Annotated in this window: 58 protein-coding genes and 2 tRNA genes (2 of these 60 cut by a window edge); 40 read left to right on the top strand and 20 right to left on the bottom strand. The window is 43.0% G+C overall.

Annotation, left to right across the window (positions count from 1 at the left end; genetic code table 11):
• A protein-coding gene (locus tag HYU97_03225; protein ID MBI2335758.1) for a putative toxin-antitoxin system toxin component, PIN family crosses the window boundary here: on the bottom strand, positions 1-138 show its beginning. It extends 297 nt beyond the left edge of the window; the window shows 138 of its 435 coding nt (coding positions 1-138); the start codon lies at positions 136-138; its stop codon lies off the left edge, out of view.
• On the bottom strand, positions 135-428 hold the full coding sequence (locus HYU97_03220) for a type II toxin-antitoxin system Phd/YefM family antitoxin (protein MBI2335757.1): 294 nt from the start codon (positions 426-428) through the stop codon (positions 135-137). The genes HYU97_03225 and HYU97_03220 overlap by 4 nt, the downstream gene beginning before the upstream one ends.
• 172 nt (positions 429-600) lie before the next feature.
• Between HYU97_03220 and gyrA the strand changes: the two genes are divergently transcribed.
• The 3 genes from gyrA to HYU97_03205 are packed head-to-tail and all read left to right on the top strand — an operon-like array spanning position 601 to position 4,634.
• A complete protein-coding gene (gene gyrA / locus HYU97_03215; GenBank protein ID MBI2335756.1) occupies positions 601-3,045 on the top strand; it encodes a DNA gyrase subunit A in 2,445 nt (814 codons plus the stop codon).
• Positions 3,038-3,976: a tetratricopeptide repeat protein gene (locus tag HYU97_03210; GenBank protein ID MBI2335755.1), complete on the top strand. Its 939-nt coding sequence runs from the start codon at positions 3,038-3,040 to the stop codon at positions 3,974-3,976. The genes gyrA and HYU97_03210 overlap by 8 nt, the downstream gene beginning before the upstream one ends.
• 1 nt (position 3,977) lies before the next feature.
• Positions 3,978-4,634 (top strand): DUF192 domain-containing protein, encoded by a 657-nt coding sequence (locus HYU97_03205; GenBank protein ID MBI2335754.1) that lies wholly within the window; start codon positions 3,978-3,980, stop codon positions 4,632-4,634.
• 91 nt (positions 4,635-4,725) lie between these two features.
• Here the strand turns inward: HYU97_03205 and HYU97_03200 are convergent, their stop codons facing one another.
• Positions 4,726-5,781, bottom strand: coding sequence for a peptidylprolyl isomerase (locus tag HYU97_03200; GenBank protein ID MBI2335753.1), 1,056 nt, complete (start codon positions 5,779-5,781; stop codon positions 4,726-4,728).
• A gap of 147 nt (positions 5,782-5,928) precedes the next feature.
• Here HYU97_03200 and HYU97_03195 point away from each other — a divergent pair, with 147 nt between their 5' ends.
• From HYU97_03195 to alaS, 5 genes are all read left to right on the top strand, one after another.
• Positions 5,929-7,950, top strand: coding sequence for an APC family permease (locus HYU97_03195; protein MBI2335752.1), 2,022 nt, complete (start codon positions 5,929-5,931; stop codon positions 7,948-7,950).
• Positions 7,951-8,084: 134 nt separating this feature from the next.
• The gene (locus tag HYU97_03190; GenBank protein MBI2335751.1) at positions 8,085-8,543 is read left to right on the top strand and encodes a phosphatidylglycerophosphatase A; all 459 of its coding nucleotides are present in this window, start codon (positions 8,085-8,087) and stop codon (positions 8,541-8,543) included.
• Positions 8,544-8,718: 175 nt separating this feature from the next.
• On the top strand, positions 8,719-9,981 hold the full coding sequence (locus HYU97_03185; protein MBI2335750.1) for a competence/damage-inducible protein A: 1,263 nt from the start codon (positions 8,719-8,721) through the stop codon (positions 9,979-9,981).
• A gap of 16 nt (positions 9,982-9,997) precedes the next feature.
• Positions 9,998-11,044 carry a recombinase RecA gene (recA, locus tag HYU97_03180; GenBank protein MBI2335749.1) on the top strand — a complete coding sequence of 349 codons (1,047 nt, stop codon included), beginning with the start codon at positions 9,998-10,000 and terminating at the stop codon, positions 11,042-11,044.
• Between the two features lie 9 nt (positions 11,045-11,053).
• Positions 11,054-13,681 carry an alanine--tRNA ligase gene (gene alaS, locus HYU97_03175; protein MBI2335748.1) on the top strand — a complete coding sequence of 876 codons (2,628 nt, stop codon included), beginning with the start codon at positions 11,054-11,056 and terminating at the stop codon, positions 13,679-13,681.
• On the opposite strand, the gene HYU97_03170 is transcribed toward alaS, so the two are convergent.
• The 4 genes from HYU97_03170 to HYU97_03155 all read right to left on the bottom strand — a co-directional run bounded on the left by HYU97_03170 (position 13,663) and on the right by HYU97_03155 (position 19,531).
• A complete protein-coding gene (locus HYU97_03170; GenBank protein MBI2335747.1) occupies positions 13,663-14,667 on the bottom strand; it encodes a haloalkane dehalogenase in 1,005 nt (334 codons plus the stop codon). The two genes, alaS and HYU97_03170, sit on opposite strands and share 19 nt — an antisense overlap.
• Positions 14,668-14,757: 90 nt before the next feature.
• The gene (locus HYU97_03165) at positions 14,758-15,720 is read right to left on the bottom strand and encodes a hypothetical protein (GenBank protein MBI2335746.1); all 963 of its coding nucleotides are present in this window, start codon (positions 15,718-15,720) and stop codon (positions 14,758-14,760) included.
• 787 nt (positions 15,721-16,507) lie between these two features.
• Positions 16,508-18,754, bottom strand: a complete 2,247-nt coding sequence (locus HYU97_03160) for a hypothetical protein (GenBank protein MBI2335745.1) — start codon at positions 18,752-18,754, stop codon at positions 16,508-16,510.
• A 222-nt stretch (positions 18,755-18,976) separates the two neighbouring features.
• Positions 18,977-19,531 carry a hypothetical protein gene (locus HYU97_03155; GenBank protein MBI2335744.1) on the bottom strand — a complete coding sequence of 185 codons (555 nt, stop codon included), beginning with the start codon at positions 19,529-19,531 and terminating at the stop codon, positions 18,977-18,979.
• A 292-nt stretch (positions 19,532-19,823) separates the two neighbouring features.
• On the opposite strand from HYU97_03155, the gene HYU97_03150 reads away from it, so the two are divergent.
• Complete coding sequence (locus HYU97_03150; GenBank protein ID MBI2335743.1) at positions 19,824-23,630, top strand: sigma 54-interacting transcriptional regulator; 3,807 nt, start codon at positions 19,824-19,826, stop codon at positions 23,628-23,630.
• 6 nt (positions 23,631-23,636) lie between these two features.
• Positions 23,637-24,362, top strand: a complete 726-nt coding sequence (locus HYU97_03145) for a hypothetical protein (protein MBI2335742.1) — start codon at positions 23,637-23,639, stop codon at positions 24,360-24,362.
• A gap of 19 nt (positions 24,363-24,381) precedes the next feature.
• Here HYU97_03145 and HYU97_03140 read toward each other — a convergent pair whose 3' ends face one another.
• Entirely contained in the window at positions 24,382-25,086 is a 705-nt protein-coding gene (locus tag HYU97_03140) for a tetratricopeptide repeat protein (GenBank protein ID MBI2335741.1), read from the bottom strand.
• Positions 25,079-25,840, bottom strand: a complete 762-nt coding sequence (gene bamD / locus HYU97_03135) for an outer membrane protein assembly factor BamD (protein ID MBI2335740.1) — start codon at positions 25,838-25,840, stop codon at positions 25,079-25,081. Before bamD ends, HYU97_03140 begins: the two co-directional genes overlap by 8 nt.
• Positions 25,841-26,584: 744 nt before the next feature.
• Between bamD and HYU97_03130 the strand changes: the two genes are divergently transcribed.
• The 5 genes from HYU97_03130 (at position 26,585) to HYU97_03110 (ending at position 35,769) form a co-directional block, all read left to right on the top strand.
• Positions 26,585-27,637, top strand: a complete 1,053-nt coding sequence (locus tag HYU97_03130) for a Do family serine endopeptidase (protein ID MBI2335739.1) — start codon at positions 26,585-26,587, stop codon at positions 27,635-27,637.
• A 136-nt stretch (positions 27,638-27,773) separates the two neighbouring features.
• Positions 27,774-30,326, top strand: a complete 2,553-nt coding sequence (locus HYU97_03125; GenBank protein ID MBI2335738.1) for a sensor histidine kinase — start codon at positions 27,774-27,776, stop codon at positions 30,324-30,326.
• 43 nt (positions 30,327-30,369) lie between these two features.
• On the top strand, positions 30,370-32,898 hold the full coding sequence (clpB, locus tag HYU97_03120; protein ID MBI2335737.1) for an ATP-dependent chaperone ClpB: 2,529 nt from the start codon (positions 30,370-30,372) through the stop codon (positions 32,896-32,898).
• Between the two features lie 104 nt (positions 32,899-33,002).
• Positions 33,003-34,181, top strand: coding sequence for an ATP-binding protein (locus tag HYU97_03115; GenBank protein ID MBI2335736.1), 1,179 nt, complete (start codon positions 33,003-33,005; stop codon positions 34,179-34,181).
• Between the two features lie 127 nt (positions 34,182-34,308).
• Complete coding sequence (locus HYU97_03110; protein MBI2335735.1) at positions 34,309-35,769, top strand: hypothetical protein; 1,461 nt, start codon at positions 34,309-34,311, stop codon at positions 35,767-35,769.
• A 26-nt stretch (positions 35,770-35,795) separates the two neighbouring features.
• Here the strand turns inward: HYU97_03110 and HYU97_03105 are convergent, their stop codons facing one another.
• Entirely contained in the window at positions 35,796-36,863 is a 1,068-nt protein-coding gene (locus tag HYU97_03105; GenBank protein MBI2335734.1) for an alpha/beta hydrolase, read from the bottom strand.
• Positions 36,864-36,953: 90 nt separating this feature from the next.
• Here HYU97_03105 and HYU97_03100 point away from each other — a divergent pair, with 90 nt between their 5' ends.
• The 17 genes from HYU97_03100 to HYU97_03020 all read left to right on the top strand — a co-directional run bounded on the left by HYU97_03100 (position 36,954) and on the right by HYU97_03020 (position 47,117).
• Positions 36,954-37,817 carry a 4-(cytidine 5'-diphospho)-2-C-methyl-D-erythritol kinase gene (locus HYU97_03100; GenBank protein ID MBI2335733.1) on the top strand — a complete coding sequence of 288 codons (864 nt, stop codon included), beginning with the start codon at positions 36,954-36,956 and terminating at the stop codon, positions 37,815-37,817.
• A gap of 30 nt (positions 37,818-37,847) precedes the next feature.
• A complete protein-coding gene (spoVG, locus tag HYU97_03095; protein ID MBI2335732.1) occupies positions 37,848-38,165 on the top strand; it encodes a septation regulator SpoVG in 318 nt (105 codons plus the stop codon).
• A gap of 73 nt (positions 38,166-38,238) precedes the next feature.
• Positions 38,239-38,310 (top strand) — tRNA-Gln (locus tag HYU97_03090).
• A 183-nt stretch (positions 38,311-38,493) separates the two neighbouring features.
• Positions 38,494-39,441: a ribose-phosphate pyrophosphokinase gene (locus tag HYU97_03085; GenBank protein MBI2335731.1), complete on the top strand. Its 948-nt coding sequence runs from the start codon at positions 38,494-38,496 to the stop codon at positions 39,439-39,441.
• Positions 39,442-39,462: 21 nt separating this feature from the next.
• Positions 39,463-40,170: a 50S ribosomal protein L25/general stress protein Ctc gene (locus tag HYU97_03080; GenBank protein MBI2335730.1), complete on the top strand. Its 708-nt coding sequence runs from the start codon at positions 39,463-39,465 to the stop codon at positions 40,168-40,170.
• Positions 40,171-40,239: 69 nt separating this feature from the next.
• Positions 40,240-40,836 (top strand): aminoacyl-tRNA hydrolase, encoded by a 597-nt coding sequence (locus HYU97_03075; protein ID MBI2335729.1) that lies wholly within the window; start codon positions 40,240-40,242, stop codon positions 40,834-40,836.
• A 157-nt stretch (positions 40,837-40,993) separates the two neighbouring features.
• Positions 40,994-41,383 (top strand): 30S ribosomal protein S6, encoded by a 390-nt coding sequence (rpsF, locus tag HYU97_03070; GenBank protein MBI2335728.1) that lies wholly within the window; start codon positions 40,994-40,996, stop codon positions 41,381-41,383.
• A gap of 13 nt (positions 41,384-41,396) precedes the next feature.
• Positions 41,397-41,639: a 30S ribosomal protein S18 gene (locus tag HYU97_03065; GenBank protein ID MBI2335727.1), complete on the top strand. Its 243-nt coding sequence runs from the start codon at positions 41,397-41,399 to the stop codon at positions 41,637-41,639.
• A gap of 9 nt (positions 41,640-41,648) precedes the next feature.
• On the top strand, positions 41,649-42,716 hold the full coding sequence (locus HYU97_03060; protein MBI2335726.1) for a DUF2232 domain-containing protein: 1,068 nt from the start codon (positions 41,649-41,651) through the stop codon (positions 42,714-42,716).
• 3 nt (positions 42,717-42,719) lie between these two features.
• Complete coding sequence (locus HYU97_03055; GenBank protein MBI2335725.1) at positions 42,720-43,166, top strand: 50S ribosomal protein L9; 447 nt, start codon at positions 42,720-42,722, stop codon at positions 43,164-43,166.
• A 3-nt stretch (positions 43,167-43,169) separates the two neighbouring features.
• Positions 43,170-44,555 carry a replicative DNA helicase gene (gene dnaB, locus HYU97_03050; protein MBI2335724.1) on the top strand — a complete coding sequence of 462 codons (1,386 nt, stop codon included), beginning with the start codon at positions 43,170-43,172 and terminating at the stop codon, positions 44,553-44,555.
• Between the two features lie 42 nt (positions 44,556-44,597).
• A complete protein-coding gene (locus tag HYU97_03045) occupies positions 44,598-45,473 on the top strand; it encodes a glycosyltransferase family 2 protein (protein ID MBI2335723.1) in 876 nt (291 codons plus the stop codon).
• Positions 45,461-46,096 (top strand): RdgB/HAM1 family non-canonical purine NTP pyrophosphatase, encoded by a 636-nt coding sequence (gene rdgB / locus HYU97_03040; GenBank protein MBI2335722.1) that lies wholly within the window; start codon positions 45,461-45,463, stop codon positions 46,094-46,096. The genes HYU97_03045 and rdgB overlap by 13 nt, the downstream gene beginning before the upstream one ends.
• Positions 46,097-46,150: 54 nt before the next feature.
• A complete protein-coding gene (locus HYU97_03035) occupies positions 46,151-46,378 on the top strand; it encodes an AbrB/MazE/SpoVT family DNA-binding domain-containing protein (protein MBI2335721.1) in 228 nt (75 codons plus the stop codon).
• A 7-nt stretch (positions 46,379-46,385) separates the two neighbouring features.
• A complete protein-coding gene (locus HYU97_03030; GenBank protein MBI2335720.1) occupies positions 46,386-46,778 on the top strand; it encodes a type II toxin-antitoxin system death-on-curing family toxin in 393 nt (130 codons plus the stop codon).
• Positions 46,779-46,865: 87 nt separating this feature from the next.
• Positions 46,866-46,939, top strand: a tRNA-Pro gene (locus HYU97_03025).
• A 1-nt stretch (position 46,940) separates the two neighbouring features.
• Complete coding sequence (locus tag HYU97_03020; GenBank protein ID MBI2335719.1) at positions 46,941-47,117, top strand: hypothetical protein; 177 nt, start codon at positions 46,941-46,943, stop codon at positions 47,115-47,117.
• Positions 47,118-47,283: 166 nt separating this feature from the next.
• Here HYU97_03020 and HYU97_03015 read toward each other — a convergent pair whose 3' ends face one another.
• The 3 genes from HYU97_03015 to HYU97_03005 all read right to left on the bottom strand — a co-directional run bounded on the left by HYU97_03015 (position 47,284) and on the right by HYU97_03005 (position 48,400).
• Entirely contained in the window at positions 47,284-47,487 is a 204-nt protein-coding gene (locus tag HYU97_03015; protein ID MBI2335718.1) for a helix-turn-helix transcriptional regulator, read from the bottom strand.
• 90 nt (positions 47,488-47,577) lie between these two features.
• Positions 47,578-48,147: a hypothetical protein gene (locus HYU97_03010; GenBank protein ID MBI2335717.1), complete on the bottom strand. Its 570-nt coding sequence runs from the start codon at positions 48,145-48,147 to the stop codon at positions 47,578-47,580.
• A gap of 43 nt (positions 48,148-48,190) precedes the next feature.
• A complete protein-coding gene (locus HYU97_03005) occupies positions 48,191-48,400 on the bottom strand; it encodes a hypothetical protein (protein MBI2335716.1) in 210 nt (69 codons plus the stop codon).
• Between the two features lie 81 nt (positions 48,401-48,481).
• Between HYU97_03005 and HYU97_03000 the strand changes: the two genes are divergently transcribed.
• Positions 48,482-49,081 carry a recombinase family protein gene (locus tag HYU97_03000; protein ID MBI2335715.1) on the top strand — a complete coding sequence of 200 codons (600 nt, stop codon included), beginning with the start codon at positions 48,482-48,484 and terminating at the stop codon, positions 49,079-49,081.
• A 74-nt stretch (positions 49,082-49,155) separates the two neighbouring features.
• Here the strand turns inward: HYU97_03000 and HYU97_02995 are convergent, their stop codons facing one another.
• From HYU97_02995 to HYU97_02985, 3 genes are all read right to left on the bottom strand, one after another.
• Positions 49,156-50,688, bottom strand: coding sequence for a hypothetical protein (locus tag HYU97_02995; protein MBI2335714.1), 1,533 nt, complete (start codon positions 50,686-50,688; stop codon positions 49,156-49,158).
• 391 nt (positions 50,689-51,079) lie between these two features.
• Entirely contained in the window at positions 51,080-51,484 is a 405-nt protein-coding gene (locus HYU97_02990) for a hypothetical protein (protein MBI2335713.1), read from the bottom strand.
• Positions 51,485-51,894: 410 nt separating this feature from the next.
• Positions 51,895-52,194, bottom strand: coding sequence for a hypothetical protein (locus HYU97_02985; protein ID MBI2335712.1), 300 nt, complete (start codon positions 52,192-52,194; stop codon positions 51,895-51,897).
• A 165-nt stretch (positions 52,195-52,359) separates the two neighbouring features.
• Between HYU97_02985 and HYU97_02980 the strand changes: the two genes are divergently transcribed.
• The gene (locus tag HYU97_02980; protein ID MBI2335711.1) at positions 52,360-52,569 is read left to right on the top strand and encodes a helix-turn-helix transcriptional regulator; all 210 of its coding nucleotides are present in this window, start codon (positions 52,360-52,362) and stop codon (positions 52,567-52,569) included.
• A 39-nt stretch (positions 52,570-52,608) separates the two neighbouring features.
• Here the strand turns inward: HYU97_02980 and HYU97_02975 are convergent, their stop codons facing one another.
• Positions 52,609-53,220, bottom strand: coding sequence for a hypothetical protein (locus HYU97_02975; protein MBI2335710.1), 612 nt, complete (start codon positions 53,218-53,220; stop codon positions 52,609-52,611).
• A 47-nt stretch (positions 53,221-53,267) separates the two neighbouring features.
• Entirely contained in the window at positions 53,268-53,408 is a 141-nt protein-coding gene (locus tag HYU97_02970; GenBank protein MBI2335709.1) for a hypothetical protein, read from the bottom strand.
• Positions 53,409-53,667: 259 nt separating this feature from the next.
• On the opposite strand from HYU97_02970, the gene HYU97_02965 reads away from it, so the two are divergent.
• From HYU97_02965 to HYU97_02955, 3 genes are all read left to right on the top strand, one after another.
• Positions 53,668-53,874: a hypothetical protein gene (locus tag HYU97_02965; GenBank protein MBI2335708.1), complete on the top strand. Its 207-nt coding sequence runs from the start codon at positions 53,668-53,670 to the stop codon at positions 53,872-53,874.
• Between the two features lie 167 nt (positions 53,875-54,041).
• Positions 54,042-54,776 (top strand): hypothetical protein, encoded by a 735-nt coding sequence (locus tag HYU97_02960; protein MBI2335707.1) that lies wholly within the window; start codon positions 54,042-54,044, stop codon positions 54,774-54,776.
• A gap of 1 nt (position 54,777) precedes the next feature.
• Positions 54,778-55,365 (top strand): helix-turn-helix transcriptional regulator, encoded by a 588-nt coding sequence (locus HYU97_02955; GenBank protein MBI2335706.1) that lies wholly within the window; start codon positions 54,778-54,780, stop codon positions 55,363-55,365.
• Between the two features lie 32 nt (positions 55,366-55,397).
• Here the strand turns inward: HYU97_02955 and HYU97_02950 are convergent, their stop codons facing one another.
• Both HYU97_02950 and HYU97_02945 read right to left on the bottom strand, forming a co-directional pair.
• Positions 55,398-56,084 (bottom strand): hypothetical protein, encoded by a 687-nt coding sequence (locus HYU97_02950; protein MBI2335705.1) that lies wholly within the window; start codon positions 56,082-56,084, stop codon positions 55,398-55,400.
• Positions 56,065-56,385: a hypothetical protein gene (locus HYU97_02945; protein MBI2335704.1), complete on the bottom strand. Its 321-nt coding sequence runs from the start codon at positions 56,383-56,385 to the stop codon at positions 56,065-56,067. The genes HYU97_02950 and HYU97_02945 overlap by 20 nt, the downstream gene beginning before the upstream one ends.
• Positions 56,386-56,548: 163 nt before the next feature.
• Here HYU97_02945 and msrA point away from each other — a divergent pair, with 163 nt between their 5' ends.
• The 3 genes from msrA to HYU97_02930 form a co-directional block, all read left to right on the top strand.
• Complete coding sequence (gene msrA, locus HYU97_02940; protein ID MBI2335703.1) at positions 56,549-57,028, top strand: peptide-methionine (S)-S-oxide reductase MsrA; 480 nt, start codon at positions 56,549-56,551, stop codon at positions 57,026-57,028.
• A gap of 97 nt (positions 57,029-57,125) precedes the next feature.
• Positions 57,126-57,305 (top strand): hypothetical protein, encoded by a 180-nt coding sequence (locus HYU97_02935; protein ID MBI2335702.1) that lies wholly within the window; start codon positions 57,126-57,128, stop codon positions 57,303-57,305.
• A 1-nt stretch (position 57,306) separates the two neighbouring features.
• Positions 57,307-57,671: the start of a universal stress protein gene (locus HYU97_02930; GenBank protein MBI2335701.1), read on the top strand. It continues 577 nt past the right edge of the window; 365 of the gene's 942 nt are visible here — the first part of the coding sequence; the start codon lies at positions 57,307-57,309; the stop codon falls past the right edge of the window.

Genomic DNA, 57,671 nt, shown 5'->3' with positions numbered 1-57,671 from the left:
ACGATATTCTAGCAAGAGGCGTACATCGTATAGGAGAGTTACGGTTTGATTAAGAACAAGACGTAAAGTAGCGGCTGGAGCACCATAAGGGTTTATTAATCCCGATACAAGCACATTGGTGTCTAAAACGATTTTCACTTTAAATTTTTGCGTTGTTGGCGGACTTTTTGAATTTCTGCATCAATATTGTCTATGGTCATTTTATCATAACCCTTTTCAACCGATTGATTTTGCATTTGTTCCATGGCCATTAAGGCTTGGGAACGCCGCAAAGAGAGCAATGATTCTTCCAAGTTGGCTTCAGAAATTGGGGTAACGAGGGCAATGGGCTTTCCGTTAGAAGTGATGATAAGCTCTTTTTCTTTATTGAGAAATTTCCAAATTTTTCCTGACTTCTGTCTAAAATCCCGGACGCTAATAAAGTGCATAACTACGCCTCCATTTGTAAATCAATTGTATACATAATTGTGTATCAATAGCAACCCTTTATTTACTAGTTTTTATTAGCAGCATAAAAAACTACTTCATTCGACTACCATAAACTTCCTTCTAATTTCATTGACTTGTAATCTTCATCTCATTATGGTTTTTCTGTAAATTATGACTGAATTTGGCAATGTAGTTCCCATTAATGTTGAAGACGAAATGCGGGGTGCCTACCTTGATTACGCGATGAGCGTGATTATTGGTCGGGCGCTGCCGGATATTCGTGATGGTTTGAAGCCCGTGCATCGGCGGATCCTCTACGCCATGTTTCGAGAGGGTCTGCTTTCCAGCAAGCGTTATTCGAAATGTGCTGGTGTGGTGGGCGAAGTTTTGAAAAAATACCATCCCCATGGGGATAGTGCGGTTTATGACAGTTTGGTGCGCATGGCCCAAGATTGGAACATGCGTTATCCGTTGATCGATGGGCAGGGAAACTTTGGTTCGATCGATGGCGACCCCGCGGCGGCTTATCGTTATACCGAGGCTAGGCTGACAAAACTAGCCGAAGAAATGTTGGCCGACATTGATAAAGAAACGGTCGATTTTGTTCCCAACTTCGATGGGGTTACTCAAGAACCCGTTGTGTTGCCCACGCGTGTCCCTAATCTTTTAATTAACGGCAGTGATGGTATTGCCGTGGGTATGGCCACTAAAATTCCTCCCCATAATTTGGGCGAGGTGGTGGAGGCCTTGAGGGCTATCATCAAAAATCCTGAAATCACGATTAAAGAATTGATAAAAATTGTTCCAGGCCCTGATTTCCCTACTGGGGCCTATATTTCAGGGAGAGAGGGAATTCGTTCCGCTTATGAAACCGGGCGGGGCATTATTTCCATGCGTGCGAATGCGGTCATTGAAAAGATTGCCAAGGGCGATCGTGAATCTATCATTATTACTGAAATTCCCTATCAAGTGAATAAAGCCAAGCTCGTTGAAAACATTGCCCAACTCGTGCGGGCGGGTAGAATTGAGGGCATTTCGGATTTGCGCGATGAAAGTGATCGCGAAGGGATGCGCATTGTAGTGGAATTGAAAAAAGGCACGGTAGCGGGTGTGGTGCTTAATCAATTGTTTAAGTTTACCGCCATGCAAAGCAGTTTTGGCGTGATTATGCTGGCCATTGTCAGTGGTCAACCTCGAGTGCTTAATTTAAAACAGATGCTGCAACTCTTTGTCGATCATCGCAAAGAAGTGGTGACTCGCCGAACCATTTACGATCTTAAGCAGGCCGAAGAGCGGGCTCACTTATTAGAAGGCTTAAAGATTGCGGTTGAAAATATCGATGCCGTGGTCAACTTAATTAAAAAAGCTGCCAACCCGGCCGAAGCTAAAACTGGTTTAATAACCAAATTTAAATTGAGCGAAAGGCAGGCCCAAGCCATTTTAGACATGCGCTTGGCGCGGCTTACTGGTTTAGAGCGAGATAAAATCATTGAAGAATACAAAGAAATCCAATTGTTGATTAAAAAACTTAAAGCCATCTTGGCAGACGAAAAACTTATTTATGGGATTATCGTTGACGAATTAGCTGACATTCAAAAACGCTTTAGCGATGAACGGCGCACCAAAATCGTGGCCAAAACCGATGAACTTTCTGAAGAAGATCTCATTCAAGATGAAGAGATGGTGGTGACCATCAGCCATACCGGTTATGTTAAACGGAATCCCATTAGTTTGTATCGTTCGCAACGCCGCGGTGGGTCAGGCAAAACCGGCATGACGACTCGTGAAGAAGATTTTGTTTCGCAAATGTTTGTGGCCAGCACGCATAGCTATGTGTTGGTGATTAGCAGCATTGGGAAATTATATTGGCTAAGGGTGCACGAAATTCCTCAGATGGGCAGAGCGGCTAAGGGTAAGGCCGTGGTTAACTTAGTAAATATGAGTGGTGAAGAAAAGCTGGCGGCGGTGATCCCGGTTCTCAAGTTTGAAGAAAATCATTTTGTCGTCATGTGCACCAAACAAGGCACGATTAAAAAAACCGATCTCATGGCCTACAGCAACCCTCGTGCGGGTGGTATCATTGCTTTGAAAATTGACCAAGGTGATGAACTGATTGCGGCTGATATTACCAAGGGCGACAATGGCATTTTTATTGGCACCAGCGAAGGCAAAACCATCCATTTCGATGAAAAAGCAGTAAGGCCTATGGGTCGCGCTGCTATGGGCGTGCGTGGGATAAGTTTGGCCGAAGGGGACTATGTGGTGGGCATGGAGGTGTTAGTGACAGGGGCTAGCATTTTGACCGTGGCCGAAAATGGCTATGGCAAACGCACTTCTACTGAAGAATATCGTCAGCAAGGTCGTGGTGGGGTAGGGATCCTCACCATGAAAGTGACTGAAAAAACTGGGAAAGTTGTGACTGTTAAACAAGTGGGCGATCAAGACGAGATTATGCTGATTACCAATGGGGGTAAGATTTTGCGCATGAGCGTGAAAGGGGTTTCAATTATTGGCCGAAATACCCAAGGGGTGCGTTTGATTAAAATCGGAGAAGGAGAAAAGGTAGTCGCGGTTGCCCAGTTAGCCGAATCCGATGACGAAAGACCTCTTGAATAAATTTTTTCAATCGAAGCGTCTGCGCCTTGCCCTCCTGATTGTTATTCCCTTATTCTTAGCTTTACTTTTCTTTTTTCCAACCAAGCAAGAAACCTTTTCAGGCCTTATGTTTAAGGCCGATCAACATTTTCGCGAAAAGCACTATACGCAAGCGGTCTTAGTTTATTTAAAGGTTTTGAAAAATTATCCTCACAATGAATTTGAAGGTACGATTTTATTAAATATTGGGGATATTTATAATTACTCGCTTAACTCACCTGAAAAGGCGGTGAAGGCCTACGGCCAAGTTCTTTCTCGATTTCCCCGTAGCCCGGAGGCCCGCCATGCTTATCAAAAACAGGGCGATTTATATTTTAGCCAGGGGGATTATGAAAAGGCGCTCGTGAGTTATCAAGGCCTAGTCGACCATTTCCCCAACATTCCCGATGTTCAGGAATATCGTTTCAAGGTGGCCTATGCTGCTTTGAAGTTAAAACGCTACGAACCTAGCCGTCGGCAGCTTATGCAGATGTATGAAGAAGATCCCAATGGGGCCATTGCCGATAAAATTTTGTTTCATGTTGGGCTGACATTTTTTCTCGAAGCAAATGTTAGGCAATCGGTTGAAGTGTTCGAGGCTTTTTTGGAAAGACATGGGCAAACTTCTAATTACACCACCGATGCTCAATTTTATTTGGCCAATGGTTATGAAGAATCGGGTAAATTTGAAGAGGCATTAGAGCTATTTAAAAAAATTCGCAGCACCTATCCCAACCCTAGGATTGTTGAAGAAAAAATTCAAAAATTAGAAGAGAAGATTAAAAAGAGTAATGAATTAAAAGCCAATGCGCTTAAAAATTCACTCCAGCAAATTCAAACTAACAAACCTCAGAAAAAGCGCACCAAGGTTTTTGACGATGAACAGTTTTTATTAAACCCTTGGGGGCGTTGACATGCGCCACAGATCGCCCAAAGCTTTACTAAGTCTCTTCCCAGGCCCGAGCCTCTCGCGGCGACCTTCATGGGGCCAGCGGGCATGGAAGCCTTCCGGTATAACCGGCTTTCCATGCCCGCTGATCTTTACGAAGTCCGCCGCGGAGCCTGTCCTGAGCGAAGCGAAGGAGCAAGGCCTGAAAAGAGACTTTGTGAAGGCTTGCTCAATACAAATAGTGACTTTAGTTTTTTCGCTAATTTTTGTTTTGACAAATATTGGTTCTGCGTTTGCTTTAGCTTTAGAAAAAATTAAGCTGACTATTGTTGATGGTAAGACACAAAAATTATTGGTTGAATATCAGGTCGAAGTGGCGATGACTTATCAAGAGCAAACGAAGGGGTTAAGTCAAAGAACTTATTTGCCAGAAAACGAAGGCATGCTGTTTGTGTTTCCCGCAAATTCTACGATTGCATTTTGGATGAAAGATACTTACTTGTCGCTGGATTTAATTTTTATCGATGGGCAAGGCAAAATAGTTGATGTTGCGACCCATGCTAAACCCCTTTCTGAAACAGCGATCAAAGCTAAACAGCCCTACCGTTATTGTCTTGAAGTTAACGCCGGGCAGGTTAAGCTTAAGAAAATCAAAGAGAGAGACCAAGTTATTTTTCACTAAATGTCATATGTGGATCCCGGGTCAAGCCCGGGATGACGTAATATACCGTCATCCCGGGCTTGACCCGGGATCCATGATAGCCGAAGCAATCTCAATGAGCATGAACAGCATCCTTAGGGGGGTGCGGATGTTGCGGGGGTGGCATACCGCCAGGAGCGCCTGGTTTTGAAGGGTTGATGCTCATGGGGGGTTGTTCCGCGGGTTTTTCACCTAACTTTTTGATTTCTTCATCAAAAAAATTAATTTTATTGCCGCCAGTTAGTCTCGTCATAATATCGGCTTTGATTTTAGGGCGAAGTTTAAACTTAATGCCGTTTTCAACTTCGTCGTAAGGTTTTACCGAGACCTCTTCAACCACTTTAACAATATGGTAGCCATCTTTGGCTAAAATAGGTTCGCTAAATTCGTCTTTTTTCATGGCAAAGGCCTTTTCGATAATCTTGGCCCAATCCAGCCGCATGCCCCGAGGGTCATTTTTGGTTACATAGCCAATTTCACCTTGATTTTTAGAGGTCATTTTATCATCGGAGTAGGTGTCGGAAATGGTTTGCCAGGCTTCTCCACCTTTTAGTTTAGCATAAGCTTCATCAGCCTTAACTTTGGCGGCTTGTTTTGCCTTTTCTAGATCTTCTTTGGCATTTTGAGGGGGTGTTTTGGCTTTAGGGTCGATTTTAGGAGGTGGGGGGCGAGTGCTGAAAAAGATATGAGCAATTTTGACTTGATTAAATTCGGTGTCTTTATTTTTTTCGTATTCGCCTTTGGCCTGGGTTTCAACCTCTTTATCAATCAGGGCTTGGGCAATTACGACGCGGCTAAACATGGCCATTTTGGCTTGTACGTCTTTGTCGTTTTGTAGACCTTTGCGTAAACTTTCTCGATAAAGGAGTTCTTGCTCCATCAAATTTTCAACGAGTTTCTTTTTGCCAAGGGGGTTGGTAATTTGTCGTTTGACGTTAGGGTTAACTTTCACAATTAAGTCAAGATAACCTTCTTTGATTTCAGTCGAGCCTTGGCTGGCGACCACCTTGCCTTTGCTAAGTTCCGCTTGAATATCAGGGGTGCCGGCTGGTTCTTTGGGAGAACCGCAATGAACTAAAATCAGACCACTCAATAAAAAAAAGAAAATTTGAGAAATGAATTTCCCCATAAATGTTTACTCCTTCGTTAACCTTAAAGAGCGGTCAGTTTAAATCGTGGGGATTTGTTAAGTCAAGTGTTATCAAGGGTCATCTATGTTGAGCTTTCGAAAGCGCTTGAAAGACCAAGCCCGGTGAGTTAGGTGTGAAAACTGAACATGCATTCCAAGTCTTATAACCCACCTCCAGAACCTGGGGGCACCCCGTCTCCTCCTCAAGATGAAAAGCCAACGTTATGGGAACGCGCGCGCCGATTTTTATTGGGTGCACCCCGTAGTTTGGCCGACAGATCGTTATTTCATCGTTTAGCTTTGATCCCGTTGTTGGCATGGGTGGGGCTAGGTGCCGATGGGCTTTCTTCCTCGGCTTATGGTCCGGAAGAGGCCTTTCGTACGCTGAGGGAGCATACTTATTTAGCGGTATTTTTGGCTTTGATGATGATCTTTACGGTTTTCGTCATTTCCATAGCTTACAATCGTATCATCGAAGTTTTTTCTCATGGTGGAGGAGGTTACCTTGTTGCAACCAAACTTTTAGGCGAGAAAGTTGGTTTGGTCTCAGGTTGTGCTTTGATTGTTGATTATGTTCTAACCATTACTGTTTCGATTGCAGCGGCAGGGGATGCCTTGTTTAGTTTTTTGCCTATCGAGTTTCATCAATTCAAATTAGTAGTGGAGATTTTCTTAATTATCTTTCTTACCACCATTAATATACGTGGAGTGAAAGAGTCGGTCATAGCTTTAACGCCCATTTTTGCTCTATTTCTTATTACACACACTTTATTAATTTTAGGGGGAATTATTCATCACACCCCTGAGATCGCTGAAACTACCCGCACGATTGGTGTTGGGTTTAAACAAGGTTTTGCTACTTTAGGTGCAGGTGGATTGTTGGCCCTTTTTGTCCATGCCTATTCTTTAGGTGGTGGTACTTATACGGGAATAGAGGCCGTATCCAATGGGCTTGCTATCATGCGGGAGCCGCGTGTGGAGACAGCTAAGCGAACCATGATGTATATGGCATTTTCTCTGTCTTTCATGGCGGCAGGGTTATTGTTTTGTTATCTGCTCTGGAATGTTGCCCCGGTGGAAGGCAAAACCCTCAATGCAGTTTTAATTGGAAAAATATCAAGTACATTTGGTTTGGGAAATTTCTTTGTGATTATGACTTTGATAACAGAAGGGGCACTTTTGGTGGTTGCGGCTCAAGCCGGATTCTTAGGTGGGCCCAGAATTTTGGCTAATATGGCGGTAGATTCCTGGATGCCGCATCGGTTTGGGGCATTTTCAGATCGTTTAACAACTCAAAATGGTATTGTCATGTTTGGGGTGGCTTCGCTACTGGCCTTGCTTTACACCCACGGAGATGTTCGCCATTTGGTGGTCATGTATAGCATCAACGTCTTTTTGACTTTTTCTTTGTCAATGTTGGGGATGTTTTTGTGGACCACGAGAAGATTCTGGCGACGTAAAATCCGTGTCGGGCGAGCCGCATTATTTTTAGTTGGATTTTTATTGTGCGGTACAATCTTAGTGATTACGGTTATGGAAAAATTTCTGTATGGAGGATGGGTAACCCTCGTTGTAACGGGTAGTCTTATTGTCGTTTGTTATTTAATTAGGCATCACTATCGCCAGTTACCTAAGGTGTTGGCCAAGTTGTACGCTGAAATTGGAGAAATCCCTGCAGAACCCGATCTTAATATTCCTCCGCTTGATCCTAGCAAACCAACGGCTGCTGTGCTGGTAGGTGGTTATGGTGAGCTAGGGATTCATACGGTACTTAATATTTTTCGCATATTCCCTGGTCATTTTAAAAATCTTATTTTCATTTCGGTTGGAGTGATAGACTCCGGTGGTTTTAAGGGAGAAGATGCGATTGAATCTCTGCGTGCGCAAACCGAAGAGAATCTTAAAAAATATGTAGAATTGGCTAGAAAGATTGGGATCCCAGCGGAATATTTTGTGGGCATTGGGACGGAGGCCGTTGAAGAAGGGGAAAAACTTTGTTTAGAAGTGGCCAAAAAATATCCACAAACTACTTATTTTGCAGGCAAAATTATTTTTCAAAAAGAACGTTGGTATCAACGGCTCTTGCATAACGAGACGGCGCTGGCCATTCAAAAGCGATTGCAGTGGGATGCGAAGACCATGGTCATCATCCCTGCGCGGGTAAGGTAACGGACCTCCCAAAAAGGTCATCTGCGGCGTTGTCCTCGTCAACACGGCCTGCGACGTACTTGCTAGTACGCCTCGGCCGGTCTCCTCAGCCTGCCTTGCATCTGAGCCTTTTTGAGAGGTCCTTATTGGGTTTTATGAAAATTATCACCAAAATATTTTCGACTTGGTTTGGTTTAGGCTTGTTGCCTGGGCCCACCGGCACTTATGGAACCTTAGGTGCGGTGGTGGTTTATTGGTTGGTGCGCGATTTGTCAGTGCTTCATTATGTTTTGGGAGTCGTCATTTTTATTTTTATTGCCAGCTTCTTTTCGCAATTACACGAAAATTTTTCTTCACTGCACGATGACGGCTCGATTGTTATTGATGAAGTCGCAGGGTTTTTAGTGACCATGGTGCTCATTCCTTTTAGTTGGCAACACGTTCTGTTGGGTTTTATTTTGTTTCGTTTATTTGATATTCTAAAACCCTTTCCGATTCGTTTGATCGATCAAAAGTTAAAGGGTGGTTGGGGGGTGGTGTTGGATGATGTGCTGGCGGGGATTTTTGCGAATTTAATATTACGTGGAATCATTTATGCGACGAGCAATGGGTAAGCCCTTCTGGTTGGCGGTGCCTCTCGCGGCGACCTTCATGGGGCCAGCGGGTATGGAAGCCTTCCGGTATAACCGGCTTTCCATACCCGCTGACCCGCATGAAGGGCCCGCCGCTTCGGCAATGCCAACCAGAAGGGCTTACCCATTGCTCGTCGCATAAATAGTCGTTAGTCCTATGAAAAAAAATCATTCTATTACTTGTGAAATCATTGCCATTGGCAACGAAGTATTAGTGGGTGATGTGATCAATAGCAACGCGGCTTTTTTGTCGCAAGCGCTTACCCAACTGGGTTATCAAGTAAAGTATCACAGCACCTTGGGTGACGATGAAGCAACCATGTTGCAAGCCTTTCGCTTGGCAACGAAGCGAGCTAAATTAATTATGGTGACGGGTGGCTTAGGCCCCACTTCTGATGATTTTACTTTGGAAGTGTTCGCTCAATTTTTAAAGGTTCCCTTAAAGCGTGATCAACAAATTGCAAAAAAGATTGAACGTTTTTTTAAAAAATCAGGTCGGGTTTTCACTCCCAATCAACTCAAGCAAGCCGATATTCCGCAAGGCTCGATTGTTTTGGAAAATCCTTTAGGCACGGCGCCAGGCATTTATCGTGCCTATCAACAAAGCCATTTTTTCTTTTTGCCCGGGGTTCCAGCGGAAATGTCTCGGATGTTTTTCAAACGGGTTTTGCCTATCCTCAAAAAGAAAATGCCGGTTCGTCAAAAAGTTTGCACCGAGATATTAAGATGTTTTGGCATTCCCGAAGGCGCACTCGATTATGCCTTGAAAACAGAATTGATGGAACGAGTTCAATTATTAGAGACAAAACTCGCCTTTCAAGTGAAGTTTCCCGATATTTTGTTAAAAATTTCAAGTAGCGGTTCAAGTGAAAGTGCGGTGAAACGTAAACTAAAAACAGCCAAAGCCCGCATTTTAGAAAAGGTTGGGAATTATGTTTATGGAGAGGGTGAACAAGACTTAGCGGTGGTGGTGGGCGAACGCCTAAAACAGTCCGAAAAAACGTTAGCAGTGGCCGAATCGTGTACGGGTGGGTATTTGAGTGATTGGTTGACCAACCAGCCCGGGGCGAGCGATTTTTTTTTAGAAGGGCTTACTTGTTATGCTAATAGTTCAAAAATTTCAAGATGTTGCGTTGAGTCCAGCGTATTAGTTGAACAGGGGGCAGTGAGTCGGGAAGTAGCCATTCAGATGGCCAGTGGAATTCGTAAGCAAGTTGGCGCGGATTTTGGAATAGGAATCACCGGTATTGCAGGCCCCAGTGGTGGGACGGCTGAAAAACCGGTTGGTACGGTTTATGTTGCCATTGCAAGCCAGCATGAAGTTTGGGATAAAAAGTTTGTTTTGCCATTTGGGCGCAAGGCCTTTAAAAAAGTTGTGGCGGCCATTGCCTTAAATAAGCTAAGAAGAATGTTACTTTAAAAAAGGAGTCGCGTGTATGTCGACCGATAAAGAAAAGGCCATAAGCCTTGCGTTAGCTGGGATCGAAAAACAATTCGGTAAAGGTGCTATTATGCGCTTGGGTGATGACCCCTTACCTTTGGCAAAAGTTGGGTCGATTTCGTCCGGCTCCATTTCTTTAGATATTGCTTTAGGGATTGGTGGATACCCCAAGGGGAGAATTATTGAAATTTTCGGCCCTGAATCTTCAGGTAAAACAACTTTGGCCCTTCATGCCATTGCCGAATCTCAAAAACAAGGTGGGGTGGCAGCCTTCATCGATGCCGAACATGCCTTAGACGTGCAGTATGCTAAAAAACTAGGTGTGAAGGTCGAGGACTTACTCATTAGCCAACCTGATACCGGTGAACAGGCCTTAGAGATTTGCGATGCCTTGGTGCGCAGTAATGCGATCAGCGTGATTGTCATTGATTCGGTGGCGGCTCTCGTGCCCCGGGGTGAGATCGAAGGCGACATGGGCGACGCTCAAATGGGGGCGCAAGCAAGGCTGATGAGTCAGGCCCTGCGCAAATTAACGGGCGTGATTCATAAGTCCAATACCTTGGTGGTTTTTATCAACCAAATCCGCATGAAGATTGGAGTAATGTTTGGAAACCCCGAAACAACTACCGGAGGCAACGCCTTAAAATTTTATGCCACCGTGCGCTTAGACGTGCGCCGGATTGGCGCTATCAAACAAGGCGAGCAGAATGTGGGTAATCGCACTCGAGCGAAGGTGGTTAAAAATAAATTGGCCCCGCCCTTTAAAGAAGCAGAATTTGATATTGTTTATGGCCACGGCATTTCGGTTGAAGGTGATTTGCTGGATTTGGCAGCCACCAGTGAAATTATTGAAAAAAGTGGTTCATGGTTTACCCATGGGGCAGAGCGCATTGGGCAAGGGCGAGAAAATGCTAAACAATATTTAATCGAGCACCCTGAATTTTGCCAAGAACTTAAAACCAAGATTTTGGCGCATTATGGGTTGGTGCCTAACGAAACCGATGAGGCTAAGGTGGCTAAGAAAAAAGCGGTCAGCCACTAACCTATTGCCATGAAATCATCACAAATTAGGGAATCTTTCCTACAATTTTTTGAAAAACGTGGGCATCGTGTGGTTAAAAGTTCTAGCCTCATTCCCCAAGACCCCACGTTATTTTTCACCAATGCGGGGATGGTGCAATTTAAACAAGTTTTTACCGGCGAAGAAAAATTGGAATTTATGCGAGCGGCCTCTTCGCAAAAGTGCATGCGGGTTTCGGGCAAACATAACGATTTAGAAAATGTTGGGTACACGGTTCGGCATCATACCTTTTTTGAAATGTTAGGGAATTTTTCATTTGGGGATTATTTCAAAAAAGAGGCGATTATTTACGCATGGGAATTTTTAACCACCGACATGAAAATCCCCAAAGACCGATTGTGGGTCACGGTATTTCGCGAAGATGATGAGGCCCATGATTTGTGGGTGCAACATACCGATATAAAACCAGACCTAATTTTTCGTTTTGATGAAAAAGATAATTTTTGGAGTATGGGTGAAGTGGGCCCTTGTGGGCCATGCTCCGAGATTTATTATGATCATGGCCAAGAATATAGTTGTGGCAAAAAAGATTGTAAGGTGGGCTGTGATTGTGGCCGCTACATGGAGATTTGGAATTTAGTCTTCATGCAATTCGATCGCAAAAGCGATGGGCGTTTAGAAAATTTGCCCAAACCCAGTGTGGATACAGGCATGGGTTTAGAGCGACTGGCCTGTGTGGTGCAAGGCAAACATTCTAATTACGACAGCGATCTTTTTACCGATCTTTTTCGCGCCATCGAAAAAATCAGTGGGGGCCATTATGGCAAGAATGCCGAAACCGATGTAGCCATGCGGGTGATTGCCGATCATTTGCGCGCCTGCACTTTTTTAATTGGAGAAGGGCTGCAGCCCGCTAATGATGGCCGAGGCTACGTTTTACGCCGTATTTTGCGGCGGGCCATTCGTTATGGAAAAAAGTTGGGCTTAAACCAGCCCTTCCTGCATCAACTGGTGCCGGCGGTTGTAGAAAAGATGGGCAAAGTTTATTCTGAATTAGCTCAGAATCAAAAATTTATTGTTGAAGTAATACGTGGTGAAGAACAACGCTTTTTTACTACCTTAGAAAAGGGGCTCGGGTTTTTACAAACCGCATTGGCCGATGTCAAAAAACGTGGGGCTAAAATTTTATCAGGCGAAATTGCCTTTGCTCTCTACGACACCTATGGTTTTCCTCTCGACTTAACCGAGCTTATTGCCACCGAAAATGGTTTGGCCGTTGATGAGGCGGGTTTCACGAAGGCCATGGGTGCGCAAAAGCAAAAGGCGCGGGCCAGTTGGAAGGGGTCAGGGGAAATAAAGTTAGAAGAGGTTTACCTGCAATTGGCAAACCTTGGCGTAAAAAGTAAATTTTTAGGGTATGAGACCTTACAGTCTAAAGGGAAGATTTTGGGTATTATAAAAGAGGGTGCTTTAGTTCAAGCCGCCACAACCGGAGATGAGATTGAAGTGCTCACCGATCAAACTCCCTTTTATGCAGAATCCGGTGGTCAAGTGGGCGATCAAGGTAAGCTTGAAGCCTCTTACGTGCTTGCCCAAATTACCGATACTCAAGCTCCTAAAGAGGGGCTAATTTGTCATCATGTGAAAATCAAACAGGGATCCCTTAAAGTTGGGCAAGAAGTTCAACTCGTGGTGAATGCAGCCGACCGAATAAAGACCATGAACAATCATACAGCCACACATTTGTTGCATGCTGCTTTACGAAAAATTTTAGGTGAACATGTAAAACAAGCAGGGTCGTTGGTGGCGCCCGATCGCTTGCGGTTTGATTTCAGCCATTTTGCAGCATTGACGGCGGTTGAACTAACGGCGGTTGAAGATTTGGTGAACGAAAAAATTCGGCAAAATATCGATGTTCAAAAAAATTGCCAGTCTTATGCAGAAGCCATTGCGGCAGGGGCCATGGCATTATTTGGCGAAAAATATGGCGACCAAGTTAGGGTTTTGAAAATCGCCGATTTTTCAACCGAGCTTTGTGGTGGCACCCATGTGAGTCGTACCGGTGATATTGGATGTTTTAAAATCATTGAAGAAACTTCGGTGGCAGCTGGGGTGCGGCGTATCGAAGCCCTCACCGGCGGGGCTGTCATTGAATATCTGCGAGATTTTGAACAACAATGGTCAGATATTGCCAAAGAATTAAAAGTAGGGCGGGTCGAGGCCCTGGCTAAGGTTCAAAAAATGGCAACCCAACTTAAAAAATTAGAAAGAGAAGTCGTTAATTTAAAAAGTCAAGCGGTCCATGGTTCAGCGAGCGATCCCATGACCGAAGTTAAAGAAGTTGGTGGGGTGCGCTATTTAGCCATTCGCCGCGATATCGATGATGTGCAGGCCTTGCGAAAATTTTCTGATCAATTAAAAAACAAATTGGGGTCAGGCATTACCGTGTTGGGTTCGGCCAGTGGCGCCAAGGCCACCTTGATTGTAACCGTTTCTAAAGATTTAATCAGTCGTTTTAATGCCGTTGAACTTTGCCGAGCGCTAGCCGCTAAAATGGGTGGCTCGGGTGGAGGCAAACCCGATCGTGCCCAAGCCGGCGGCCAAGCCGATGGCTTAGAGGCGAGCCTAGCTCATGTGCCTCAGTTATTGAATCCGTAATGGGGGCGGGGGATCCAGTTCAAAATAACCTGTGCCAGCAGTTCTCCCTTATCTTCTTGTAGAAAATGACCCGCTTGTTGGATGGTGACGTGGTTTTGGTTGCGTGCCCCGGGTATGCGCGACTGAAAGATTTTTTCAATGCCGCGTGTGATGAGGTCACTGTCACTGAACGCTGTCAAAAAGGGTTTGTTCCAATGCGAGAAAATTTCTTTCCACACTTTGCGATTTTCTTTTAATTGAGTGGGCACGAGGCTGGGCATTCTCCGTATCCCTACCTTGTAGCTTTCATCCGGAAATGGTGCCTCGTAGGCGGCTAGCACTTTGGATGGAAGTGTGCGGACCGTGCCTTTTTGAATAATATCTCCTACGGGGAAATCTTCACTGGTTTTCGAATAGGCGACCCAGCGAATAAACGGTCGTAAGGAATAACGTGTGGCATGTTTGCCGATTTCATCAAGGGAGACCTTGCCCTGAAGCCTTACCATCATGCGAAGTAAAACAGGGTTAATTCGTGCCATGATCGTGTTGGCATCGGGCAGGCTGGTGTTAGCCACAATAATTCGTGCAAAGCGATTGGGTTCATTGGCCACAACGCGAAGGCCAATCAAGCCTCCCCAATCTTGGCAAAAAAGCGTGATATTAAAAAGGTCGAGTTTTCGCACAAATTCGGTAAACACGGCAACTTGGTGGGCATAAGAGTAATCTTGTTCTTGGGCGAATTTATCGGAACGTCCAAACCCTACGAGATCGGGGGCAATGACACGCAGCCCTGCTTTTGCAAGAATGGGGATCATGCTGCGATAGAGATAGCTCCAAGTGGGCTCTCCGTGCATTAACAAGATAGGTGCTGCGTTGCACGGCCCTTCCTCTACATAATGGATGCGCAAACCATCACATTCAAGATAATGGGGTGTAAAAGGATAACCTGGCAAGTTTTCAAAACAACGATCAGGTGTTCTTAATATTTTGCGGTTTTGATTTTTCAATCATTCCTACCCTTAGATATTTCCGATGAAGGTCATCGATGGGAATATTACCCTTATCTCTGATCATGATCTCTGATCATGATCAAGATGTCATATTTGAGCCTTTAGCGCTTCGATCTCTCTCTGTAACCGTTCAGCGGTTTTATGACCATTTGCTTTAATTGCGTCATAGTAAGCTTCTTGAAGCCGCTCTAATTTGCCCCCTGTTTTGTTATGGGTTGAGGGATTGCCTGTTCCTTCCTTAACGGGTGCAGGTGCAGTTTCGATGGCATCTTGCCGGCTGAGAGCCTCGAGTCTTTGCCTGATGGATTCTAGTTCATCTTTTATGGGTTGAATCTCATCTTCAAAAATGGCTAATGGGCCTTCTTCAGCCGGGTGTGTTTCCCAAAGTTTTTCCATTTTAGCCCCTGCTGCGTGTAAACGTCGTGCTAATTCTTCCCTTGTTGCCTCTAATCGTTCTTTCATCTTTTTTCGGAGAGCTTGTGGATCGTCGTGAGGGGTAGGGCTTTTTTTGTCATGTCCATGCACTGCATAAGCGCTCTGGGCATATAATTCTTCGAGTGCTTGATCGATAGCATCGATTCTAAGTTTGAGTCTATTAGCGGTGTCTTCATCGCCGTTCGCAGCAAAATCGTCACTGTCATCGAGCAATCGCCTTTTTTCTTCTTTTAATTGTTCGATTTTTCTGTCGGTCTCAGCGATTGTTTGCGCGGTGTCTCCTCGACCTCCTATTCCGTCAGGCGTGACAATGCTAATCAGTGAAATTCCAGGACGTAAAAGAGGAATGCTCGTGGTTGTAGCCACGAGAGGGGTGGGGCCCACTCCAACAAGTTCTGCCAAGGGAGGAGGCATGAAAGAGCCTGGAATTTTAAACTTTAAGGGTAACGCTATACTTGCCACAGCAAAGGCAGGGGCAGCAATCCCTAAAGCCCCTTCGGTTAAGCGTTGAATGTATTCTTGATGGGACATTTCCCCTCGATGAGAGACGGCATAGGCTACCTCTCCACGGCCACCTTCATAAGATGTGCGGGAATACCAAATTGCTTCTCCCATCTGATATAAGAAGTGTCCTAGTGTGGCAAGAGGTCTTTCCGGATGTCTGGTCCCATACTCGGTCGCATTTTTTAAACTGTCAATCAAGCCTTTGACCATGATCTGAAGCCCATAAGATAGGATCTCTGGGGCATCAACGAGATAAGAAATTTTTTTAGGGCCAGGATCCTTATTGAAAAGCGCAACAGATGTCCACCGTAACACAGTGCCTATTTTTTGCCTTTGTTCAGCCCCCCCAGCTTCGTTTGCCTGTTCAAACCCTTTATTTAGAAAGGGGGTTATGGCTTGTGTTCTTTTACGAAAATAGTCTTGCTCTATGCCTGTTTCAGGGTGAAAGTGACAAAGCCACTCTAGTTCCCGCAGTGCTTTATGATAACCATGGGGGTCTGTTATGGCATCATCAAACATGACTCTTTGGTATTTTCCCAAGTCATTACATATAGTTGTTGGATCTGCTGTTGAAGATACACAAGTACGGGTTTGTGAGTTACAAAGATAAAGGGCCATAATTTTCAGTATTTTCCATAAAGTAGTACTTATCGTATTTAATTATATTAAGTTTACAATTATTTACATATTCAATGTATATTTATCATAAAAAAGGCAGTTGAAATTGCCTGTTTGTCATTACGAGCTTATTACGAGCTTAAGCGGGTCCTTCGGCTAAAGCCTCAGGACGACCTTCGGTCGGATTGCTTCGCCCTACTGGTGCAGGGTTCGCAACCGTGCGTTATTTCAGAAGAATCCGAAGAAACATACCGTCAACTGCCGTTTTTAGGTTCATAGCTCATTGCCTTTTTTTTAAGAGTAGAATTTCTAATAGAACGAGGTTGATCATCCCTAAAATAAGCAAGCCTTGTGTCGAAGAAGTGGGAGACTCTTTGAGGTTGAGGCTACAAGAGCCAGAGCCACCTGTGTTTTGATCTTCTTGCAATGGTGGGATCGGCTCTGGTGGTGCAATTTCGACATTGGGGTCGTTGATACCAGAAGCAGGATAAACGCTTGCTGCAGGGGATGTTGGAACGGGTGGAGTTGGGTTTGGAAAAGGTGGAGGTTTAGGAGAAGGTGACGGTTCCGGTGAGGGTTGATCTTCTCTTTGAGGCACAATGAAACTTGGTTGCAGAGGGGCCTGGTTCCATCCTTTATGCGGCACCACTGCATCTTGTGGAAGGGAAGGGTCAATCGCACCTAACCAAGGGGGTTGTTGTTGTGGGATGATGGGCAAACGATAGATTCCGCAGTAAAGGGTGCTTACGTAAAGGCTTTGGTTTGCAATGGCAAGCGAAGTAGTCTGACATTCGAGGCCTGGGTGAGTGGCAAGAGGTAGCCATGGGTTTCGATCATCAGAAAGATCTTTTTGATAAATTCCATAAAAAGTTAAGGCATAAAGGGTATTTTCGGAAAATAAAAGACGACGAACGAACAGGGTTACCCCTCCTTGAAAGTTTGGCAAATCTTCTACAGCGCTCCAAGCTCCCGCCTCACCATTTTGTGAAAAATCTTTTTGCAAGATTTTTCCATCTGAGGTTCCCACATAAAGGGTTTGAGGAGAAGCAGCAAAAGTGAGCACCCCTTGATCTTCTTGGTTTGCTGGATTGAAATCATTTGGTGGCATTTGGTGTTGTTGCCAAGGGCTTTGTGGGTTGTTTAAGTTTTTCTCAAAAATACCACGATCCGTTCCTGCATAGAGGCGGCCGTGAAAAACAATAAGGGCATTGATGATTCCTAAAGTGCTGGGATTTGCTGGAGTATCGACTCGTCTCCACTGCTCATAGGGGTGGTTGAGAGGGAGGTTTAGGTTTTTAGCAAAGACACCATCATTGAAGGTACCTATATAGAGAACAGAGTCGCTATAAGTAAGGGAACGAATGCTAGAGCGAAATGGTATGTTTGAGGTGGGGAAGGCGCGCCAAGGCCCTTGGCCAATCTTTTGAAACATGGTTCCGTCGACTCCTCCAGCGAATAGGCCATGCGATGGCACATCGAGCAATGTATGAATATAATGACTTTGAACCCCTCGATTTTTGGCAGTCCATCCTGCGGGTGGATCATTCAGGTCAAACATGTAAATACCGGACGTTGTTCCTGCATAGAGCTTGTTCCACAAAACTATTAAGGTATTCGTTTGATCGAGAACGCGATTCGACGAGATTAGCTCCCACTGGCCTTGGGCATTGCGAAGATCCTTTTTGAAAATTGCCGAACCGTTGGCGACAAAAAGTAGCTGATGATCGAAAGTAAAGGCGTCACAGGATCGATCAAAAACCCTTTCTAGTGGGCTTAGAAGATCCTGATTATTTAAGTCCTTGCGGTACAACCCATTCGAGGCACAGATGTAAAGTTGACGATTTTTAAGGTGTAACTTGAACCCAACAATATGGGCGTTATACGGTTGCACTTCACCAGGTGCAGCCCTTACTTCCACCCAAGGGCTTGAGTCGTGGACATTTTTTCTAAAAATCCCCTGCTGATGTGTGGCAAGGTAGAGAAAGGGTTTTGCATAAATTAACCTCTGTGCGTCGAGTGCTGCGGGTAGCCCCTGTAAAGAAAGCGGCTGCCAAGGGTCTTGTAGGTAGCCTGTACTTCGTTGGAAGATTCCATCATTCTTAATCACGTAGATCTTACGATTGGAGTGAGTGACGGCGTAGACCTCACCCCCTAAGGTTTCCTGAGCAAGGGACACCCAATCACTCTGCTGCTGACGCAATGTTTTTTTGAACAGACCCGAACTTGTCCCAACATAAACCACACCTGTTTGCGCATCGATGTCGATCGAACGAATATTGCCTAACATGGGCTGACCAAGGCGTTGCCATTGATCGGGGTTGGTTTGCAGGTCGAGTTGATAAAGATAACCCCCTTCACCGGCCGCAAATAGGGTTTGCTGGCCATCATGGGTAAGGAATTTTATCTCTCCACCTTCGGGCCCATCAGGTGTCCAAGTCACCTGAGCCTCTGCGGTTGGGAAAGAAAACCCCAGTAAACCCAATAACAAAACCATGGTTCGTTTTATATTTTTATAGTTTCTTTTCATAAGTCATTTCCTTTTTGCCCCTTATTCTTTCTGTCCAAAAAGAAGAGCAAAAATCTCGCCAAAGTATGGCAACTTGAAAATTTTTTTAAAATATATAGTATTTTCAATAAGTTATAAGATTAAAAATCTGGTGATGAATCTTTCTCATAGCGGGCAGACAAACAAAAAATGACTCACTTTGATACAGGGGTGGGATCATGCGCTTAACACTATAGTGGGGGATTATTCGATCAATCCGGCTGCGCGAAGGGCTGATTGATAGTTTAGCTCGGCTTGCTGGCGAAACTTCTCAGAGTCAGCACGGGTGATGGTCATAAGGCGTCTGGGCGATATGACTCCTACTTGTACGGCACTCAACCCAAATTCACCGGCTTCGACCTTGCCGTTAAGGTTTTTATCGTGGATGGATGCGATGATGAATGGAAGATCTTTGGGGCCAGGAACGATGGTTTGAAATTCAAGAGAGGCGCTCTTGTGTTGGACGGGGGTGAGTTCGGCATTTTCAGAGGAGAGTTCAACACTACTCCATTGGTAAAATCGATAATGTAACCCTAATGGGAACCCCGAAATCTTTTCAAGCAATTCTCGTTCTCGAGGAATGTTATTAGAGTTGCTACTACCAGTGAAAGGTGGAAAGTGGCAGTTGATCTCACGTGTCTCAAAAGTAAGAGGGGTGGGTGCATAATCGTTTTTTTTCTCGCATGATTCTTTCCACCGAAGTGATTCTATATTCCCGCTACGAAGCAGCCCTTGTATCTTCTTTGATATCGTCACCATAACTTTCCTCCATCAATATTTTTAAGTTTCATTTTCACGGCCCATCTCTTTCCTTCTTCCTTCCCGAAAGGAAAGCAAATACCTTGCCAGAGTGTGGTGGTTTCAAAATATTTTTTTAAATAGATAGTATTTTCAGGAAGTTAACCAATACAAGATCAGACAGACAAAGTTTCTTCGCAGCAGGCAGGCAAGCAAAAAATGACTCACTTTGATACAAAAGTGGAGCCTTTGATCGCTGAGTTTCCATTTTTTTGATTCAAATTATGTTCAGTTTTGATACAATCGTTAATAGATGATTAAAACTCAGCTTATAGCTAATCGCTATGAAATAATTAGGGAATTAGGCAAAGGTGCAGGAGGAGAGGTTTGGCTTGCCAAAGACTGTTCTAAAAAATCACTAGTAGTGGCCTTGAAGATCCTTACTTTACCCGCCATGGATTCGGCCAAGTTTCGGGCCTTTCAGCAAGAATGCCGCTTGCTCCAAGGGCTCGACCATCCTCATGTGGCTCGTCTGTATGATTATGGCCAGGATGGCGACCGTCTCTACTATAGTTCTGAGTATGTCGAAGGCTCCGATATCGTCAGTGAAGCCAAGGTGCGCGATTGGAACGCTGTATTTAGGCTCATCGTTCAGGCAGCATGGGCCTTGCAGTATTTACACGATCAACATGTCATCCATCGCGACCTTAAAACCCACAATATCTTGGTGGGGAAGATTCACCGTGAAAACGAAGCGGATGAAAAGAATCGTTTACAGTTAAAGGTCATCGATTTTGGTTTGGCTACCCTGTTGTCAACACAGGCGCTTGGTTCGACCCCCGTGGGGAGCCTTGACACCATGGCCCCTGAAATTTTGCAAGGCAAGGCCTATGATCATCGGGCCGATCTTTATTCCTTGGGCGTGGTTTTTTACGAAATGGCCTTGGGTAAGCTTCCAGCCGAGCAACAGGGGCGCTTTGCTGACTATTTGGAAAAACTGACTTTCGAAAAAATCGATCTTGAGCCCTTACGGCAAGGGGACACCCCCCGCGGGGTGGTGGAAATCATTGCCCGATTGGTGCAAAAAGATCCTTCGCAACGCCTAACCCAGGCAAGTGACATCATTCGTATCCTCAATGAATATGAGAAAGAGACATTTCCCCTTGTATGGGCGCCGCCTTCTTCTCCCCAGACAACGACCCACAAAAAACAAAAATCCTATCCCGTCTCCTTGTCTAGCACCGAGGCACTGCAAGAGCTGCAACGATTGGCGCGTTCGGGCGACAAGACCGGGGCTTGGGCATTTGCCGAGCCTTATCTCCAACAAATCCATGCCTGGAAAAACAAGCAAGAGGTGGAAGACTTTTTTGCAAGTGCGATTCATGGTTTGATTGAACAAGGTCGATTTGTTGAAGCTCAAAACTGCCTCCGGCAAATGCAGAACCATCCTTTATTGGTTGGAAAACCTTCTTTAGAAAGTGAACTGATGCGCGTGGACTTAGCCTGTCACCAAGGACATTTGGCTTTAACAGAAGAGATTCTTGCCAAGATACCTTCTGGTTGGTTTGAAGAGGCCCCTTTTGAAAAACGAACCCGTTATGAGCACTTTTCTGCTTTAGTAGCACAAGCGAAAAAGGATTTTTCAAAGGCCGTTCAACACTATGCCGCGGCTGCCAAGTGGGCAGCGAAAGCAGAAAGAAAAGATAACGAGGCAAGTCTGTTGGCCAATGCGGGAACGTTGCAATTTGATCAAGGCAACTGGCAAGAAGCCTACCAGCTTTTTCAACAGGCCTTAACTCTTGCCCGCGAACTCGATCACAAAACACTTGTGGCGACCCTTACCAATAATTTGGGTAATATTTACCTCTATTTTGGTCGGTGGAGCGAGGCCGAGCAGGCCTTTTCTGAATCGTTGCAGCTTGCCCAACGGGAAGACCTAAAACCCTTGCAGGCCTACAACCTTTATCTACTTTCAGTGAGTGAAGAGGGAAAGGGCAATTGGGAGCAGGTAAAACGCTATCTTGATCAGGCCTTAGCCTACGCCATGAGTCTCCAAGATGCCCAGCCTATCTTACAGGCTCTATTGGCACGAGGCTATTTTGAATTGCACCAATGTGACTTTAATACCTGCCATAAGACTTTGGCCGAGCTTCGCTTTCGCGCTACCACGGCATCACAACGGCATTATTTACTCCAAGCCGATTGGTTAGAGGCAAAGCTACGTACAGCTCAAGGTCGAGTCGAAGATTCCCAAATTGATCAATGGCTTCAGGAGGTGAAGGAGGATGCCAATCAGCGAGGCATGCACATCTCCCTTTGGCAGATGTATGTGGATAGTGCGGAGTTGGCTTTTGCCCGCGGCAATTGGCAAGCGGCTCAGCACGATTATGAAACGGCCTTAAAGATTTTAAACAAACTTTCATTAAAGGTGCCAGGTGAATTTCGAGAGAGTTTTTTTAGAGATCGCAAAAAAGAAAAAGTGAAGGCAGCCCTTCGCAAGTTTGAAGTAGAACCCAAGCCCATTGAGGAGGAGCCTATGGAATTTCCTTTTCAAAAATGGATTCAGATTAATCGTCGGTTGTTGGTGCGGCAAGGCCTAGACCCGCTTTTAGCCGAGATCCTTGATGCAGCGATTGAACTCACCGATGCTGAACGTGGTTTTGTGATTCATTCGGAAAGGCAAGCCTTCGAGGTGCGGGCGGCTCGTAATCTCGACCGCGAGACCCTGCAAAAAGAAGAAGAAAAATTTAGTTATACGATTGCTCAGGAGGTGATGCACAAGGGTGCTCCGGTGGTGGTCTTTGATGCCCAACAAGACGAACGCTTTTCATTGGCACAATCGGTTTTGACTTTAAAACTGCGTTCGGTGCTTTGTGTGCCTTTGCAATCGGGTTCACGAACGGTAGGCCTTATTTATCTCGACAATCGTTTTCGAGAAGGGGTGTTTGAAAAACAACACCTTTCGCTTATCGAAGCCTTGGCTGATCAGGCAACGCTTGCCCTTGAGCATGCCCGTTTGCACCAAGAAAATGCCGAAAAGATCGAAGAACTCAAAAAATCAAAGACGTTGATTGAAACACTGAACAGTCGTTTGCAAAAAGATTTGGGAGAGACCTCAGCTAATTTAGAGGCTATGAAGGAGAACCTCAAACGCCAGAACGAAGAGATAGCACTGTGCTATACTTACGACAAAATCATTGGCGAAAGTGCGGCCATCAAGAACGTCTTGAAGACCATCGATCGCATGATGGATTCGGATATTAATGTTTTTCTTCACGGTGAAACCGGCACCGGCAAAGAATTGTTGGCCCAAGCCATTCATTATCATGGGCCGCGTAAGCACGGGCCTTTTATTGCCGAAAATTGCACAGCACTTTCTGAAACGCTATTAGAGAGCGAGCTGTTCGGTCACACCAAAGGGTCGTTTACGGGTGCCCACACAGACAAAATCGGTCTTTTTGAGATGGCTCATGGTGGAACGCTTTTTTTAGATGAGGTGGGTGATATGGGGCTTTCCATGCAGGCAAAGCTATTAAGGGTGATTCAAGAAGGCGAGGTGCGTCCCGTTGGTGCAAAGGACTATCGCAAGGTAGAGGTTCGGTTGATCTCGGCCTCCAATAAAGATTTGAAAGAATTGATGGCCCAGGGCAAATTTCGGCAAGACCTCTACTATCGAATCAAGGGGATCCAGATCAACCTGCCGTCCCTTCGTGAACGCCGGGAGGATATTCCCTTGCTCATCGGTTATTTTCTTGCCGAAGAGGCTAAAAAAGCCAAGGCTAAGAAAGTGAAAATTTCAAAAGAGGCGTTGAAGATTCTTATGGATTATGACTGGCCTGGCAATATTCGTGAACTTCAAAATGAAATCCATCGGGCTATTGCTATGGGGGCTTCGAAGATTTCGGTCGACCTGCTTTCCTCCCACCTTCGCGAGGTGCGACATGAAACGCTTTCTAAAAAAGGCTTAGATGGTCTGATTGCCGAGCTTGAAAGACAAACCATCCTCGATGCCATGAAGAAATCACGAGGCAATAAAGTTCGCGCCGCAAAGCTATTGAAGATTGGTCGGCGTACATTATATACTAAGTTGAGTCTTTATGGGATTGATGCTGAAAGTTGAAATACGATGAAACCCCTTTTTTTATTGAGCGTTTGGGTCGTGATTGCAAGTATCTTTTCTTGTGGTCCGCAAGAACCCACAGGTCCAACGCAGGGTACGGGCGTGGGATTGGGGGGAGGGCCAACGATCATAGAAGGCCCCGGGCCAGCTGATCCTGGTGAGGGCGATCCTAACCAGGGTGGTCTGAAGCTTATGGGGCCAGGGCAGGGTGGTGCATTAGGCCCTGATGAGCGTCCCATGATCGGGGCCGGGGTGGACCCTACCTGCCAACTGGGTGCAGTGATAGTTGTAGATCCCGAGACAGGCAAGAAGAAATGTCAATGTGTTCCAGGTACGGTTCGACATGAAGATACAGCGGGGATTTCTGTTTGTGTGTGTCCTTTGGGTGATCTGGTGAGGGAAAATCCTCGAACGGGTGAACTTTTACCTTGTCGAGAGGAAATCGTTGCCGAAACGAACCCAACGGTTGATCCAGAACGTACCGCCATACCTGTTGCGGGGCCAAGCGAGGAGGGGGCAGATCCCGATGCTCTCCCATTTGCGTGTCGAACCATTTTGTATATTGACGAACGCCTAGGAAGCAAGCCAGTCACCTGCTGTAGTGCTGAGGAGTGTCGCCGGCTTGAGAATGAGCCCCAAAGGCGACGGGTCTTGCAACAGGCCCAAGAAAAGTTATTTGAGTATCCTTGGTGGCAAGTTCGAGAAAAGGAACGTTCCCCCCTATCCCGATAATGATTTTTTCATCCTATTTCTATCCGTGGCTGGCCGTTAATTTCAAATACATTTGGGCTTTTTCGTAGTGGGGGTATTCTTTCGAAATCTTTTTCCATTCTTCGATGGCCTCTTTATGTTTTCCGGTGGCATAAAGGGTCACGCCTCGTTCGATACGAGCCGATAAAAATTTAGCATTTTCTTTTACGATGTTACTCAGTTCTTTTAAAGCTTGGGTATAATTGCCAGAGTCGCGCAAACAAATAGCATGCTTAAGCCGAATGTCGTAAAAATGGGGGGCAAGCTTCAATGCCTTGTTGTATTCTTCAATGGCTTCTTGGTAAAACCCGATCCCCTTATACATATCTCCCACCATATTATGTTGATTAGCCAGTTTGTCCCGCACATTAGGGTCCATCTTGCCTTTGCCACCAGCCTTGCTTTTAGCCTTCACCTTTTCAAACAAGACCCGTGATTTTTTATATTGACCCAGGTCATTATAAAGCACGGCCAAATTCATCATGGCTTCGGTGTATTTGGGATTAATATGCAGGGCTTTTTCAAATTGATGGATGGCGTCGCTAAATTGACCATGGTTGTGGGCAATGACCCCTAGCATGTTGTGAACATCAGCAAAGCCATTTTCTTTTTCCACCAATTTTTGCAAGATGGGTAATGCCAATTCATACTCTTGGTTAACAAAATATTGTTTCCCTTCTTGAAAGAGTTTGCGGCTTTCATCCATGGTGGTCTCCTAATAATTTTTTGCTAAGTTTTTTGGCAAACCGACTGCTGGGATATTTTTCTAGAAAAGAAGTTGCTAATTCGCGGGCTGCGTCCATGCGATCTAATTTAGCATAGGCCATCGCAATGTGATAGTGAGCATCTTTGGCAATGGGTAGGTCGTGAAATTCTTCCATGATAATGCGAAAACGTGGGATGGAAGCTCGAAATTCGCCGGTGCGATAATAAAAGTAACCTACATAAAAATGCTTTTTGGCCTCGCGGTTGCGCATTTGATTGTATTTGGCTGATGCCATGTAGGCATAAGAGCTTTGCGGAAAATACTCTACCACCTTGTGAAAACTATCGGTGGCATCTTTGATATAGGTTTGATCGCGGTCAATGGCCTTAGGCATTTCTTTTTCATAACAAAGGCCCATGCGGTAATAAGCATAGTCTAATTTTTCGCTAGCAGGATTCGTTTGAGCAAAAACTTTATAGCTTTCTGCGGCCAACAAGTATTCTTTTTTTCGATAGTAGTTGTCGCCAATATTGAGTTCAGCTTCTTGAGAATAAGTGGAGTTAGGGAATTGGCTTTTATAAATTTGCAAACACTCCACCGCTTCTTCAAAATGCTTCTTTTCGCTTAAGCGCAGACATTTTTTCAAAGCTTGTGCCTCGCTATCACGCTCATTAATACGAGCCAACTTTTTTTGCACGCATCCCGTGCCAAGCAAGATGATAAAAAACAACATCAAGGTTCTTCGAAAAATCATGAGGCAGATACTATGAAAGTCCTCACCTCTCTGGCAAGCTTAAAATAACGATGTCATTCAGAGCCCAGCAGGGCTCTATGTCATTGCGAGCGGTGTCATCCCCGCGGAGGCGGGGATCCATGATGGAAAAGCAATCTTCTTTTTTATTCTTCAATTCATTTACACATCGCTGCACCTAAAAAGCAAGGGATGCGACTTTGCAGTTGAGTTAGCTTTTTCGACCCGGCGCTCCATCGCCGACCCTCATGGGGCTGGCCGGCATGGAATCCTTCCGGTATAACCGGCTTTCCATACCGGCCAGCCCGCATGGGGGCCACGGCGCTTCCGCGATGGGTCGAAAAAGCTAACTCAACTGCAAAGTCGCATCCCTTGCTTTTTATATCTCTCAAATATTTGAGAAGAAGTCTTTTCAGGGTAGGGGGAGGTCAAGGGAGAGCCTTTCAGCGCATCTATGAAAAAGCCGGTCGGACTATGGCAGTTTCTGTCATTGCGAACCCAACAGGGTGAAGCAATCTCTTCTGCCTAAGCGATGGGATTGCCACGCTCGTTATCATGGGTCCCCGCCTTCGCGGGGATGACACCGCTCGCAATGACAGAAACTATCATAGGCCGACCGGGCGCGTGCTCTCCATTGGCCTCTCCCTACCTCAAAAAGACGTGGCTCTATTTACAAATAAAATTGAAAATACCTTTGTTTGATTTGGTATTGCCATAAGTGTATTTTTTGAGTAATTAGGCGGCATTATGAGGAAATATCTGATTTTCCTGTTGCTGTGTCTATGGAGTAGCGGCACGGTTCAAGCCGTGGGGTGGTTTACCCCTTCTTATCCAGGTTCTTTTTCAGACCTGATCAAACGGGTTCAACCCGCCGTTGTGAACATTAGCACGACCAAAACGGTTAAGTTACGCAGCCCCTTTGACGAATTTTTTCGGCAGCACTATGGTCTGCCCCCGCGCAACCGTCGGCAAAATAGTTTAGGTTCAGGTTTTATTATTGATAAAGACGGGCATATTTTAACCAACAATCATGTGGTGATGGGGGCCGATGAAATTATCGTGAATCTGTCTGATGGCAGAACGTTTCAGGCTAAAGTGATAGGGAAAGATTTGCGCACCGATATTGCCGTGATTAAAATTTCGGCCAAAGGTGATCTGCCTACCGTTCAACTGGGTGATTCCGATGTGGTGCAAGTAGGCGATTGGGTTTTAGCCATCGGCAATCCCTTTGGTTTAGGTCAAACCGTCACTGCCGGGATCATCAGCGCTAAGGGCAGGCATATTGGGGCTGGCCCCTACGATAATTTTATTCAAACCGATGCATCGATCAATCCTGGTAATTCAGGGGGGCCCTTGTTTAACCTCAGTGGTGAGGTGGTAGGGCTTAACACAGCGGTGGTGCAAAGTGGCCAAGGTATTGGCTTTGCCATCCCTATCAACCTGGTGAAGAATTTGGCGCCCCAGCTCATTAAGGGAGGAAAAGTCGATCGTGGTTATTTGGGAGTGAGTATTCAAGAAGTACCCTCAGATTTGGCCAATGTTTTGGGGATCGAAAATGGCCAAGGCGCCATGGTGGCCGATGTGGTGAAGGGTAGCCCTGCAGCCCTAGCCGGCATGGAACCTGGTGATATTGTAACAGAATATGATGGTCGTGCCCTCAATTCAGCAGGCGATTTGCCTCTTTGGGTCAGCGATACCCCGATTGGCAAGACGGTTGAAATCAAGTTTTTAAGGCGTCATGAGCACAAGGCGATTACGGTAAAAATTGGCAATCTTACCCAGGTGGGAGATATTTCGTAGCGACTGTTGTTATCCCGGGCTTGACCCGGGATCCATTACATACATATATAGTCAGGAAGGAGAGTAGGTTTTTCGAGGTGAGGTAAAGGCCGTGGTATCTGTTGCGTTCGTCTGTCCATCGCAAGTCTGTCCTGCATTGGGGTCTGGCCCAGTCGCTTCTTTTGATAAACAATTACTCAATTTAGTTGTTAATCAATTAGCCCTCCATTTAGAAAAGTCAGCCGGCCCTACCGATGCAACCGAGGCATTATTGGCTAGGGTGCAACCAGCCTACCGCTGCGCCGAAACCTTTGGGCAGTTTTTATTTTTTCTCAATCCCACCTTTGCTGCTCAATTGCGTCAAAATGTCGGAACAAAATTTTTTGCCGAATTAAGCGATATTATTCACTCGCCCAACGAAGAGTTAGCCATTCAATCGTTAACCAATCTTGTGCAGCGATTATTATTAGCCGAAGATTTGGCGAGTAGCGATGCCCTAACGCAAGCCATTTTGGCTTTAAAACCCGAAACGTTTGCCGGGCAACAAGCCCTTAAAATAGCTCAAAAACGCTTGGCCATTTTGTCGGGAAATGGCTCCTTTGTTGAATCGCTACCCATGAGTGCAGCTCACCTTTTCAATGTAGGGAGCGACCCTAAGTTTTGGGTACCCATGGTGTTAGCCGGGCCTGTTGGCCAAGTGGTTAGGGCAAAAACAGCTTTAGGTGTAGGGAGGACAGGGGTTGCCTGGCTGGGCCGTGGCACCATAGGCCGGGCCTTAGTGGCAGGGAGCACAGGCATTGCTTCGGAAGTAGGCGTTGCTACCCTGGGCTCCACGAGTCTTGCCTATTGGGATGGCGACTCCCAAGCCTTCCATCATTTTGGCGAACGTTTACAACACATGGGTTTGGCGGTTGCGGTCTTTCGGGTCACCGGTTTGGGCGCTCAATGGGGGCTTGCTCAAGTGGGCAGTACTAGTTTAAACCCCTGGGCAATGGTGGCTCGTAAAGCCGTGCCTCATGTCACTCAAGGAAGTGCTTTGGGTGCTTTGCAGGTCGTTGAACAGGGCTTAGGCTGGCAACCTCAACGTGGAGGCGGGTGGCTCATGGCCGATGTGCTTACGCAATGGGGTCATTTGAATTTGCTGGGCCCGGTGACCTATGATCTACAGCCCTTATCTTTGAGGAAATATTTAGGCAAATTACATTGGGATATGGTTAAGGTGCCAGGTCTTGGCGAGCCGAAATGGGCGTGGCAAACCCCGGCAGGGCCTTTTATAAGTCAAATGTCAGGGAAAGGTACAGAACCAGCCAGCCGACCTGGGGCCCACTTATTTCCCAAAGGTAAAAAATCTTCTTGGCCATCTCGTCAATTCTCAAAATTGGATTTAGATGCTATCGCCGGTCCTTTGGAAGAGGTTCCTCCTTTCTATAGCAATTATTTTTCGATATTTCGAGCGAATGCAGAAAGAGTTTATCGACATTTTACCAGGGCAGGGGTTGACTCTGCCGAAATCAGAAGGGATTTACAACAGCTCAGTGTTTCATTCAACACATTAGATGCTATGTTACCCAAGGGCGCTAGATCGCGATATCGTGCTTTGCTACTTCACGATATCAACAATTCCGTCGCGGTTTTGAAGGGGTATGCTGAACTGCTGCCTGGTGGAAAGCAACTCAGTCCCGAACGTTTAAAAGATATAGAATTTAATTATTATCTTATCGATGACTTGTTTAGTCTTGCTTCGGGAAGGATGCCCACCCAAAGGGCAATTCAGTGGGGTGAACTAACGCATCGTGTCTCTGAGTATTTAAGCTCACAGGCTCAAGTGACTGTCCGCCTTCACTATCGGGAATCTTCAGGTTACCCTGGCTTGGTCTTTCTAGCTTTAAAAAATTTGGCAGTTAACTCTGTAGCTTATCAAAATCCGGTGGTACCGCTTCGAGTGAATTTGGAAGTTTATCGTCATTGGGTGAAATACGAAGATAATGGCTCAGGCATTCCAACCAAGTTCTTGGGGGACTTATTGGAGTTTGGCAATAGGGCTGGTCGAACCGATGATGCCGGGACTGGGGTTGGAACTTATGCGGTTGCTAAGGCGGTGGCGGTTCATGATGGGGCCCTTCGAATTGAATCGGCGGTAGGGAAGGGCACTCGCTTTGAACTGCGTTTTGGGCCTTTGAGATCTACGCGTGCAGATTATCCCCCTCAAATCATGATGCCTAATGATAGTACTCAGAGCTTACAAGAGCCATCTGTGCAGAAGTGGGGCCGTGATCAATTACCCCAGTTGTCTGAGAGTACTTTCTCCTTAGGGTACGGGAATAGGGTTGCAGATTGGGAGAGATTTGTGGCGAGAGAGCTGCAACTTTTGCCCACTGATTCTGTGACGGTGCGAGTAGGTACAGGGGGTCCCAGCATTCCAGAAGGTTTGGCACGACAGATGTTACAATTATGGGTGCAGAATGCCCGAGAATATGCTCCCCCTATTGTCAATGGGATTCCAACCCAAGAGCCAAGGCAGCGCTGGGCTCAAATGGCTATCCAAGTGGATCCGCAGCGGATCATATATCAAGATAATAGTGTTGGAATGACCCCCTCACGAGAGCAGCAATTACAACAAATTGTTGGTTCTTTAGGGGGTACCCTGCAAATTCAGTCGGTACCAGGGGTTGGGACACGGTATGAAATCAACTTCCCCATGCTTCATTAAAATCACCTTGACTCCACCCCTTATCATCCCCATTTGAAAATATATGCGCTTTGACCGCTTTACCTTAAAATCCCAAGAAGCCATGGAGGCCATGGCCAAATTGGCCACGGAATATGGCAATCAAGAATTACAGGTCGAGCACTTGCTTGCCGTATTATTGGCCGATGACGAGGGCTTGGGCCCTACCTTATTAAAAAGGTTTGGGGCTAGCCCGGCTAGCCTGCATGCCAGTGTTTTAAAAGAAATTGCTAAATTCCCTAAGGTGCAAGGGCTGGGTGATCATTATCTTTCTGCTCATTTAAAAAAAATATTGAATCAGGCAGAAATTGAGGCAAGTCAGCTCAAAGATGAATATGTCAGCGTTGAACATTTTCTTTTAGCCATCTTAGAGACACCTGGCACCTTTTGTGCAAACTTATTGCAGCAACATGGCCTCAACAAAAATAAATTATTACAAGTGTTAAGTGAAGTTCGCGGGAGTCATCGCGTGACCGACCAAGCCCCCGAAGGGAAATACCAAAGCCTAGAAAAATATACTCAAGATCTCACCGCTCAAGCTAAGGCTGGGAAATTAGACCCGGTGATTGGCCGAGATGAAGAAATCAGGCGCATCATGCAAGTGCTCTCCCGGCGCACTAAAAACAATCCGGTGTTGATTGGCGAACCTGGGGTAGGCAAAACCGCCATTGTGGAGGGTCTGGCCCAACGCATTGCCCATGGCGATGTGCCCGAGTCCTTGAAAAATAAGCGGTTGCTGGTTTTTGATTTGGCCGGTTTATTGGCAGGCACTAAGTATCGGGGTGAATTTGAAGATCGGCTTAAAGCCTTGTTGAAAGAAATCAAATCTGCCGGTGGCGAGATTATTTTGTTTATCGATGAGCTGCATACCTTAGTAGGGGCCGGCAGTGCCGAAGGTGCGATGGATGCTTCTAACATGCTCAAACCCATGCTGGTGCGGGGTGAATTACGCTGCATTGGTGCCACCACTTTAGATGAATATCGTAAACATATTGAAAAAGACCCCGCCCTCGAGCGCAGGTTTCAACCCACTTTGGTGGGTGAGCCTACGGTGGCTGATACCATTGCCATTTTGCGTGGTTTAAAAGAGAAATACGAAGTTCATCATGGGGTGCGTATTAAAGACGATGCTCTAGTGGCTGCGGCCATGCTTTCCGATCGTTACATCTCCGATCGTTTTTTGCCCGACAAGGCGATTGACCTGGTTGATGAAGCGGCAAGTAAGATTCGCATGGAAATCGACAGCCTGCCCACCGAAATTGACGAGATCGAGCGTAAAATTCGCCAGCTCGAAATAGAGCGGCAGGCTTTAAAAAAAGAATCGGGTAAAGAGGCCAAAGCGCGACTTAGCGATTTAGAAAAAGACCTAGCCAACCAGCGTGAAAAAAATCAAACCCTCAAAACACAATGGCAAAGTGAAAAAGAGGCCATCACGCAAATTCGTCGGGTGAAAGAACAAATTGAAAAAGGAAGGGGTCAGGTTGAACTAGCCGAGCGCAAAGCCGATCTTAATTTAGCCGCCGAGCTTAAATACGGTAAAATTCCTGAACTAGAAAAACAGCTCCAAAAATTTAATGAAAATCTCACCGTCTTACAAAAAGAAAAGTCGATGTTGAAAGAAGAGGTCGAAGAAGAAGACATCGCCGAAGTGGTTTCTAAATGGACCAAAATCCCGGTTTCAAAAATGATGATGGGTGAAATGCAAAAACTCATCCATATGGAAAAACATCTAAGCGGCCGCGTGGTAGGCCAAGACGAAGCCTTGGCCAAAGTGGCCAATGCCGTACGCCGCAGCCGCGCTGGTTTGCAAGACCCTAATCGCCCCATCGGGTCCTTTTTGTTTTTGGGCCCCACCGGGGTGGGTAAAACCGAAACTGCTCGCACTCTAGCCGATTTTCTTTTCGATAACGAGCATGCCATCGTGCGCCTCGACATGAGTGAATATATGGAAAAACACGCGGTTAGTCGGCTCATTGGCGCCCCGCCTGGTTATGTGGGTTATGAAGAAGGTGGGCAACTCACCGAGGCCGTGCGCCGCATGCCTTATTGTGTGCTACTTTTCGATGAAATCGAAAAGGCTCACCCCGATGTGTTTAATATTCTTTTGCAGATTTTAGACGATGGCCGCTTAACCGATGGGCAAGGCAGAGCCGTCAATTTTACCAATGTGGTTTTAATTATGACCAGCAATGTCGCTACCACGGCACTTAAAACTACTTTTAAGCCAGAATTTTTGAATCGCATTGATGAAATCATCATTTATCAATCGCTCGATGAAAAACAAATTCGTTCCATTGTTGATATTCAACTTGCGCGTTTAGCCAAGCTGTTAACTACTAAAAAATTGAGCATTAAAGTAGAAGACCAGGTAAAAGAATTTTTTGCCCAAGAAGGTTATGACCCCAATTATGGGGCCAGGCCCTTAAAACGCACTATCCAACGCTATTTGCAAGATCCCCTGGCGTTAAAAATTTTGGAGGGAGAATTTAAAGAGGGAGATAAGATTGAAGTGAGTTTAGACAAAGCAAAACAGCTCCAATTAAAAAAACTATAAATGGTAACTCCAACAATCCCGAATACTCTTTCCCTAAGACTGAGGCGTTGCGTAGATATCAACAAAATACTTGCAAGTAAATTGTATTTATATACAATTTACTTATGCCCTCTTTTGGCTCTGAAACACGCTACTTATTTCCTTTTATTATAGAAGATCTCCAAGAAAAGATGGTGTTTTTGGGGGGGCCTCGCCAAGTGGGGAAAACTACTTTAGCAGAGACCCTACTTCATAACATTCCTGGGCAGTACTATAATTGGGATAAACTTGGGCAACGCAATGCTGCGCTTAAGGGCCAGTGGGCTCCGAAATCGAACCTTATTGTGTTAGATGAATTTCATAAATATAAAAAATGGAAAACCTGGCTGAAGGGTGAATATGATACTTTAAAAGGGAGATTTAAATTTCTCCTTACCGGTAGTGCAAGGCTCGATCTTTACCGTCGTGGCGGAGATTCCCTTCAAGGTCGCTATCATTCTTACCGGCTCCATCCCTTCTCACTTGCAGAAATTCATGCCTTAAAATTACAAACCAATCCCTTTCAACCCCTTCAGTTTCGTTCTGGGCATTGGATTTCTGATTTTAAAATGCTGCTTCGTTATGGCGGATTTCCGGAACCTTTTGTTAAACAGAATGATCGACATTGGAGGAGATGGCAACAAGAAAAAATTGAGCGTCTTTTAAAAGAAGATATCCGTGATCTTACGGTTATCCAAGATGTTGGTAACTTGGCTCTCCTTGCTGATCTGCTTCCTTCGAAAATTGCTTCTATCCTTTCCATCAATTCTTTAGCAGAAGATCTGGGGGTCAATTTTAGAACGGTGGCCCACTGGTTTGATGTGTTTGAACAATTTTATTACTGCTTTCGCATTCCGCCTTACCAAACTCGGAAAGTGGCAGCTGTCAAAAAAGAAAAAAAGTTGTATTTGTGGGATTGGTCTTCAATCAAAAATGAAGGTGCCAAACTTGAAAATATGGTTGCTAGCCATCTACTTAAATTCTGTCACTACCTTGTAGATGTAGAAGGTTACAAAGCAGAGCTTCATTTTTTGAGAGATTCAACAGGAAAAGAACTTGATTTTTTGATTACCATCGATCGACAGCCTTGGTTTGCAGTGGAGGTAAAAAATCATGACACTCAAATTGCCTCTTCACTTTATTATTTCAAAAAGCGTCTTAATATCCCTCAAGTTTACCAGGTTACTACCGATGAAAATCAAGACTACGAAAAAAAAGGAATTCGTGTCATGCCCGCAAGCCAATTTTTAACTGGCTTAGTATAGTAGTCTGACTAGCGCATCCTGTTGTTGAATGTACCATTTTTTGTTTCGTATACAGATCGTATACGTTTTGTACTAACCCCTATCTTTTTTTGCAATTCATATAGTTGCTGGTTCCGATAAGTAAAATATGGCTGAGATCAACAGCATTCCATTTAATGATTTAGCCCGGTTAGGGTTTCACCTTTATGATCCGAGAAATACAGAGACTATGTTTGTAGGAGAAACCGGCGTTACTCCGTCGAACTGGGAAAAAGTCTATATTTTCACTCCAACGGGCATAACGGTAAAGGGGGATTTTGATACATTTTATAGAGTCGTTCAGAAAGCGCTCTCGGGAGAAGACTTTATTTACAAGCTAGGAAATAACAACGGTAAATTGCGCCAAACATCCTGGATGGAATTTTCTAGAGGTGAAATTGTTGAAGAGGGCCGTCTTGTAGAAGAAGGTGCCCATGCATGGGAAAAATTTGTAACCCATTTTGAGAATCATCAACCTATCTTGGAAGAAGAGGGTAGAATGGTATTTTCATCAGAAGTATCGGCTTCGTTTTTTATGGAAGTTGGATTAGGTGATCCTAATGAAAAAGTAATTGCGAGTAGTCTCTTTGGTGGGTCTGCCATGATGGTTTCTGGAAGAAAAGAATATCGACCTCATAAATTCTATAAAACAAAAAATTGGAAAACATTATCCGAAACCGAGTGTTTTTTTGGAGAAGATAAGGTTCAGAAATGCAAAACTCCAGCAGAGAATCAAAGAAAACTAAGACCAACATCACATGGCTGGATTATTACAATAAGGGGCCATCCATTTGAGGTAATTACTGATCCACATGAATCGCACGCGAATTTTGGATTACTTCAAGAAATTGCAACCGCTCTGGAACGACTACCAGAAAGTATATTGATTCAACTTTCAAACCATCTCAGTTTTCATACGATGAATTATCCGAGGACACGTGATGATCTTCGTCTTTTTCGGGAGCGATTCAGTGGCACCCATTGGGAATTGCCAGATGGAAGAATGATTACGCTTACAACTCAAACCCCTAATTCAGAAAGCCGTTATATTAAAGAAAATTTTCCTTTATTAATAGAGGGCACAGATGGCCAGTATATTGATTCGGAGTGGAGAATATACCTCAGCGGATCTAGTGGGTCTACAGTCATGCATGAAATAGGTCATTGTGTTATGATTGATCTGTTTGGGGAACCCTTTATGGAAGAAATGAAGTATTTATGGCAACAATACCTTTCTCAAGCAGCCAAGGCCTGTAATTTTACAGATGAAGAGAGAGAGCTTATACTTGCACCCGACTATCATTATTCTACAGAATCTGTTGGGGAGGATGGTTTGCAAAAACGCCTAGTAGACTCTGGATGGTTTCCAAATTCGTATTCTGTCAAAAATGAGCATGAATTTTGGGCAGTCCTTTTCGAAATCGCACTTGCAGATTCACAAAAACTAAGAAATCTTCAGGCCACAAGACATTATGATCCTATTGTTGATGCCATTCGTTTAGCCATGACTGATAATACCCCGTCTTCACAAAGACTGGACTTACTTCGTTATCGTTTGGTTGGATTCTGACACTCATCGTTAATTTAATTGACAAACTAAGACACCAAACTCAATTTAGCCTCTGCTTCAACAAACTCTTTTTTATTGAGCTTTGATTTTCGGGATTTTGATTTAGAATTGGATTTAGCCTTGCTAACTTTTGGGGCCTCTTCCGGAACTTCTAAGGCTTGTAAATAAGGCAACACCTTCTCCTTCAAGAATTTTTCAATCCTCAAATTTATAAGCTCAGGTTGTTCCACCAAGGCAGCATGAGAGCCCTTTTTGATAACGAAGAGTTCGCTTTCTTGAATAATCCGATGCATCTTTTTTGCAATCCATACCGGGGTAAAATAATCTTCTTCTCCACCCACAATAAGTGTAGGAACACGTAGTTTTTTTAAAATATATTCTGCGGTATGCGATTGGATGCTTTTGGTGAGTTTGGTAAAAAATTCAGGGTCTAAACTGGTGATGTGGTCAATATATTTTTGTACTTCTTTTTTAGGTGCCATCCCCGTATTGACCATCTTTAAAAGCCCACCGATTTCGAACCAAAAGGGGTTTTTGAGCAAAATCGAAGTTAACTTGGCACCTTGTTTAGGGAAAAGACTGCCAATTAAAGTTGCGGCTTCGAAAATATAAACGCTTAAGGGTGAATTATAAAAACTATCCATGGGTCGGCCCATGGTGCCCATACAGCTCACGATTCCTGCGACATATTCAGGGTAATGATGATAAAATTCCAAAAGCACTTGCAGGCCAATGCTGTGCCCAATGAACAGTGCTTTTTTCACATCCAATGCATCGACTACAGCCTTGCAATCTTCGACCAAAGATAAAACCGAGAGGGGTTTGCTTTTATGAGGCAGCTCGGAAAGCCCGTGCCCACGGTAATCCCAGGTGATGACTTGAAATTGATGTTTGAAATGATTTTCTAAATATTTCCAAAAAAAAGTAGAAACCCCCATGCCATTGTTGCAAATAATCGGCAGCCCCCAGCCCATTGATTTGTAGTAAATTTTGGTGCCATCAACGCTGGGCACAAAACCCTCTTTGAGGCGAATCAGTTGCGCCAGCTTCCCTCGGTTTTTAATGGTTTTTTGTGCATTTGCTTCTAGATTCATTTGTCTTTGGGGGGTAACACCCACACTTTAAAAAAGCAACGGTAAACTCCGTATTGACAGCCATTTTCGAAAACTATATAAGGGGTGGCCATGCAGAAAATAAAAGTTTTGTCCCCTGGTAAGGTTAATCTTCGGCTTGATATTCTTAATAAGAGGAAAGATGGCTTCCACGACTTGCGCAGCATCATGGAGCGGGTCTCCTTCGCCGACGAATTAGAGATTTCTCTATTAGAAAAGGGGATTGAACTTACCTGCAACAACCCCGATCTCCCTTTAGACGAACGCAATATTGTTTATCAGGCCGCCAAAGAAATTTTGGCTTATTCCAGCCGAAATATTGGGGTGCAGATCCACATTACTAAAAATATTCCAATTTCCAGTGGATTAGGGGGCGGTTCTTCTAATGCGGCAGCTATTTTAAAAGGGGTTAATACCTTACTTAAGCTTAAGCTTTCTCGTGAAAAACTCATGAAAATAGGCACTAAATTAGGTGCCGATGTGCCGTTTTTCTTACTCGATGGGCCGGCTGTGGCTGAAGGCATTGGCCACGAATTAAAGCGCATTCGTTCCATGCCGAAATTATTTATGATTTTGGTTAATCCCAATCTGCCGGTTTCAACCGAATGGGTTTATAAAAATTTTATTATTGAATCAACCGAGGCCGTCAGACCTGGTTCTGTTAAAATCCCCAGTATCTTTAAAACCAAGCGGGATGTGGTAAAACTCATGCATAACGATTTAGAAAAGGTGACCACCCGGCGTTACCCTGTGGTTAATGAAATCAAAATCGCCCTGATGAAACTAGGCGCCATGGGGAGCCAAATGACCGGGAGTGGGCCTACGGTCTTTGCTATTTATGCAGATAAGGTCAAACGAGAAGCAGCTTACGACAAGCTCATCTCGGTGCATGGTGAGGAGTGGAAGATTTTTAAAGCAGAGAATTTAGCTGCTTGAACTAAATAGAATACAACCGATGGAGTCAATATGCAAATCACCGAGGTTAGAGTCTTCCCTGTCGATGAAGATCGTTTGAAGGCCTATGCTACGATTACTTTCGACGATTGTTTTGTAGTTCGGGATCTTAAGGTTATTAGTGGTAATGCGGGTTTGTTTGTGGCCATGCCCTCCAAAAAGCGGAAAGATGGCACTTTTAAAGATATTGCCCACCCCTTAAATAATGACTTTAGGGCCACTTTAGAAAAGACAGTCCTCGATGCCTATGATAATGCCATTCAATCAAATAAAGGCCAAGGCGGAGAGGGCAAAAAGGCCCAAGTGGGTGAAGAACCCGAGGGTTATTAGGAAACTGTCATTGCGAGCGAGCCTTAAGGCGAGCGTGGCAATCTTGCTTTGAACAATTCTCCCTTATATTTATTGGGGCGTCGACAAGCGGTAAGTCACTGGATTTTGATTCCAGCATTCCCAGGTTCGAATCCTGGCGCCCCAAAAATTTGTGGCAGCAAATTTTTCCTCTATTTTCCCATGCTATTTTCTAGTGCCACAAATTTAGAAAATGGCATGAGAAAATGGAAAATAGAGGTATACAAGCCGAGTTAAAAGGTCAGCCTTGTATAGCCAAATTAGAAATTAGGGTTGTTTTTGTTATGCCGTAGTGCTAATCGGGCAACCCATGTTAGACCAGCATAAAATCAAGATTTTCCATGGTAATTCTAATCCCGCCCTTTGTCGGGAGATTTGCAATTGTCTAGGAATGCCAGAAGGGAAGGCCGAGGTTAAACGCTTTTCTGATGGCGAAGTATGGGTTGAAGTGCAAGAAAATGTTCGGGGTGCCGATGTTTTTGTGGTGCAGTCTACGTCTCATCCGGCCAATGAACATTTAATGGAACTTTTAATTATGATCGATGCCTTTAAGCGGGCGTCGGCTGAGAGCATCACAGCAGTGATTCCCTATTATGGCTATGCCCGCCAAGATCGCAAGGTTCAGCCTCGTACGCCCATTACTTCAAAATTAGTGGCTGATCTATTAACGGCGGCGGGTGCGCATCGGGTTTTATCGATGGATCTGCATGCCGGCCAAATTCAAGGGTTTTTTGATATTCCCTTTGATCATCTTTATGGCACTCCGGTTTTGCTCGATTATATTAAGAATAATTTAGGGGACGATTTAGTCATGGTCAGCCCCGATGCGGGTGGTACCGAGCGCGCCAGGGCCTTTGCCAAACGGCTCGATTGCAGCCTCGCTTTGATCGACAAACGTCGGCCAGCCCCCAACCAATCAGAGGTGAGTCACATTATCGGTGAGGTCGACGGCAAAACAGCGATTATTGTTGATGACATGGTCGATACCGCTGGCACCCTAACCCAAGGTGCTCAAGCCATTAAGAAAAATGGGGCTAAAAAAGTTTATGGTTTAGCCACCCATGGGGTTTTATCGGGGCCTGCTTTAGAAAGAATCAATCAATCTTCTTTAGAAGAACTCATCGTGACCAATACCATTGATCTGAATGACAAGTTTACAAAATGTAAAAAGCTAAAACAATTGTCGGTAGCCCCTTTGTTGGGGGAGGCAATTCGCCGCATCTATGAACGGGATTCGGTTTCATCATTATTTGTATAAGAAGTAATAGAGGTTAAACATATGACCACAAGACAAACCATTGAAGCAACCATTCGTGAAGGTGTTGGTAAGGGCGCGGCTCGAAAAACCCGGTTTAAAGGTTTAGTGCCTGCTGTGCTTTATGGCATGCAGCAAGAAGCCATGCCCTTAGCCGTGGAACCCAAACCCATTTTGAAATTATTGTCAAAAGGAGCCGGTTCTACTGAGCTGCTCGATCTTAAAATTGGCGAAAACGCCCCCATTCCTGTTTTGATTAAAGATTATCAAGCCTCGGTTATCCGGCGTGATTTGCAACACATCGATTTTTTAAGAGTCGATCTTACTAAAAAGATTCAGGTCGAGGTCCCCATTAAATTAATCGGCAGGGCAGCGGGTGTGCAAGAAGGTGGGGTTGTTGAAGTACTCACCCGTCGGCTTGACGTGCGTTGCTTACCCACTCAAATCCCAGAAGCCTTTGAGTTAGATGTTTCAGCATTAAACATTGGCCAATCTTTGCATGTGAGTGATTTAAAAATTCCACCTGAAGTTGAAGTGCTGACTCGTCTTGAAACCACGGTTGTGTCGGTGGTTGCGCCGGCTCCTGAAGAAGTGGTTGCTGCAGCTCCTGTTGAAGGTGCCCCGGCTGAACCCGAAGTACTTACCGAGAAGGCTGGTAAAGAAGAAGCGGCTGTTGAGGGTGAGAAAAAGGGCGATAAAAAGGCCGAGAAAAAATCTGAAGAGAAAAAATAACTATTTAAACCTCGCTGTCATTGCGAGGAACGAAGTGACGAAGCAATCTCAAAAAGCATGTGCTAATTTATGGCCGCATTACCATTATTGGTGGTTGGTCTGGGTAACCCCGGGACTGAATACGAAAAGACCCGCCATAACGCTGGTTTTTTGGTTCTCGATCAGCTTGCCCATGAAAATAAATTGGGTTCTTGGCGGCAAAAATTCCAAGCTAAATTTGTGCAATGGGTTCATGATGGTAAAAAGGTTTATTTGATAAAACCTCAAACCTTTATGAATCTCAGTGGAAAAGCGGTGGCGGCATGGTTGCAATTCCTCAAATTTGAACCCAAAGATTTGCTCGTGGTTCATGACGATGTTGATTTACCTTTGGGGAAGATCAAATTAGCGTTTAATCGTTCGGCGGCAGGCCATAACGGAGTGCAATCTATCGTTGAGGCCTTAAACTCTCAAGAATTTAATCGTTTGCGGATAGGGGTGGGCCGCCCGGCTCACAGAAACCAAGACACCGCCGATTATGTTTTGAAACCTTTTGATACCCACGAGGTCAAAGTCTTGCAAACCACCCTTCAAACTTCACTGGCAGCCTTGCTCCATTTTATTGAAAAGGGCCTTGATTCTTCAATGCAAATGTATAATACGTCACCGTCGTCATCCCAGCCTTAGATCCGGGATCCATGATAATCGTCGTCATTCCGGGCTAAGACCTGAGGATCTATGGTAATCGTCGTCATCCCGGGCTTGACCCGGGATCCATGATAGTTAAACCTTGCTCCCAGCCATCATAAGTTAGGGGCCACAGAGTCCAAAAGGAGTTATTGAAGTGAAAGAATACGAAACGCTTTATATTTTAGCGCCCGCTTTAACCCAAGCCGCGATCGATAATCTAAAATCAAAATTAGAAGGCATTGTTAAAAAAGATGGTGGCCATGTTTTGATCCATACTGATTGGGGCAAACGCAAACTAGCCTTCAGCATCAAAAAACAACGCAATGGGCATTATTTTTATTTTCAATATATTTCGCCCGGTGGCAGTGTTGCTGGGATCGAACGTAATTTAAAGTACGATGAAAATGTTTTACGTTTCATGACCGTTCAGCTGAGCGATAACGTTGATGTTGAAACTCGTTCGAAACAAGAAATTTTACCGCCCCCGTTAGCGCCCGAATATTCCGAAGAACGTGAAAGACCACCCCGCGTCCAACATTATTAAGAAGAGGTAATTTATGGCTACTGCCTATACAGCAAGTTCAAAAATAAAAAAGAAACTTTGTCGATTTTGCCAAGATAAAGATTTTACCCTCAACTATAAAGCTCCGCAGCATTTATCGATGTTTATCACCGAGCGGGGGAAAATCATCCCTTCTCGTATTACGGGTAATTGTGCCTATCATCAACGTCGTTTAACCAGCGAAGTCAAACGATCGCGCATCATGGCTTTGCTGCCCTTTACGACAAATCATAGTTGAGTTGCTCAGTTGACAATATTATTGCAAGCCTTTCGTGGTGCCTCTGTCATTGCGAGGCCAGCAGGGCGAAGCAATCTCTCTTGTAATATTATGTTAAGAACACCTGCTGTAAAAAATTCAAGCCTTGGGTTATTAGCCATCGTGGGGTTTTACCTTTCGGGCCTTTTTGTTTGGCTCACCCCTCTACCCATCGTTTATATTTTTAAAACAGTTTCTCGACTGGCCGCTTATAGGGTCGCTTGGGTAGCTGGAGTTATTTTGCTGGCGATTTATTGGGGGCTTCTGCCTTGGTTGGGCGTAGAGGCCTTTCACGCCAAGTTACCCTTTTTAGTTTTACCCGGTGAACCTTTTGTTTGGCTTGGCTCCATTCAGGTCATTTTTTATTTGTGGATGGGTTTAACTTTGGCTCACTTAGAAGCGAAATCATTAAGCACTTCTCAATTTTTTGGGCAATGTTTGATGAGTATTTTAATCTTAGTCGTGATTGTTCTGGGGCTACTGCTAGCTAATCTGGGGTGGAGTTTTTTATATCAACAGGCTTATGCATTTGTGCAGAGTGTGATGGATGAATTAATTCGCAAGCAACCGGCTTTTCAAGCCCATCAAGCCGAGATCATTCGTTTTACAGTATTAGCTGCGCCGAGTTTTTTTATTATTTTTGCCTTATTACTTTCTGTGCTTCAAGTTTGGCTGATGCGAACGGTGTTGGCCAGATATGGGTTTTTTCAAAAATTACAAGAATTTAAAAAAATACAATGGCCGTTTCCTTTGGTGTGGAGTGTGGCTGGGTTGTTTCTAGTCATGATTTTTAACCAGTTTTTATTCAAAGTCGAGATCGTTGATGGTTTGATATTGAATGGATTAATGATCATTGGCTTCATTTATTTTTTACAAGGCCTTGGGGTTTTGAGTTTTTATTTGAACAAAATAAAGATGTCTTTTTGGTTGCAGGTATTAGCAATGGGGGTGGCCGTCCTATTTTTAAGCCCAGCAGCTTATTTATTAATAGGCGTGGGTTTTTTTGATGCGTGGTTTGATTTTCGAAAGTTAAAGTTAAGTTTATCAGCAAAGGAGTAAGTTATGGAGTTAATCTTAATTGAAGATGTTGATCATTTAGGTAAAGCCGGTGAAGTCGTTAAAGTAAAAACAGGTTTTGGCCGCAATTATTTATTACCCCAAAAAAAGGCCATCTTAGCCGATCGGGGCAATATTAAAAGTTTTGAGCAACGCCGCAAGATGGTCGAACGGCAAAACGAATTGCGTCGCCAGCATTATCAAGAGTTAGCAGCAAAAATAAATGGCGCCGAAATTACCATTCAAAAAAAGGTAGGTGCCGAAGACAAAATCTTTGGTTCGGTTACCAATCATGAAATTGCTGAAGCTTTGGCAGTCAAAGGTTTTTCCTTAGACAAAAAACATATTTTGATTAAAGATCCTATTAAGACCATCGGAACTTTTGAAATCGAAGTCAAATTGGCTCAAGATATTTCGGCCCCCATTAAATTGTGGGTGGTGCGTCAGGAATAGCTTATGGCAATCCCCAGTCCTGTTCCCAGCGAAGAGGATCCTTATAAAGTCCCGCCCCAGTCTCTCGATGCAGAGATGTCGGTGCTGGGTGGCATCTTGATCGATGGGGAGGCCATTCATAAGGTCGTCGATCTTTTAGGCCCCCAAGATTTCTATAAAAAAAGCCATAATTTAATCTATAAAGCGCTGCTCAGTTTATATCAAAAGAGTGAACCGGTTGATGTGATTTCGCTCGCCAACGAGCTAACCAGTCAAGGCGATCTAGAAAAAGTCGGAGGTTCTCCTTATTTAGGGTTACTGGCTGCCTCGGTGCCTAGTTCAGCCAATATTATTCATTACGCCAAGATCGTGCGTGAAAAATCCATCATGCGTACTCTCATCAACGCAGCTACCGATATTGTCAGCCAAGGCTACGATGGTGCGGGCAACGTCGAGGCCATGTTAGACGATGCCGAAAAGGCCATTTTTGAAATTACCGCCAATCGATTCAAGCGGCCTTTTTACTCGGTGCGCGAAATTGTTAAAGATGCGTTTAAGAACATTGAAGAACTTTATGAAAATAAAGAAAAACTTACTGGGGTAACCACGGGTTTTAACGACCTCGACAAAATCACCTGTGGTTTACAAAAGGCTGATTTGATTATTGTGGCGGGCCGTCCTTCAATGGGAAAAACTGCCTTTGCTTTAAACTTGGCCTTAAATACCGCCATGGCCACCAAAAAAGCCGTGGCCATTTTTTCTTTGGAAATGTCTAAAGAATCTTTAGTGAATCGTTTGTTATGTGCCGAGGCTGGGATCGATTCTTCAAAATTGCGCGGAGGATTTTTGCGCGAAAGTGATTGGCCCAAATTAACCCGGGCCGCAAGCCAGCTCTCGGAGGCACCCTTATTTATTGACGATACCGCCGAAATTACCCCTTTAGAGATGAGGGCTAAGGCCCGGCGGCTGGTTCGTGAACATGACTTAGGTTTGGTAGTCGTTGACTATTTGCAACTCATGCGATCGGCATCAAGATATGACAGCAATCGCGAGCGAGAAATTAGCGAAATATCGCGGTCCATGAAATCGCTCGCCAAAGAACTCAATATTCCGGTCATTGCCCTTTCTCAGCTTAATCGTAGTTTAGAGGGCCGCCAAGATAAACGCCCCATGTTATCTGATCTGCGTGAGTCGGGTGCTATTGAGCAAGACGCCGACCTCATTACCTTTATTTACCGAGACGAAGTTTATAACCCCAATTCCCCCGATGCTGGGATTGCCGAGGTTATTGTCGGTAAACACCGCAATGGCCCCACCGGTGTGGTACGCCTAAAATTCTTTAAAGAATTTACCCGCTTTGAAAACCTAGAAGAACATTTAGGCGATAACATCCCAAGTTTTAATAATTAACCATGTCATTCTGAGCCCAGCAGGGCGAAGAATCTTCCATTTATGACTGCCTTTTCCGTTATCATCCCCACCTATAATCGCTTATCCCTTTTGCAAAGGGCCATTGCTTCCATCTTAGCCCAATCCCACCCAGTAGATGAAATCATCATCATCGACGACGGTTCAACCGATAAAACCGCTGAGTGGGTACAAAATCTAAATGAACCTCATATCCAATATATCCACCAATCCAACGCTGGCCCCGCTGCAGCCCGCAATTTAGGTGTTCAAAGGGCCAACGGCGAATGGATAGCCTTGCTTGATTCGGATGATGAATGGTTGTCTAATAAAATTAAAGTTCAGCTAGAATTTTTACAAAAGAATTCTGATTATCAAGTTTGCCAATGCGAAGAAATTTGGCTCAAAAATGGCCAACGCATTAATCCACACAAAAAACATCAAAAACATTCAGGCTGGATTTTTAAAGAATGCCTGCCCCTGTGCATCGTCAGCCCATCGGCCACAGTTTTTTCGAAAAAGTTATTTTTAGAAGTAGGCGGTTTTGACGGAAATTTGCCAGTTTGCGAAGATTATGATCTGTGGCTTCGCATGGCCTTGCGTAGCCCGATGATGACTTTATCAGAGCCTCAAATTGTAAAATACGGCGGGCACGCCGATCAATTATCAAAACGTCATTGGGGCATGGATCGGTTTCGAGTGCAATCGTTAGAAAAAATTTTACAACAAGAAAAACTTACCCCAGAACAAAAAACCTGGTTATTAGAAGAATTAATTCACAAATTAAAAATTTTAAGCCAAGGGTTTAAGAAGAGGCACCCCTTGGTAGAGAACCCTTACGAAGAAAAGATAATTAAATGTCATTCTGAACCCAGCAGGGTGAAGAATCTTCATTTTAGAAAGTCCTTATGCAAATCGTAGTTGCGACAGGTAACGAAGGGAAATTGAGAGAAATAAGCAATGTTCTATCTGGCCTACAATGTCATTGCGAGGCAAGCCTGCCGAAGCAATCTTCCATCTTACCTATTCAAATCTTATCTTTAAAAGACTTCCCCGGCATCAAACCAGGCGAAGAAGACGGCCATACCTACCTCGAAAACGCCCGTAAAAAAGCCCTCCCCATCGTGCAAAAATTAAACCAATGGGCCTTAGCCGATGACACAGGTTTAGAAGTCGAGGCCCTGCAAGGCGCTCCGGGGTTGCACGCCGCCCGTTATGCCGGCCCCGATTGCTTGCCAGCCGATAATATCAAAAAAATGTTAACTGAGTTAAAAGGCATCCCTTTCCCAAAACGCAAAGCCCTCTTTAAAACTGTGATGGTGTTACTCGGGCCTAAGGGCGAAGAATATGTGGCTGAAGGAATTTTGCCTGGCTATATTGCCGAACAACCCGCTGGCACCCACGGCTTTGGTTACGACCCCATTTTTTATATCCCTTCTCTCAAAAAGACCCTAGCTCAACTAACCCCGCTTGAAAAAAACAAAATCTCCCACCGCGCCCAAGCTTTGCTGAACTTAGCTGGAATATTGAAGAACTTGTCTTGACCTGCAGTAATGACTGTTATAACATTGGTATAATGGTAAAAGGAGGTGATACAAATGCCTTTGGTTAAAAAACTCACTAAAATTGGTAATAGCTATGGGGTTATTTTGCCTGCAGATATTTTAGATTTATTGGGCATCAAACCTGAAGATGAGCTTGAGATGACTGTGGAAAAAGAAGGCCTATTAATCCACCCTTCTCGCAAAGAGAATAATTTGGTCATGCAGGCCTTCACAAAATTTGTTGATCAATATGACGAAACCTTGAAAAAATTAGCCCAATAATGTTCCTATGGAATGGATCTATCTTAAAAAGAACCAAGTGTTGGCCATGCATCAGGTGCTTATTCAAAAGTATGGAGGTACTTTGGGCTTGAGGGATGAAGGGCTATTAGAATCAGCTTTGGCTCAACCCCGGCAATCAGCATTTGGAGAAGATTTGCATCCCGATATTTTTTCTAAAGCTGCTACTTATGGGTTTAGTTTGTCAGAAAATCAGCCGTTTTTAGATGGCAACAAACGGGTTGCAACAGCGGCAATGGGTACCTTCATGATGGTAAACGGTTATCGGTTAACTTGTACTGAAAAACAACTTTATGAAACCATCATGAAATTGGCTAATCACAAAATATTACGAGATCAATTGGCCCATTGGCTTAAGAAAAATTCCAAAAAAATTAAGTGAACGAGCCAATATCATTGCAAGTTTCACCAAAAAATATTTCATTGAGTTCTTTCGTTAGAGACTGATAGAGAGTACAATCTTTGATCACGGGGAGTAACTCAGACCGGTAGAGTGCCAGCTTTGGGAGCTGGAGGTCGCAGGTTCAAATCCTGTCTCCCCGACATGGAAAAAGCGATTAAAGTTATTTTAAACAAGCTATTTGAAGCAAAAAGAAGACGCCGAAAAGATTTAGCGCAATTACCGATTGAAGAAAAAATAAAGATTCTTCTAAAGCTTCAGGCTATGGCGGTACCCATCTTAAATAAAAGAGGACTTCACAAAAAACCTTGGGAAATATGAATTGAGTTATCTTGTTTTTCCACGAAGCACCCCAGTTAAAATTTTAATTTGGCCTCTTACCGTTTTTAGTTGCTATTTGTAAATCGCATGACGGAGGAACATTAAACTCAATTGTTACAATGAGTTACCTTTCCTCCGTCATACAATTCTGTCCGAAGTGCTGGGTTCATGAAGGGACCCCCTCAAAAAGTTCTTGAGTGTTAAGTTCCAAAATCTCAGCAAGCCTACCTCGAAATGCAATCGGGACCGGATACCAATTTCTAACCCATCGACTCAATGTTGAATGGTGAACTCCGAGTTCGTGTGCCACCGCGATGCTCGAAAGTCCTAATCTAGCCAAAGCTAATAAGTAAACTTTTTCGATTAACATAACTTGCTCCTTTTTCCACCAATGATGGCAACAAAGGAGGTTAGAAGCTAATCCTTTAAGACGACAAGTCATGTCGTTGTTTTAGGTTTTTTAAGAATGATTTCCGTCAATAGATTTTTGAAGGGCTTTATGTTGCCGCCAATTATTTTCAATAACTTTAGAAGATAAACTGAATCCATAGTTTGAAGAAAGCAGACTCGCTACTTCTGCTATTGAACTTTTGACATTGTAGCTTTGTTTTCTCCAATATTCGACCAGGGAATAAATTATAGGCCGCTGATTTCCTAGTCTTACCAGTTGGGAATTATTGCCCCTTTTCCAACGCTTTCTCTTAAAATTCCATTTACCCTTAATATCCTCATAATGCTCTTTATTGTAATCTAGATGCTCAGTTAAGGCCTGCTTTATAGGCAGAATATGATTTTTGATTAAAGAATCATCTCCACAGAATATATTTTCTTTCAAATCGTCCAATATGGATAAATAATTTTTTATTTTTTCCGTATGTAATATTACAAAAGGAATTGGTCGAGGGGCTCCCTTCCCTTTACTGTGAATACTAAGTAGGGCGTAGATTTTTAATTCGATATGGCAGTTTTTGTATTTTAACATTTCTTTTTTAAGTGCTTGATATTGACCTTTTCTCTTAGTTTTCTTCATCAACGAATCAATCTTTCCAAAATAAATATTTTTCATTAGTTTCTTAAAATGAAAACTTAGTAAGGATCTTTTTTGTTCTTTCAATAACGGCTCTTTTTATAAATCCTTCAACAGTTTCTGAACGGACTTCTGCGGCTTTAGTAAGTAGTTTGTAGTCTTCCGGAGGGAAACGTACGCTGCGTGCAATTCTAGGCTTCACCCTTGGCAGTTTATCCCATGGCCGACCTGGCCCTCGTTTAGATTTATCTTTCATAATCCAATTAAATACCAGAATAATTAATATGATGTCAAAATAAATATTGACCACTAACAATTAAAATGATATCAATTTAATATGAAATTAGCCATATATGCTCGAGTTTCCACTTCCCACAATGGACAAAATCCTGAAACGCAACTAATACCACTTAGAGAATATGTAAAGAGTAGGGGATTTGTAGTCTTTAAGGAATACGTCGATTTTGCTTCGGGCATTAAGGAGAAGCGAGCCAACTTGAGTCAACTCCTTATTGATGCTAGAAAGCGTAAATTTGATACAGTATTGGTATGGAAACTCGATCGTTTAGGGCGTTCACTTAAGCACTTGGTGAGTCTAATAGAAGAGTTTCACGCATTAGGAATTCAATTCATTTCCTATTCTGAGGGAATGGATACAACTACTCCTTCGGGAAAGTTACTCTTTAATATTGTAGGTTCTATTGCTGCTTTTGAAAGAGATTTAATTAGAGAAAGAGTTAAGGCTGGGCTTGACCGCTCTCGAGCTCAAGGCAAGCGTTTAGGACGGCCTACGATTCAATATAAGACTGAGCAGATTAAAATCCTAAAAGAACAAGGGCTTTCTACTAGATCCATTGCAAAAGAAATTGGGGTAAGTAACGCTACTATTTCCAGAGTGTTACAAAACCCTCAAAAATATGTCTCCATATCTTGTTGAATTTACTGATTTGCAAAGGAGTTATTTGGGCTGTTACAAATCATTTGTTTTGTAACAAGATTTTAATTTGTAATCTATAAATCCGAGATGTCATAAATTAATAAATGTTCAGAGGTAAGTACGTATAAAAAACTATCATCAGCCAATAAAGCTCCAATTTTCCCATTACCAGTATCTAAATCTCCAATATTGGAACTGACACTTAAATTCGAAAGATCATAAACTTGAACTTGTCCATTATAACCACCTGTAATGGCCAAATTTTTTGTCGTAATTGCTGTTAAAGGAACACTAGGAAGTCCTATTTTCCCCGCACTTTTGATTTGAGTTGGGTCAGATACGTCAAGCACATTGAGATTCTGCGTGAATGCATAAAGGATATTAGCTTTTAATTTATCTTGGAACAACATTCCATTACTCCAACTATCCTCAAGAAAATAAGAAGGTAGTTCTATGGGATTGGCTGGGTTAGTTACATTCCGAATATGAAGGTGTGTTTCTTTATGGGGAGGATTCACTATTTGCTGTTCCCCGATTAAAAAAATATGATTGTTAAAATATTTTAAAGATGTTCCACTAGCGCTTCCACTTGGGTCTCCAATTCTGAAGGCCGATTCTAAAATTGGACTTTCCAAGCTGTCAATATTGTAGATGTCAATAAAGGTACTGTAATTAACATAAATAATATTCATGGATTCATTTAAAGCCAAATGACCATTTGAGTAACAACCGCCCACTCCCTTTTGAAGGGAGGACATTGATACAACATTAGGAAAAATGGGGTTTGTTGATAAATCATAGATGGATAATAATTCTCCATTAGCTGTCATTTCATTTGTAAGTGGTCCTTTTAAACAACCTTGAACAAAGAGAATATTATCTTTAATCAGTGGAATGGGATTATTGGCCGTTTCAAATAATCCATTAAAAATTGGTGTTTGTGGATTTGTAAGGTCAACTACTTCCAAATATCCGGGGGATCCTGAAATTGCCCCATTGCCAATTCCAATGAATAGCTTATTTTGATACTTAGCTAGCCCAACATATTGGGGGATTTTATTTTCTATAGGTGCATTGAAATTATAAGTTCCAACTAAATTGAAGAAATCAATATTAATTACCTTTAATTTAAATATTTGAGACGTAGTATTGTTTGCGTCGACATATGCTGTCCCAACAATATTGAGAACTTGTCCTCCTTGACTGGAGGAAGTTTGATATGAAAGGGATTTATTAATGCTTAGAGCTTCATCTGATCCCTGCAAAGTCCATTTATATTTAATATTAAGATTGAATGGCGAACATGCTGTTAAAGCAAAGTTTGCAACACCTGTTTCTGTGACTGATACGACATCTTGTGAATACTCTGTAATTTGAATAATAGCATCATTACTACAATTAGTATTAGGATTGCTTTTGTTAGTAGGATTAGAATCTGCTATTTTATCCGAGTTGTTTTCGGTTTGAGAAGAATCATCATTAGTTTGAGTTTCGTTTTTTCCAGTGGGCTCATTATTTTCTGTTGAATTGTTATTTTGCGTAGTTGGTGATCCGCAACCTACAAGGATAGCAATTAGAAATGGAGTTAGTATTTTAGTTTTCTGCATAAATTTTAATTTTTTTCATTACGATAAGGATTAATAACCTAATTATTCTCCTCATAATTTTTATCTTGAATCATTCCAATTCTTCTAAATCTTGATAGTTGTTCAGTGGGCTTAATGGTTTTAAATAGTTACTTGGATTTAATGGCCTAAGAAAACTTCCTGAATTATACGAATTAGAGGGGTTAATGTAACCTCGCCGACCAGTAAAAGGGTTGGAGTTTCCCCTTGTAGACCAATTATTGTAAATATTATTATCTCGAGTGGTCTTGTAATGGCCAGGAACGTAAGTCCCATTGGTTCTGAAATAAGGATTTATATACTGAATGGTTTGAGCAACACCAAGATTTGGGATAAATATCACAAAGAGTAAAAGTAGGGTTTTCATATTTCCTCAAGTTGAATTAAAATGTTCAAATGCAGATTCGGTAGCATATAATGAGAAATACCAATTTGCTGATTGCCATCCCAACTCGTGAAAAAAGTTATATCGAACCAGATCCCAACCTTCTGAGGTAAATGGTGCTTGATCATAAAGCAGCAATCCAATCTGGAGTGTAATTATAATTGATAAAGCAATAGTTCCTATTCTAAGAAACCAAACAATTACCTTTTCAAATCTGCTTTTTAAGGGACCTTTCCAAATGAGATAAAAGGAAACTACAAAACCAATTAAACTGTATGTCAATAGAATCCCCCCAATTGGTAATATAGGAAAAATATCTTTGAGCCATTGGATACTCATAACAACCATGTTCAATATTATTACTAACAGAATAAATAATAAAATTTTTTTCATACAATCAGATCACTAAAGTTTAATTTTCTAGTTCTTTGGTCTATTGAGCACATGTAATATTGAAACCATTATTAGTACGATGATTAATCCAAAACCTCCTGCAGCTAAATCTTCTATTTTTAATTTATTCACTATTATAGGCTTTGAATATTTGGCCAAGAATTCGTAGACAGAACTAATGTTTTCGAACAAACCAATGACACAAAAAAACAGCATAACCCCTGCTGTTGATAAGTAAAAAACTGTTAACAAATATACGAGAATAACTGTTTTTTCTGAGCATGCCTCCGTAGTTGCTTTTTTGCGTGTTACGATTAAGAAGCTGACAATGAAACATATAGCCAAATAACCCAGTAATATCTTTGTGTTACTATTCATGAATTTTTTAAATTTTAATCTTTCAGTTAAATTCAGTTAATTTCACTAATGCCATAAGTTGCGATACTAATATTTAATTCTTGAGAAATATTTTTAGAATTGGATTTTTGGGCATTAGTTATCTCATAGGAAATGTTTCTAAATTTAAAATATTTACCAGTTTTTGAGTTATGACAATGCCTCTCATACCAAGGGACCCCCCAATAATCGCAACGCGTTCGACAGTAATGGCATCCATCTGCTGCTGTACGACCAGGATGTGTGTAGGCTTGGGAAGAAATAAGAAGTGGAATAAATAGAAAGACTATTATTACTACAATTGAGCGACGCATTCTTTACACTCCCCCAGCATCGAGCCTTGCATAAGAACAGATAGGTGCCATATCCCCATAATTTTAAAAAAGCCATGCTAAAATATGGGTGTCTTATTTATATTTATAAGAACATGTTTTTAAGAACACGTGTTCCTATGCAACGTATTAGCTTAAATGTAAAGAATGGATCTTCCCAAAGCGATGAAAGCTTTAGCCAAAAATGTGAAAAGTCTAAGAATTTCAAGGGGATTAACTCAAGAAAAAATGAGGGATTTAGGATTTAATTATAGATATTTTCAAAAAATTGAAGCAGGGCATGTTAATGTGACCTTAGATACGCTTGTAAGGTTAGCAAATACTCTAAAATGTAATTTGCCAGATCTATTGAGATAAGGCCTCTTCTTCCTCAAAACGTAGTCTTTGCTTGCTATGCTACATTCTATTAGAGCTCAATAAGGGTTCCGGAACATTAATGCCTAACTCCTCCAGCTTGCTTCTAAGCAATGCATCAATTTCTGGTTCAGACATGACTTCCACATTCATCGAGGCGATTCGTTCCACGGGTTTGTAGCCTGCACGGTCAAGCAGATCAGCAACGGCTTTTTGTCGGACAGCTTCCGATTTTGCGGTGAGGGCATGGGTAATCATTCTAATTGCACAAATGCGACTGCCTTTTTGGAAAAGCTCCTGAGGTTGGCTTTTTGTATCCAATCCTAATTCTTGGATTGTTGTGATAAGAGGTAGCCATTCCTGCTCAAATGTTTCAGGAGTAAGCCCATAGGAGCTTAAAGAAGCATTTATTGATTCCCATTCGCCTATAATTTTTGAATGCGGTATGGGTTTGATATTCTTACGATAGGCATACTTTTTTAAAAACCTATCTTGCTCCTTTGCTGAAGCAAAATGCACAGCCTGGATAGTTTCTCGAATGAGTTTAGTGTGGGGTTCTTGTTTGCCACTCCCTTTAATATCGTTCCGTTCAGCAATTTCTTTTAATTGATCGATTTCTACTTCATCGAATCTCAAATTGACTTGATAACTCATCATTTCTCCAGATTAATTTTTTTACTCCCTATTTACTCCCAACATGTTCAAAAACCACTCCAAAACAGGTCAAAATTGATTTGCCTAAATAAAAGAATGATGCTTAAATCCATTTGAATATTAACTGCTTGGCTATTGAAGGCAGGGTCGATCTGCGAAGCTTTGGGAGCTGGAGGTCGCAGGTTCAAATCCTGTCTCCCCGACATGAAAAAAACAATTAAGGCCGTTTTAAATAAGCTATTTGATTTGACCCCGATTTCCTGTCCAGGAAACCGGGGTCAGATCAGCCAATCATGAAACGGCGATTGCCTTACACTTTATGCACTATAATTTTGCGTGGGTTCATCAGACTTTAAGGTTGATACCTGCGATGGAAGCGGGTACAAGCGATCATGTTTGGAGTTTAGAAGAAATTGTGAACTTATATTGGGTCAATAAGGGGGGCCTATGAATGATGAATACAAGAAAAATTTACTAGAGATACGAGATGGCTTTCTTCAAAAAGCTCGTAAAGCTATCAAAGAAATAGATTGTCTCAATGAGCAATTTCCACACGATCATAAAAAGATAGAATCACTTCAAACGCAGTTACGAGAGCTACAGACTGAAATATCACAGGTAATGGAGTTCATTAAATTAAAAAAATCAAACTGACCCACTACCAAAAAGTCTTAGAAAAGATCTTTCTTCAAGCGCGACAATTAATTTTACCTGAAGGAACAAAATAGGGATCACCCATTAGCCCCTGGGGTGACCTTCCAAAACCGTGCTATACAAAATAACTTGATAAACTATTCTTTATAAAGTATTATTTATATACTATGTTTCGCTTTCCCAAGGATTCGGCCCAGATTGTGAAACTCTTAGAAGAAGGGGTTCAGCTTCCTCTTGCCATAAAGCATTATCCTTCCCGTGGGCAAACCAGTGTTCAGGAATTATATCAAACCAAGCTTGGCAAATTATTTTTAAAACGTTCTTCCAAAAGAAATCATCAGGAATGCCAAGTTAATCCTAAGTATGGCACGTTAGCTGAACGGGAATATTGGGCTTATCGATTGGCACTTTTTCTTAAATTGAATGTCCCCCAACTTGTTTTATTTGATTCCTACACGACCTTACAGCAATGGTTAGATTTTCCAGATGCCCATCAATATTCAACTAGCCAAGGAGTTATGAAATTCAAAACTGAGAACATCTTTGATTGTACCTTGTTTGATTGGTTAAGCGCGCAGATAGATCGACACGATGCCAATTATCTTTATGACTATGTGAATTCGAAAATAATTCTTATTGATTCTGGGCATGCTTTTTTGAAATATGATGGGACGCTGCCTGATTATTTAAAAGTCTTTGAAATTGCTTATCCTCGAGAACTTACTAAAAAGGTATTTACACCAGTTTTTGATATCATTCAGAATCTTTCCATGAAGAAATTAATAAAATTAGTCCCCTTAAAGAATGAAGAAGAAAAAGAGGCATTGTCCAATAGGTTATTGAGTCTTAAACAAGTGAACTGTTTAATCGACCTTATCAATTTATATCGAAGTAAGTCATAATATGAAATTGACAGAGTCAAATCAAAAATCCCCTTCTCCAGAAGAAATTACGCAGTTTATTAATGCCCTACAACTTTCAATCAAAAGTCAGGTGGGTCGTTATACGATTCCAAGCAGCAACCAAATGATTATCCATTTTGATTCGGTTGAAGAGGATGATCAAGGGTTGCTATCTTTTCAACAGCTTTTCCCTGGGCAGTGGAATAAACAAAGAAATAGTTATTTTATTCAGGATACTCATTTAGTCGATTGGCAGTTAGTGACCCATTTTTTAATGTTGTCGAGATTACAAAAAGACAATATGCAAAAACTTGCTGAGCTTGATAACAAATTCTACTCTCTGCTTAAAAAAGCTAATCTTACTAAGACGATCAATAAACAAGATAAGACAATTACCACTTTGGTTGATGCAGTCGATATTGTTTTTTCCGCTATAGCAAAACAGAAACTGACACTAAGACAGGTTTCAGAATTAACGGGGCTTACTCAAGTTTCTCTTAGTAATTTTAAAGCTAAAAGAGATATTCGTTTTGGGAATTTGTTAAAGATTTTAAATGCATTAGGATTAAAATTAAAAGTTGAGGATTAGGCTAGTCCAACACAATAATGCTTTACCTCTCTTTAATTTTTAAGCAAATTAACTAACCACTCAACTTCGTGGATTGTTTTATTGTTTTTCAATGCTATTAAAACACCCTTTCGTTCTTTTTTCGTCATGGTTAGCCATATTTTGTTAATTTCATTATATTTATCGAGGGATTTTAAACTTTCTAAAACCCTTATCGCACTTTCGAAGTCGCGTATTTTTTTGCCTAGCTCCTTACGTCTTTCTGAAATGAATAGTTTATGTAATGCAAAAGCTGCAGGATGTGGTAATTTAACTTTTATCCCATCACCTTCAACTTCAATGACATGCTCAGTTAGTGTGGCGGTGTGTCGTAGTGGCATGGCATTTATCTTGAAAAAAGCCACAAATTTGGGTGTATCTGGTTGTAGCCCCAATCTTGGTGCTAAAAATTCTACACGCAATTCAGGATGAATATATCTAACCCAACCTGATCCACCAAAATCAGTTTCAAAATCTAAGTCTTTTAGCAATTGTTCAACAGAAATAGGCTTAACCGTTTTCTTTTTTACATCGGGAATCAAAAAGTCGATATCCAAGGTTTGGATGACAGGCTTGTAATTGATGTTCTTAAAATAAAATTGGTAAAAATGGTTACACCAACTTCCAATAAGCATACATTGTTCAAGTACACCTGCTTTTTGTAAGCTGTTGAGTACTTCTTTAACTTTCTTTGTTAGCATGGCGTAAGGCCTTTTGTAAAAAGGCTAATTGTATTTTTGTTTGTTTAAGCAAAGCTTTTATTTTTTTTTGCCGTTTAAATTTTTCTTTTACGCTTGCAAGCTCATCATCTTTTATTAAACCTAAATATTCTTGTTTGATTTGGCCATGTTCGGAACGGGTAATATACCCATACTGGTTTTGCCCAAGCTTGCGAATAAAAAAAGTACCTTTGGGGAGTTTTGCTAATTCATCGGCATATTTTTTTACCAGTTTTTTGGCTTCAATTAGCTCCTCTTTTAGCGCGATAATAATTGTTTCCATAAGTAATTACACTAAATATATAAAATATATTATTTTTAGTGTAAAACAAGTCTGTTATCTAATCAACTTAAAAAAATTACACTAATAATTTATATTTATAAAAAATTGATGTAAGATCATGCTGATTGTGTACAATGCTTCTTATGTTTGGTAAGGAAATGGCATGAAGACTTTAGAACAAGCGACTTTTGGGGCGGGGTGTTTTTGGGGGGTAGAGGAAAAATTTCGGGTTTTGCCTGGCGTGAAATCGACTAGGGTTGGATATTCGGGTGGGCATTTGGCAAATCCGACCTACGAAGATGTTTGTTCTGATCAGACCGGTCATGCTGAAGTGGTGCAGGTTGAGTTTGACCCTGGTGAAGTTGCCTATGAAAAATTATTGGAGGTATTTTGGCAATGTCATGACCCCACCACATCCAATCGTCAAGGTCTCGATATTGGCTCTCAATACCGGTCGGTCATTTTTTATCATACCCCTGAACAACAAATGAAGGCCTCAGCAAGTAAGCAAGCCTTAGAAAAATCAGGCAAATTTAAACGCCCCGTGGTAACGGATATCATACCTGCCAAAACCTTTTATCCTGCAGAAGAATACCATCAAAAATATTTACTTAAAACAGGCAGGGGCAGTTGCCACCTCTAATAAAGTGAGCCATACTAGCGCTGAAATAGTATGAGAGAAATCATATTTTGTTGAGTTGGGTTAAGGTATACTTCTCATAGATAAAAAGGCTTTAATCATGGTTCAAAAAGTTCAAAGAGAAAAAGCCCCCTCTCATAAACTTGGGGCTAATCGTAATGAATGGGCAGTAAAACATCGCAAGACAACAAAAAATTTTTCTCAATCCAAGGATATTCGGGAAGATCGTGGTCGATTGCAAACTAAGTTAGCTCCCAAAAATGTACCCCGCGGGAGGTAATATGTTTAAGCGGCTTTTGTCTTTATACAATGGGTCTAAACCTAGCCAACTGGCCCTGGAATGGGCTGTTAAGTTGGGTGAGATTTACCATGCTGACCTTAAAGTGCTTTCGGTTATCGAAGAAACAAAGCCAGACCGTCTGCCCCTTGAAAAGAGTCAGCAGCTCGTCAATCATATCCGAACAGAAATCGATAAAGATGTTCGCCAATTTTCTACGCGTGAAAATCAATTAGCGTTAGAAAAAGTTGAAATTGAAGTAGCTACGGGTAAGCCTATTAAAACGATTCTTCCCTACCTTAAGGCGCAAGCACCTGATTTAGTTGTATTGGGGGGCCATAGTCGTGTCGGGTTACTCCCTCATTTATT

The sequence above is a fragment of the Deltaproteobacteria bacterium genome (assembly GCA_016183235.1).
In the GTDB taxonomy this organism is placed as follows: Bacteria; UBA10199; UBA10199; order DSSB01; family JACPFA01; genus JACPFA01.
The sequence above is the reverse complement of the archived record's forward strand: the minus strand, read 5'-3'. Positions and strand labels throughout refer to the sequence as shown.

Coding starts and splice junctions, on each gene's coding strand:
- HYU97_03220 (MBI2335757.1), bottom strand. CDS start 428: ATGCACTTTATTAGCGTCCGGGATTTTAGACAGAAGTCAGGAAAAATT.
- gyrA (MBI2335756.1), top strand. CDS start 601: ATGACTGAATTTGGCAATGTAGTTCCCATTAATGTTGAAGACGAAATG.
- HYU97_03205 (MBI2335754.1), top strand. CDS start 3,978: ATGCGCCACAGATCGCCCAAAGCTTTACTAAGTCTCTTCCCAGGCCCG.
- HYU97_03200 (MBI2335753.1), bottom strand. CDS start 5,781: ATGGGGAAATTCATTTCTCAAATTTTCTTTTTTTTATTGAGTGGTCTG.
- HYU97_03195 (MBI2335752.1), top strand. CDS start 5,929: ATGCATTCCAAGTCTTATAACCCACCTCCAGAACCTGGGGGCACCCCG.
- HYU97_03190 (MBI2335751.1), top strand. CDS start 8,085: ATGAAAATTATCACCAAAATATTTTCGACTTGGTTTGGTTTAGGCTTG.
- HYU97_03185 (MBI2335750.1), top strand. CDS start 8,719: ATGAAAAAAAATCATTCTATTACTTGTGAAATCATTGCCATTGGCAAC.
- recA (MBI2335749.1), top strand. CDS start 9,998: ATGTCGACCGATAAAGAAAAGGCCATAAGCCTTGCGTTAGCTGGGATC.
- alaS (MBI2335748.1), top strand. CDS start 11,054: ATGAAATCATCACAAATTAGGGAATCTTTCCTACAATTTTTTGAAAAA.
- HYU97_03165 (MBI2335746.1), bottom strand. CDS start 15,720: ATGGGAGAAGCAATTTGGTATTCCCGCACATCTTATGAAGGTGGCCGT.
- HYU97_03160 (MBI2335745.1), bottom strand. CDS start 18,754: ATGAAAAGAAACTATAAAAATATAAAACGAACCATGGTTTTGTTATTG.
- HYU97_03155 (MBI2335744.1), bottom strand. CDS start 19,531: ATGGTGACGATATCAAAGAAGATACAAGGGCTGCTTCGTAGCGGGAAT.
- HYU97_03150 (MBI2335743.1), top strand. CDS start 19,824: ATGATTAAAACTCAGCTTATAGCTAATCGCTATGAAATAATTAGGGAA.
- HYU97_03145 (MBI2335742.1), top strand. CDS start 23,637: ATGAAACCCCTTTTTTTATTGAGCGTTTGGGTCGTGATTGCAAGTATC.
- HYU97_03140 (MBI2335741.1), bottom strand. CDS start 25,086: ATGGATGAAAGCCGCAAACTCTTTCAAGAAGGGAAACAATATTTTGTT.
- bamD (MBI2335740.1), bottom strand. CDS start 25,840: ATGATTTTTCGAAGAACCTTGATGTTGTTTTTTATCATCTTGCTTGGC.
- HYU97_03130 (MBI2335739.1), top strand. CDS start 26,585: ATGAGGAAATATCTGATTTTCCTGTTGCTGTGTCTATGGAGTAGCGGC.
- clpB (MBI2335737.1), top strand. CDS start 30,370: ATGCGCTTTGACCGCTTTACCTTAAAATCCCAAGAAGCCATGGAGGCC.
- HYU97_03115 (MBI2335736.1), top strand. CDS start 33,003: ATGCCCTCTTTTGGCTCTGAAACACGCTACTTATTTCCTTTTATTATA.
- HYU97_03110 (MBI2335735.1), top strand. CDS start 34,309: ATGGCTGAGATCAACAGCATTCCATTTAATGATTTAGCCCGGTTAGGG.
- HYU97_03105 (MBI2335734.1), bottom strand. CDS start 36,863: ATGAATCTAGAAGCAAATGCACAAAAAACCATTAAAAACCGAGGGAAG.
- HYU97_03100 (MBI2335733.1), top strand. CDS start 36,954: ATGCAGAAAATAAAAGTTTTGTCCCCTGGTAAGGTTAATCTTCGGCTT.
- spoVG (MBI2335732.1), top strand. CDS start 37,848: ATGCAAATCACCGAGGTTAGAGTCTTCCCTGTCGATGAAGATCGTTTG.
- HYU97_03085 (MBI2335731.1), top strand. CDS start 38,494: ATGTTAGACCAGCATAAAATCAAGATTTTCCATGGTAATTCTAATCCC.
- HYU97_03080 (MBI2335730.1), top strand. CDS start 39,463: ATGACCACAAGACAAACCATTGAAGCAACCATTCGTGAAGGTGTTGGT.
- HYU97_03075 (MBI2335729.1), top strand. CDS start 40,240: ATGGCCGCATTACCATTATTGGTGGTTGGTCTGGGTAACCCCGGGACT.
- HYU97_03065 (MBI2335727.1), top strand. CDS start 41,397: ATGGCTACTGCCTATACAGCAAGTTCAAAAATAAAAAAGAAACTTTGT.
- HYU97_03055 (MBI2335725.1), top strand. CDS start 42,720: ATGGAGTTAATCTTAATTGAAGATGTTGATCATTTAGGTAAAGCCGGT.
- dnaB (MBI2335724.1), top strand. CDS start 43,170: ATGGCAATCCCCAGTCCTGTTCCCAGCGAAGAGGATCCTTATAAAGTC.
- HYU97_03045 (MBI2335723.1), top strand. CDS start 44,598: ATGACTGCCTTTTCCGTTATCATCCCCACCTATAATCGCTTATCCCTT.
- rdgB (MBI2335722.1), top strand. CDS start 45,461: ATGCAAATCGTAGTTGCGACAGGTAACGAAGGGAAATTGAGAGAAATA.
- HYU97_03035 (MBI2335721.1), top strand. CDS start 46,151: ATGCCTTTGGTTAAAAAACTCACTAAAATTGGTAATAGCTATGGGGTT.
- HYU97_03030 (MBI2335720.1), top strand. CDS start 46,386: ATGGAATGGATCTATCTTAAAAAGAACCAAGTGTTGGCCATGCATCAG.
- HYU97_03020 (MBI2335719.1), top strand. CDS start 46,941: ATGGAAAAAGCGATTAAAGTTATTTTAAACAAGCTATTTGAAGCAAAA.
- HYU97_03015 (MBI2335718.1), bottom strand. CDS start 47,487: ATGTTAATCGAAAAAGTTTACTTATTAGCTTTGGCTAGATTAGGACTT.
- HYU97_03010 (MBI2335717.1), bottom strand. CDS start 48,147: ATGAAGAAAACTAAGAGAAAAGGTCAATATCAAGCACTTAAAAAAGAA.
- HYU97_03005 (MBI2335716.1), bottom strand. CDS start 48,400: ATGAAAGATAAATCTAAACGAGGGCCAGGTCGGCCATGGGATAAACTG.
- HYU97_03000 (MBI2335715.1), top strand. CDS start 48,482: ATGAAATTAGCCATATATGCTCGAGTTTCCACTTCCCACAATGGACAA.
- HYU97_02995 (MBI2335714.1), bottom strand. CDS start 50,688: ATGCAGAAAACTAAAATACTAACTCCATTTCTAATTGCTATCCTTGTA.
- HYU97_02990 (MBI2335713.1), bottom strand. CDS start 51,484: ATGAAAAAAATTTTATTATTTATTCTGTTAGTAATAATATTGAACATG.
- HYU97_02985 (MBI2335712.1), bottom strand. CDS start 52,194: ATGCGTCGCTCAATTGTAGTAATAATAGTCTTTCTATTTATTCCACTT.
- HYU97_02980 (MBI2335711.1), top strand. CDS start 52,360: ATGGATCTTCCCAAAGCGATGAAAGCTTTAGCCAAAAATGTGAAAAGT.
- HYU97_02975 (MBI2335710.1), bottom strand. CDS start 53,220: ATGAGTTATCAAGTCAATTTGAGATTCGATGAAGTAGAAATCGATCAA.
- HYU97_02965 (MBI2335708.1), top strand. CDS start 53,668: ATGAATGATGAATACAAGAAAAATTTACTAGAGATACGAGATGGCTTT.
- HYU97_02960 (MBI2335707.1), top strand. CDS start 54,042: ATGTTTCGCTTTCCCAAGGATTCGGCCCAGATTGTGAAACTCTTAGAA.
- HYU97_02955 (MBI2335706.1), top strand. CDS start 54,778: ATGAAATTGACAGAGTCAAATCAAAAATCCCCTTCTCCAGAAGAAATT.
- HYU97_02950 (MBI2335705.1), bottom strand. CDS start 56,084: ATGCTAACAAAGAAAGTTAAAGAAGTACTCAACAGCTTACAAAAAGCA.
- HYU97_02945 (MBI2335704.1), bottom strand. CDS start 56,385: ATGGAAACAATTATTATCGCGCTAAAAGAGGAGCTAATTGAAGCCAAA.
- msrA (MBI2335703.1), top strand. CDS start 56,549: ATGAAGACTTTAGAACAAGCGACTTTTGGGGCGGGGTGTTTTTGGGGG.
- HYU97_02935 (MBI2335702.1), top strand. CDS start 57,126: ATGGTTCAAAAAGTTCAAAGAGAAAAAGCCCCCTCTCATAAACTTGGG.